Source organism: Jutongia sp., assembly GCF_057878315.1.
In genome coordinates, this window is the sequence record NZ_DBLXSO010000023.1 from 1 (window position 1) to 46,739 (window position 46,739).

Genomic DNA, 46,739 nt, shown 5'->3' on the forward strand with positions numbered 1-46,739 from the left:
TGGTAGTGTAGTCTACTCTCATGTAAAGCGAAACGACGAACAGCGTCTCGATAACCTCTACTACGATGGTGAATGGAACCAGGCAACCTTCTGGATTGATGGCATGGTTCTTCAGATGGAACCGGTATTGTCCGCACAGGTGCTTCAGGCTCCGGCACAGTCTCTGATCGATCAATATCTGCCGGATGGTGCTAAATTCATCGGATGGGATATTGATGGAGACGGAAAGGCAGATAAGCTGCCGGCAACCTTAACCGCTGATCTGAATGCTTATGCGGTTTATGACACACCAATACAGAGTGTATCATTGCCGGAGAGTGCAGAGGTCGAGGAAGGCTATACAAAGAAGCTGACTGTGACATATGCACCGGAGGAGTACAGTCACGATGATACGTTACTCTGGAGCAGCTCCGATGAGACAGTCGCTACGGTGACAGAGGATGGCACGGTGAAGGGTATCGCACAGGGAGAGGCTGTGATCACGGCAGCCCTGAAGGAAGATCCATCGATCAAGGCAGAGTGTACCGTGACGGTAACGCAGGTTAAATATGGAATTAAGCTGAGTGAGTATCAGAAGGAATTGAATGTGGGAGAAACCTATCAGATCCCGGCAGAGATTGTTGTGCCAAAGGATGATACCGATACCACAGAGTGGATCAGCAGCGATGAGAGTGTGGCAACAGTTTCCGAAAACGGAGAAGTTACCGCGGCAGCACCGGGAGAGACAGATATTCGGATACGTCATGGCAGTATTGATGAGGCACATTACACGGTACGGGTATACGCGCCACTGCAGTCGATCGCCTTTAAGGAAACCATCGAGCAGATGAATGTCGGCGATGAGAAGAAGCTGCAGATAACATATGATCCGGTAAATACCTCTGATGATAAGAGTGTGACATGGATCAGCACAGACCGCAGTGTATTGTCGGTAAATGCCGATGGCACTGTGACGGCAAAGGGACCGGGACATGCGAAGATCATTGCGCTGGTCAACGGCAGAGGATGTGAGATGGAGGTGGAAGTTTTCGCACCACTGCAGTGGATCAAGCTGAACACCGCAACCGGAACCCTGCGTCTGGAGAGAAAGAAGGAATTAAGCGTAATCTATGAGCCGGAGAATACGACAGATGATACAACGGTTCAGTGGGAATCCTCTGATCCATCCATTGCGACAGTTGATGAAAACGGTGTTGTAACAGCAGTTCAGACCGGAAAGGCAACGATCACGGCAACGGTAGGAGATAAGACAGCCTCTTACGAGGTGACCGTAGTCGGTTTGAAGGATGATAAGACAGGAATCATTGTCAGCAATTCAGATGACAGTGAGATGGATAAGGACATGACACTTGGTGTGGATGAGATCACCAAGGAAGTATTGCAGAAGAAGTATCCGAAGGGATGGGAACTGTTCTGGAAGATCATTCAGGAAATGATCAAAGCGGCAAAGGGACATAAGCCTGTGACGCCGATCTTTGATATCAGTCTGTATGAAAATGAGGCTGCGGTCCAGCCGGGACAGAGCGTGGATGTGGAGATACCGGTTCCGGATGGTGTATTGACGGAGGATGCGGTGATTTACCGTATCGAGGAAGACGGAACGATCACTGACATGCATGCAAAGTACCAGAACGGCAAGTTTACCTTCCAGACCGAGCATTTCAGCGTTTATGCGCTGGGAACAAAGTCCGAGCAGATATACACAACCGACATAACGCTTGATCAGGATGAGCTGGCACTTTGTCCGGGAAAGACGGCAACGCTTAGTGCCATTGCCGCACCGGAAAATATTACCAAGCCGGGAATCAACTGGAAGTCATCGGATGAATCGGTTGCCATCGTTTCAGAGGATGGCGTGATAAGCGCTGTTGCAGCAGGAACCGCAACGATCTCTGCGATTGCGGCAGATAATGAAGAAGTGACCGCACAATGTCTTGTCACAGTGGGACATAGCTACGGGGAGCCGATTGTGATCAAATATGCGAACTGCTCCGAGACAGGAAAGGCAGTGGAAGTGTGCGGCGGATGCGGTGAATCAAGGGAGATTATTCTTCCAATCGATTCGGATGCACATGTCTGGGGAGAGGAATATGTGATTGACAGAGAGGCTTCTGAGGACGAAGAAGGACAGAAATCGATCCACTGTACTCTGTGTGATGCAATCAATCCGGAAAGTATCATTATGATACCGAAGGTAACGCCGGCACCGACCGAGACGCCTGTTCCAACGATAGAACCGACGGAGACACCGACAGTGAAACCGAGTGAGACACCAGTGCCAATGGAAACACCGACAGTGAAACCGAGCGAGAGTCCGAAGCCAACAGAGACGCCGGTACCGACAGAAACGGTAACACCGACAGCAAAACCGAGCGAGAGCACAGTGCCGACGGTAACACCAACGGTGAAACCGGGTGAGAGTCCTCAGCCAACGGAGGCGGTAACGCCGACGGCAAAGCCGAGCGAGACACCGGCACCGACAGGAACGGTAACACCAACAGCAAAGCCAAGTGAGACACCAGTGCCAACAGAGCCGGTAATACCAACAGTGAAGCCGAGCGAGACACCAAAGCCAACAGAGACGGTAACGCCGACGGTAAAGCCGAGCGAAACACCGGCACCAATACCAACTCAGCCGGCAGCACCGGATGGAACATCACAGCCACTTCCTTCACTGGATCAGGGGATGGTATCGCCGGATCCTTCTCATGGGGACACCGTATCCGTTGGAACAGTGTTAGTGAAGGACGGTGTCACCTACCGGATCACGGCGGATGACACTGTGGAGTATCAGAAAGCAGATGCAAAGGCGAAGGGGACGGTAGTTATCCCGGCAACAGTAACACTGCAGGGAACAACATACAAGGTGACCTCCATTGCAGCAAAAGCGTTTTATAATAACAAAAAGCTTAAGAAGATCGTCATTGGTAAAAATGTGGTTCAGATTGGCAAAAAAGCATTTTACGGATGCTCAAATCTGAAAAACATTGTGATCAAGACGAAGGAATTCACTGCCAAAACAGTCGGAAAGAAAGCATTTTATAAAGTACACAAAAAGGCTGTTGTAAAGGTGCCGAAGAAATGCAAAAAACAGTATAAGATTTGGCTGAAGAAGACGGGGATTACCGGTCAGAGAAAAATTCGCTAGATAATATGCTAAAATGTATATGATGTAGTGAAAATAGAAAAGCGGACATCACACAAAAATGTGGTGTCCGTTTTTTGGTACAGAAGGTTTCCGTGCCACATCCTTTTCTCCTTGACGAAAATTTCTGTTTTTGCTTAAATAAACATGACAAACAATCATTGAAGGTGAGAACATGATAAACGAAAAATTTCTATTGGAAGATAAACAGTGCGTGATACATGGCAGCTCGGATGCGGAATATATTTTGATCCAGCCGGTGAATGAACATGAGATGGCTCAGTTGGAGAAGGAAGCTTCTATGATCGGTGACAGGGTGACGGAACCGGTCGTACTGGCGGCATTTCTGGTACGGGACTGGAATCGGGAGCTTTCACCGTGGGAGGCACCGTCTGTGTTCGGGACGGAGGGCTTTGGCACCGGAGCGGCTGGCACGCTTCGGTTTGTGCAGGAAAGCTTCGTGCCGTTTGTGGTGAAACACTACGCAGCAGCTTCTGATGTGCCTGTGGTGCTTGGCGGCTATTCACTTGCAGGACTGTTTTCACTTTGGAGTGCGTATCAGACGGATCTGTTTGCGGCGGTTGCGGCAGTGTCTCCGTCAGTATGGTTTCCAAAGTGGGATGAATATGCGGGGAAGCATGCCGTACAGACAGAACGGATTTATTTAAGTCTTGGCAAGAGAGAAGAGAAAACGAGGAACCGGGTTATGGCAGCGGTGGGAGACCGCATTCGTGAACAATATAAACAATTGCAGGAGCAGGGGATCCAGACAACGCTGGAATGGAACGAAGGGAATCATTTTCAGGAGTCGGATGTCCGATGTGCGAAAGCGTTTATATGGTGTGTTCGTAATTTGGAACATTCGTGATTTGGTCTGTCCATAATATGGGACAGTACTGCGGTGGAAAAGATATGATCTGACAGGAGGATATTTTGATGACAGGAGATAAAGTAATAAGTGCGTTGATCGGACTGGTAGGTGCGGTGTCCAACAATGGCAGGACAGAACAGACAGATGAGGTGATCAGGGAGGCTTTTTTGCATCTGCGTGAGCCGGACAGGGAAGAGGATATGGTGAGGCAGATCCATGCGGCAAAGAATGTGATCGCACCGGACTGTGCGGTCTGCAAAAATCCCTGTGGAAATACCTCGGATTATGACATGACGCAGTTTTATGGCGCGGATGAGAAGGTGGTCGGCGCAAAGCAGAAGCTGATTGAGACGATCTGTGGTGTGATGAAAGAATCGGGAGAGATGACGGATTCTGTTTATCGTGGAATCGCGTATCTCGGATATCCGGTGCAGCCGGAGGAGTGTGAAGAGCTGCAACAGGAAATTCAAGAGGTCTACAAATAATACAAAATATTTTGTGAAAAAGTTCTGACGGAACATGAGATGCTCCTTTTTGGAAAAACAGGTAGAATCATAAAAACTGTTTTCCGAAAGGGGGCATTTTTCTTAGAATAGACAGAATCAAAAGTTTGTGGTATGATGCTCTATAGTTTTTTTCAAAATTTGAGTGAAAGAAAAGTGATTTTAAAGTCGAAAGAAAGGTTAGGTTTTTATGAGAAAGATAAGTAGTATTTTGATGACAGTGCTTCTTGGAGCATTGTGTTTGACAGGATGTGGAAGTACAGACAATAATACGGCTGCAGACAGGAATGTTTCCTCGGCGGCGGTCTCTTCTCCGGCAGCGGATGCAGAAAGCAATGTGGCTTCTGATAACGAAGACAGCGATCTGCTTTCCGGTAAGCATCATATTAAGATCAAGGTGAAGGATTACGGAACTATTTCTGTCGAGCTTGATGCGGACGTGGCACCGATCACTGTGACGAATTTTGTGGATCTTGCCAAAGACGGATTTTATGACGGTCTGACATTTCACCGGATCATTTCCGGATTTATGATCCAGGGTGGTGATCCGCTGGGCAATGGTACCGGAGGGTCAGACAAGACGATCAAGGGGGAGTTTTCTGAGAACGGCGTTGAGAACAGTATTTCCCATGTGCGTGGTACGATTTCCATGGCACGGTCGCAGGATTATGACAGTGCCAGCTCTCAGTTCTTTATTATGCATAAGGATAATCCGGGACTGGATGGTCAGTACGCTGCTTTTGGAACTGTGACGAAGGGCATGGAGGTTGTTGATAAGATCTGCGAGGATACACAGGTTGAGGATGAGAATGGTACGGTTGCCGCAGAGAATCAGCCGGTGATCAAGAGCATCAAGGTGATTGATTAAGTGAGAAGCCAAACGGTTCAGACAAGTCGGAAGAATTTCTGATTTGTCTGACCGTTTTTTGTTTTACATAATTTTTTACGGAAATAAGCCGCAATTTCCGAACATATCTCTGTCCGGGAAATGGACTTTTGTGGCTGGAATCTGTATAATAAATAAAAAACAGGAGTATATTGAAGGGAGTAAGTACAGTGAAACGAAGAATGAAATGGAAATGTTTTATGCTGGCAGTGGTATTACTGCTGGAGACCTGCGCGGGAAATGACCTGCAGGCAGAAAGGAAGATGGCAGCGGATTTTGGAATGAATATCAAAAAGGTATATGCATCACAACAGTTACCGAATGATAAGAAGCAGCAGAGTCTGAAAAAGGCAGAGAATACAGAAGAAAGTGTGCAGCCGGCACAGACTGTGACACCGTCGGCAACGGAACCTGCAACAACGGAGCCGTCGGAAACAGAGCCGGCAGTTACCGGACCTGCAACAACAGAACCATCAGCGACAGAGCCTTCCGTAACAGAACCTGCAACAACGGAACCGGCTGTAACAGAACCGGCGAAAACAGCGACACCACCGGCAACCCGGACACCGGCTCCTTCAGAGGGTGCAGTTACCGCTTCTCCGGTTCCGATACCGACAGAGATGGTCGATCTTGAGCCGGGACGCGTGGCAAAGCTTTATTTTTGCGGAAGAGGACGTCACAAGGTGACGGTTTCCTGGAAGAAAACAGCTAATGCGACATCCTATCTTGTATACCGCAAGGCTTCCGGACAGGAGAAGTATACTTTGCGGGCAGAGGTGACCGCTCATAAATATCTGGATAAGTCTCTTACTTTTAACAAAAAGTACCGGTATCAGGTAGTAGCAGTGAATAAGACGGATGGCATCAGAAAGGCAGCCGGCAGAACAGGAACCTATAATAACCGCACCATTGTGCAGACGGATCATCAGAAGTACAGCTATGCGGAGATGTCGGCAGATATTCAGAAATTACAGGATAAATATCATGGGATCGTACATACCAGTGTGATCGGAAAGAGTGAAGATGGTAGAAATCTTTATGATGTAGTGATCGGTAATACGAAGGCATCAAAGACCCTGCTTGTGGTTGCCAACCTTCATGCAAGAGAGTATATGACCTCTGAGCTTTGCATGGATCAGATTGAATATTATCTGGAGAATTATTATACGGCAAGAGAGGGTGGAAGCTGGAAGAAGACCTTTGATAAGATTGCTGTTCACTATGTACCGATGGCGAATCCGGATGGCACAACGATCTCGCAGTTTGGAATCAAGGGCATACGAAGCGCAGCTTTGCGAAAGCGTCTCCGGAAGCTGAAAAGCGGCAGCACAACGATCTGGAAAGCCAATGCAAGAGGCGTTGATCTGAACCGTAATTATCCGGTGCGTTTCCGCAAGCAGGGAAAGCGCGGACCGATGGGCTACAGCGGACCGAAAGCATGTAGCGAGAGTGAGACCCGTGCGATTAAGAAGCTGACAGATCAACTTCGTTCAAAAAAGACACTGCGCGGCGTGATCAGCTATCATGCGATGGGTTCGATCATTTTCGGTGGAAGCGGTCTGGGCGGCACGCTCCAGAAGAATACAGACAGGCTGTATTATCAGTCGAGACGGCTGACGGGCTATGCCAGTGCGGTGGGCTATCATTCTTCATCAGGAGGAGACGGCAATTTCCTTACCTATATTCATGAGGTTACAAAGGTGCCGGGAATCACTCTGGAGGTTGGACGCTACACCTGTCCGGGACCGGCAAGAGAATATCCTTCCGTATGGAAATGCAATAAAATGGTTGTAATACAGGCAGCGAAGCTGTTTCGTTAGGAATACAGGACAATAAACAAATGGAGGAAGCTGATATGGAGAGAAACGGAGAGAATTTACAGATTAACTTTCACGGGAACAAACTAACGCTTGCGTTGGATGAGATCAAGTATTTTGAAGGAAGAGCGATGCGTGTGTTTGTAACGATGATGGATGAGCATCAGATCAGCTTCGACGGGAATCTGGATGAACTGTGGGAGTTGTTGGACGGCACGCATTTTGTGCGGTGTCATCCGAATTATCTGGTGTCCTGTAAGGCGATCGTGGCAGTCTATCCGGCGCATATTCTGTTAGATAACCGTCTGATTGCGATCAGTCCGTATTATCATGAGCTGATCTGCAGCAAGGTGGACGAGCTGCAGATGTGGCTGCGTCAGAGAAAGGCGAGAGAGGAGTGGGGGATTCTTCAGGGGATTTCCGGTACCTATGAAGGAACATTGATCCCGATACGAAGGGACGAGGATGTCGTGATCGGAAGAGATCCGGAGGAGGCAGACGTGATATTTGAGACGCCGGAGATCAGTCGTAAGCACTGCTCGATCAGTTATCTCGGACCGAAGGAGGGTTTCCTGATCGCTGATTTTTCCACCAACGGAACCTATGTGCTGGGTGGGGACGAGCTGCCGGAAGGACAGCCGGTGCAGGTGCCTGTCGGAAGCCGTATCTCGCTCTCCAACGGTAAAGCCGTGTTTGTTCTGGTATAAGAAATGCTCATAATATAGTGTTAATTGAGGGCAAAACGCTGGTTTTGCCCTTTTGTTCTGGTATAGGAAAATGCTCGTAATGTGGTGGAAGGCCAACGAGAATTGCGAAGCAATTCTTGGAGGGCAAAACGCTGGTTTTGCCCTTGTTCTTGTTTAATGATGTCATGTTGAGTCTCAATAAACTACTGTTATTGATAAAAAACGGCAGTATCACTAGCATGAAAAAAGTGTAAATTTTTTGTTAAGTTCGCTGTTTTCCGACAAAAATGAACCTCCCATTCTTTACATTTGATTTTTTAAGTGATAAAATGTTATCAGAAACTATATTAAGGAGGATTCTATACAAATGGCAAGAGCTAAACAATCTATGGATGGAAATACCGCCGCAGCTCATGTAGCGTATGCCTACACAGAAGTAGCAGGTATCTATCCTATCACACCTTCCAGCCCAATGGCTGATTCCGTTGACCAGTGGTCAGCAGCAGGACAGAAGAACATCTTCGGTAATACCGTTAAGGTTGTAGAGATGGAGTCTGAGGCAGGTGCAGCAGGTACCGTACACGGTTCCCTTGCAGCAGGTGCACTCACTACTACATTTACAGCATCTCAGGGTCTTCTGCTGATGATCCCTAATATGTATAAGATTGCCGGTGAGCAGTTACCATGTGTATTTGATGTATCTGCACGTACAGTATCTACACATGCACTGAATATCTTCGGTGATCACAGTGACGTTTACGCTTGTCGTCAGACCGGTTTTGCTATGCTGGCTGAGACAAACCCACAGGAGGTTATGGACTTAAGCCCGGTTGCACATCTTGCATCACTCGAGGGCAAGGTTCCTTTCATCAACTTCTTCGATGGTTTCCGTACTTCTCATGAGATTCAGAAGATCGAGAAGTGGGACTATGAGGATCTGAAGGAAATGTGTCCAATGGACGCTGTTGAGGAGTTCCGTGCACATGCACTGAATCCTGAGCATCCGGCAGCTCGTGGTTCTCATGAGAACGGTGATGTATTTTTCCAGCATCGTGAGGCTTGTAACAAGGCTTATGATGAGCTTCCTGCAGTAGTAGAGAAGTACATGGGCAAGATCAATGAGAAGCTCGGTACAAACTATGGTCTTTTCAATTACTATGGTGCTCCTGATGCAGATCGTGTTATCATCGCAATGGGTTCCATCTGTGATGTTGCAGAGGAGGTAATTGATTACCTGACAAAGGCTGGCGAGAAGGTTGGTCTTATCAAGGTTCGTCTGTATCGTCCATGGTCTTCAGAGGCACTTCTTAAGGTGATCCCTAAGACAGCTAAGAAGATCGCAGTTCTTGATCGTACAAAAGAGCCTGGTTCTCTTGGTGATCCTTTATACCTTGATGTTGCAGCTACTCTTCGTGAGGCAGGTCTTAATGACATCGTTCTGACTGGCGGACGTTATGGTCTTGGTTCTAAGGATACTCCTCCTTCATCAGTATTTGCTGTTTATACAGAGCTGAAGAAAGATGCTCCTAAGCCACGTTTCACAGTTGGTATCGTAGATGATGTTACCAATCTCAGTCTTCCTGAGGTTAAGCCGGCTCCTATCACTTCTGCACCTGGTACAAAGGAGTGCAAGTTCTGGGGTCTCGGTGGAGATGGTACTGTAGGTGCTAACAAGAACTCTACAAAGATCATCGGTGACCACACAGACAAGTATATCCAGGCATACTTCCAGTATGATTCAAAGAAGACCGGTGGTGTTACAATTTCTCACCTTCGTTTTGGTGACAACCCGATTAAGAGCCCATATTACATCAACCAGGCTGACTTCGTAGCATGTCATAACCCTGCATATGTGATCCAGGGCATGAAGATGGTTCAGGATGTTAAGCCGGGCGGAGTATTCATGATCAACTGCCAGTGGTCTGATGAGGAGCTTGATAAGCATCTCAACGCTGAGGCTAAGAAATATATCGCTGACAACAATATTCAGCTTTACACGATCAATGCAATCGATAAGGCAATCGAGATCGGTATGGGTAAGCGTACCAACACAATTCTTCAGTCTGCATTCTTCAAGCTGGCTGACGTAATGCCGATCGATGACGCTGTAGAGTTCATGAAGCAGGCAGCTAAGAAGTCTTACTCTAAGAAGGGTGACGCTGTCGTAGAGATGAACTACAAGGCAATTGATGCCGGACTTGATGCAGTACACAAAGTAGAGATTCCGGATTCTTGGAAGAATCCTGCTCCAGATGCTCCTGCTAAGGAATTAGAGGGACGTCCGGAGGTTGTTAAGCTTGTTAAGAATCTCCTTGAGCCGATCTCTAAGATGGATGGTGACAGCCTTCCTGTATCTGCATTCGTTGAGAATCCGGATGGACAGTTCGAGACAGGTGCTTCTGCATACGAGAAGCGTGGTACAGCCGTAACAGTTCCTGTATGGGATCCTAACACATGTATCCAGTGTAACAACTGTGCGTTCGTATGTTCACATGCAACAATCCGTCCATTCCTCCTTTCTGAGGATGAGGTTAAGGCTGCTCCGGAGCAGATCAAGCTTTCTGATACAAAGCCTAAGGCTGGCGAGTACAAGTTCGTTATGAGCGTATCTCCTCTGGATTGTATGGGATGTGGTGAGTGTATCACAGTATGTCCTAAGGCAGCAGACGGTGCGATCAAGATGGTACCACAGGAGTCACAGGCAGATCAGCAGCCGGTATTTGATTATCTGGTAGCTAATGTTAGCAAGAAGGACAGCGGATTTGCAGATACTACTCCTAAGGGAAGCCAGTTCAACCAGCCACTCCTTGAGTTCTCAGGAAGCTGTGCAGGTTGTGCAGAGACATCTTATGCACGTCTCGTAACACAGCTGTTTGGTGAGCAGATGTACATCTCTAACGCAACAGGATGTTCTTCTATCTGGGGTAACCCGGCTGCAACTTCACCATATACAGTAAACAAGGACAGCAAGAAGGGACCGGCTTGGTCTAACTCACTGTTCGAGGATAACGCAGAGCATGGTCTTGGTATGTATGTAGGTCAGAAGTATCTTCGTGACCAGGCTATCGAGACTCTGAAAGAGATCGCAGCATCTGACGATGCATCCGCTGATGTTAAGGCTGCAATCGATAAATACCTTGAGACAAAGGATGACACTAAGGCAAACGTTGAGCCTACCAAAGCACTGATCGCTGAGCTCGAGAAGTGTGGCTGTGAGAAGTCTAAGGCAGTACTTGCTAAGAAGGATTATCTTTCTAAGAAGTCTGTATGGATCTTCGGTGGTGACGGTTGGGCATACGATATCGGATTTGGTGGTCTCGACCACGTACTTGCATCCGGTGAGAATGTAAACGTTATGGTATTCGATACAGAGATGTATTCTAATACAGGTGGACAGGCATCTAAGGCTTCCAACATCGGTGAGGTTTGTCAGTTCGCTGCTGCCGGTAAGGAGATCGGCAAGAAGTCTCTTGCAGAGATCGCTATGAGCTATGGCTATGTATATGTAGCACAGATTGCTCTTGGTGCAAACCCTGCACAGGCTGTTAAGGCAATCGCTGAGGCTGAGGCATACAACGGACCATCCCTGATCATCGGTTATGCTCCATGTGAGCTTCACGGAATCGCTAAGGGTGGTATGAACCACTGTCAGGATGAGATGAAGAAGGCTGTTAAGGCTGGTTACTGGAACCTCTTCTCATTCAACCCTGCTCTTAAGGCAGAGGGCAAGAATCCATTCAGCTTCACATCTGAGAAGGGTGTAAACTTCGATGATTATCAGGCATTCCTGAACAACGAGGCTCGTTACACTCGTCTGATCAAGCCATTCCCAGAGAGAGCTGAGAGACTGTTCAAGGAGTCAGAGGATGCTGCAAAGGCTCGTTATGAGCATCTGCAGAAGCTGGTAGAGCTTTACAAATAATTCTGCCATGACTTTAAGAACGATCGGAGCTTAATCTGATATATGTAACTACGAGGAGGTTGTTGCAATTATGCAGCAGCCTCCTTTTTGTTATGTCAGAAAATTTGTTGTTTTCTGATACAATAAAAAAGGTTTGAAGAAAAGGCGGCACCTGCTGTATACTTTGTGTGGAAGGAGTGGAGAACATAATATGAAAGATAATAATATATTAATAACAGAAATGATTCGTTATTATGCCGGTGATCCCAAACGGATCCAGCATTTTATAAAGGTATATACGTTCGCCAAGATGATCGGGGAAAAGGAGAAGCTTCCTGCCGGGGAGCAGTTTATACTGGAGACGGCGGCAATCGTACATGATATTGGAATCAAGCCGGCTGAGGAGAAATTCGGTCAGTGCGGCGGTAAGCTGCAGGAGAAGGAGGGACCGGCGGCAGCGCAAAAGCTGCTGACAGCATTGGGCTATCCGGAGAAGGTGATTGCAAGAGTATGCTATCTGGTGGGTCATCATCATACCTATGACGGCATTGACGGTATGGATTATCAGATCCTGGTGGAAGCGGATTTTCTGGTGAATCTGTATGAGGACGGGGTGTCCGGCGAGGCGGTAGAGCGTGCGGGAGAGAAGATATTCCGGACGAAATCAGGCACGGATATTCTTGAAACAATGTTTCAAAAATAAACAAAATCGTTAAAATGGGTTTTCAAATCGGCGATTTTGTGATAAATTGATTGTCGGAGCATTATCAAAAGATAATGGAGGCAGATATGCCGGGATCGGATTGATCCGGGCGGCAGGATTACGAGATTGAGAATAAAGGAGTCAGAAATATGATTAAGGTAGTAAAATTTGGTGGAAGCTCTCTGGCAAGTGCAACGCAGTTTTCAAAGGTTGGCAAGATCATCAAGGCTGATCCGGAGAGAAAATTTGTTGTTCCAAGTGCACCGGGCAAGCGGAACGACAAGGATACCAAGGTTACAGATATGCTGTATGCCTGCTATGCGCTGGCAAAGGAAGACAAGAGCTTTAGCAGTGCATTAAAGAAGATCAAGGATCGTTATGAGTCTATTATCAACGGACTTCATATGAAGCTGTCCCTCGACGAGGAGTTTAAGACTATCGAGAAGAACTTCGCAGAGAAGGCAGGAGAGGATTATGCAGCATCTCGTGGTGAGTACCTTAATGGTATTATCATGGCAAATTATTTGGGATATGAGTTTGTGGATCCGGCAGATGCGATCCGTTTTGACGAGGACGGTAATTTTATGCCGGAGGAGACCGACAAGCTGTTAAAGAAGCGTCTCAAGGGTGTTGAGAGAGCGGTTGTACCGGGATTTTACGGTGCAAAGGCTGATGGCACGATCAAGACATTCTCCAGAGGAGGATCTGATATTACCGGTTCTATCGTATCAAGAGCCGTACATGCAACAAGCTATGAGAACTGGACAGACGTATCCGGATTCCTGATCGCCGATCCGCGTATCATTGACAATCCGGAGCCGATCAAGATCATCACATACCGTGAGCTTCGCGAGCTCTCTTACATGGGTGCGAGCGTGCTTCATGAGGACGCCGTATTCCCTGTTCGTCAGGCTGGTATCCCGATCAATATCCGTAATACCAATGCACCGGAGGATGAGGGTACATGGATCGTAGAAAGCACCTGTCATCATTCTGCATACACGATCACCGGTATCGCAGGTAAGAAGGGATTTGTTGCCGTAAATGTTGAGAAGGATATGATGAACTCCGAGGTTGGTTTCGGACGTAAGGTTCTTACTGCATTTGAGGAGAACGGTATTAACTTTGAGCATATGCCGTCCGGTATTGATACCATGACAGTATTTGTTCATGAGCCGGAGTTTGAGCAGAAGGAGCAGAAGGTGATCTCCGCGATCCATCGTCTGGCACATCCGGATACGATCGATCTGGAGGCCGATCTTGCTCTGATCGCTGTCGTTGGACGCGGCATGAAGTCAAACCGTGGTACTGCCGGCAGAATCTTTTCCGCGCTGGCACATGCCAACATCAATGTTAAGATGATCGATCAGGGATCATCCGAGTTAAACATCATTATTGGTGTCAGCAACGAAGACTTTGATGATGCGATCAAGGCAATTTACGATATTTTTGTCACAACCCAGCTGTAATAAATGTTCTGTATTCTGGGGATAATAGAAAGATATGATAAGGAATGGAGGGATTGTTATGGCAGTAGTACATGTAACAACAGACAACTTTGAACAGGAAGTAATGCAGTCTGATAAGCCGGTACTGATCGACTTCTGGGCATCCTGGTGCGGACCTTGTATGATGCTTGGTCCTGTGGTAGAGGAGCTTGCCGGAGAAGTAGACGATGTCAAGATCTGCAAGGTCAATGTGGATGAGCAGATGGATCTGGCACAGCAGTTTAAAGTCGTCAGCATTCCGATGCTGATCCTCATCAAGAACGGTGAGGTCACAGCGAAGGATATCGGAGTCAAGAGCAAGGATGAGCTTTTGGCATTTATGCACCAGTAATAGTACGAATAAAGATAAAGCAGGCGTTTTTGGCCTGCTTTATTAGTATATTGCATTTTTGAAACAGAAGGAAATACAGAGATCAGGAGGGCTTATGGCAGACAAAATATATGATGTGTTGATCGTGGGAGCAGGAACAGCCGGGTTGTCGGCAGCGATTTATGCACTGCGGTCCGGTAAGAGTGTGCTGGTACTCGAGGAGAAAATGTACGGCGGACAGATCGTTGTGACTCCGGAGATCGAGAATTATCCGGGTATTGCAAAGATATCCGGTTTTGAATTTGCGCAGGGACTTTATGAGCAGGCGAAGAATCTCGGCATGGAGTATGAGACCGGTAAGGTTACGGCACTGAAACGGGAATGCAACGGTGACTCTGCGGAGCTTGAGGTGGCAGAACTTTCGCCGGACGAAGAGGAATGCAGCCGTGATATTTTCAAGGTATCGGTAGAGCAGGGCGGTGAGCAGAAGCTGTGCCGGACGAGAAGTGTGATCCTTGCGACCGGAGCGAGAAATCGTCCGCTTGGTCTTAAGAATGAGCGGGAGATGATCGGACATGGTGTGTCTTACTGTGCGACCTGTGACGGCATGTTTTTCAGGGGACGTAAGGTGGCGGTTGCCGGAGGCGGCAATACGGCATTGGAGGATGCTTTGTTTCTTGCACAGTATTGTGAAAAGGTCTATCTGATCCACCGGCGCGATACGTTCCGTGGAGAGCCGGAGAAGCTTGCACTGTTAGAGACAAAGGAGAATGTGGAGATCTTGCGGTCCTGCACAGTGACAGGAATGGAGACGGATGAGAACGGCAATCTGGAATCGCTGCATGTCTGGAATAAGAAGCAGGAAAAGGAGCTTTTAGTGCCGGCGGCAGGGCTGTTTGTGGCGGTAGGACAGATGCCGGAGAATCAGGAGTTTGCAGAGGTTGCGCCATTGGATGAGCAGGGATACATCAAAGCAGGTGAGGACTGTAAGACAGCGACAGAGGGTGTATTTGTGGCAGGAGACTGCCGGACGAAGACAGTGCGCCAGCTTACGACAGCAGCCGCAGATGGCGCGGTTGCTGCATTGGCGGCATGCGAATATCTCGGATAGCGCGCCTTACCCCTGCGACGGATTGTTGCGGTATTTTAACGGCGGCATCCCCATAAACTGCTTGAACTTGCCAGAGAAGTAATTGCCGTCCGGATAGCCGCTGCGGATCGCGATCTCCGTGACCGGAAGATCTGTGCTTCGCAGCAGGCGTGCGGCAGAGCGGATGCGCAGTGTGTGCAGATATTTCAGGGGACTGGTGCCGTAGATCTCGTGGAAGACACGCCGGAAATGACGGGACGACATGCCGGACATGGAGGCTAACTCTTCGACGGAGATATCCTCGCGGAAATGGAACTCCATGTAGGCGACTGTGTTGGCGAGCGATACGGTATTATCATCGGATTCTCCGCTTTTGTCAAAAAGGCGGGACAGCGAGGTGATCATCTGAAGGAAAAGACCGCTTGTCATCGTCTGGTATCCGGCAGAGTGTGATACATATTCGTGATGGATCCGTGTGATCATCTGATCGAAGGTATCGAAAACATCCGGCGCCAGATGAATGCGGGACTGAAAGCCGTTCTGCTGTGTCAGGGCAGGTTCAATGACGAAGAGTGAATGATAGCCGGGCAGCGATTTGATATCACCAAAGTTCTTTAAGAAATAGTCCGGTTGAAACATAATATTACAGATCCGGAAATGACGCGGATCCTTATAGGCGTGGGATGTATTTTCGTTGATGACAAATACATCCCCTTTTTGGATCGGATACTCCTCATCATTGACAATGTGGGTGGCGTGACCGCCCAGCACAAAAACAAGCTCCGAGAAGTCCGCATGGTTGTGGAGAAACATGTTCTCGTCATGATGACCATACTGGATATAGAACGGAAAATCCTTCTGTGTGGTAAAGTAATGAAGATGCATTTCTGATATCATAAAACTCCTCCCGGATGGTGGCCTTAGCTGCTGTATTGTTATGTCCGAAATACAAAGATTAGTGTCCGTATTCCTCTAGTAGATTCGCATTTGATTTCGTATGATTATACTACAACATAACAAATGTGTCAAAGAAGAAAACAGCGCAAAATGCTGTAATAAAGCGGGGTTTCGAATGAGACGTTTGTTGTGACACAGCGAACAATATACGAAATAAAACGAATGGAGGACAACGAAATGGCAAATCCGTATTTACCAAGTTGGGAGTATATCCCGGATGGAGAACCGAGAGTGTTTGGAGACAGAGTTTATGTGTATGGTTCCCATGACCGTGTAGATTCTGCCGAATTTTGTGATTATAAACTGAAGGTATGGTCAGCGCCTGTGAATGAACCGGGCAAATGGGTGTGCCATGGTGATGCGTTCCACACAAAGGCAGACAGAGACCATTCTTCCGATGTAGACTGGTCCGAGAAATGTCTTTATGCACCGGATGTGGTGGAGAAGGACGGCAAGTATTATCTGTATGCATACATTCTTGATTCCAAGGGCTGTGTGGCAGTGAGCGACAGACCGGAGGGACCGTTTGAATTATTGTCCCGTTATGAGTATAATATCCCTAACCATTACGATAACGGTACTTTTATTGATCCGGGCGTGCTTGTGGATGATGACGGCAGAGTTTATGTGTACTGCGGATATCTCGGCTCCTACATGTGCGAGATCGACGGAAGCAACATGTATCAGGTGATCGATGGAACCTATCAGGAGAATATCATTCCGACCGATGAGCCATGGAATTTCTTCGAGGCGTGTTCACCGAGAAAGGTAGGAGATACCTATTATCTGATCTATTCCCCGAAGCGTGGCTGCCAGCTTGCCTATGCAACCTCAGATTCTCCGACAGGACCGTTTACATATCGCGGATATATCGTGGATAACGGCATTGATTTTCCGGGCGGCAATAACCATGGATCCATTTGCAAGATCGGGGATCAGTGGTATATTTTCTATCACCGTATGACCAACGGAACGATTATGTCCCGCAGAGGCTGTGTGGAGAAGATCGAGATCCTTCCGGACGGAACGATCCCGACAGTAGAGATGACCTCTCTGGGCTTCGAGGATTCCTTGAATCCTTATGAGCAGACACAGGCTGACACCGCCTGCGTGCTGAAGGGCAGCGAGCAGCTGATGATCACACAGATCGATGCATTTACCAGAGTGATCACCAACATCACCGAGGGCTGTGTGATGGGCTGGAAGTATTTTGATTTCGGCGAGGATCACACCAATGGGACCATGACATTATCCCTAAAGATGCAGCCAAGAGGATGCAGTGGGCGAGTGCATGTATATCTGGATGACCCGGTAGACGGTGAGAAGATCGGTACCGTTGAGTTTGGCACGGGAGATCATGTGGCAGAGGGCATCATGCGTATGGTGACCGGCAGACATGCAGTATATTTTGTGGCAGAGGATGCGCACAGCGGATGGGCAAAGAACAGCTTTGTGAACAGACAGCTTCTGGATCTGGAAGCATTTGTTTTCCGTAAATAAAAGATGTTAATGATAACAGAAAGGAAAGATTATTATGAAGATCAGTAATCCGGTTCTTCGGGGCTTTTATCCGGACCCGAGTGTATGTAAGGCGAATGGAAAGTATTATATGGTATGCAGCTCGTTTGAGTATTTTCCGGGCGTACCGATTTTCGAGAGTGAGGATCTGGTTCACTGGACACAGATCGGTCATTGTCTGACGAGAAGCACACAGGTAGATTTAGAGCGTATCAACAGCTCCGGCGGTGTCTTTGCACCAACGATCCGTTACCATGAGGGACGCTTTTACATGGTGACTACCAATGATACATATCACAAGAACTTTTATGTGTATACCGATGATATTTACGGTGAGTGGTCAGAGCCTGTTTTCGTGGATCAGGGAGGCATCGATCCGTCCCTGTTCTTTGAGGATGGCAAGGCATATTTCATGAGTAACGGAAGCGATGAGGACGGCAAGGGCTGTATTTTCCAGTGCGAGATCAATATTGCGACGGGAGAGCGTCTCACTGAGAGCAAGCCGATCTGGAAGGGGAATGGCGGACGTTATCTTGAGTCACCGCATCTGTTCCATATCGGGGACTGGTATTACATCACTGCTGCAGAGGGTGGTACCGAGTATGGTCACATGATCACATATGCGAGAGGAAAGAGCCCATATGGACCATTCGAGTCTTATCCGCTCAATCCGGTTGTGACAAACCGCGATCTCGGTGGTCATCAGAGCCGCATTCAGGGAATCGGACATGGCGATCTGGTGCAGACGGACGATGGAAGCACATTTATCGTGTGCCTGGGCTTCCGTCAGGAGGGCATGTGGATGCCGTTCCATCATCTGGGACGAGAGGTGTTCTTAGTGCCGGTACAGTGGCAGGAGGACGGCTGGTTTACTGCCGGTGTTAATGGTACGGTGGAAGCAGAGATGGAGATGAACCTCAATGCAGCCGGCGAGGATACCTGCTATGATGTTTCCTTTGAAAAGCTTGGAGCAGACAGCTTAAGATGGTGTCATCTGAGAGCTTATGATAAAGAGAACTATCAGTTTACCGAAAACGGTGTGAACCTTCGAGGCAATCACTATACGCTCGATGATGTGGATGCGCCGACCTTCCTCGGCGTGCGTCAGTCCGAGTTTGACACGACACTCGATATTACCGTGGGTGGCAATTCACCGGAGGCAGGTATTACCTTCTATCTGTGTGAGGATCACCACTACGACCTTTATCTGACACAGAAAGACGGTGTGAAGAAGGCTGAGCTTCGTTTGACAACCGGTGATGCACAGTGTGTAAAGGCATCAAAGGCACTGGGAGAGGGACAGCAGGAGGTAAGCTTCCATGTAGAGTCTGAAGGAGAATTTTATACATTCTTCGCAGAGCTTGCCGGAGAGAGCGTGGAGCTTGGGAAGGCGAGAACAAAGTATCTTTCCTCTGAGGTAGCAGGCGGCTTTACCGGTACGGTAATGGCAATGTATGCGATAAATCCACAGGAAGACAAGGATGCGTGGGGAACCTTCCGTGACCTTGAGTGGACCATGAGAAAATGGGTTGATTAGACGAAATCTCTGTGATATGCTTGATAAGCATCCGGATTTTGGAGTTAATTTGACAGCATAACAGGAGAGAGTATCATGAACAGGGATGAAGAATTTCTGATCAAAAGAATAAAAGATCTGGCGGAGCAGTCCTACCGCACCGGCTTATATACCTATACCGGCTTTCTGAATCAGCAGGAGCAGGCGGTATATGCCAGAGTAAGGAAGGATACGGCGCCTGTGACAGCAATGTTTTCCGGCGGTGTTGATGGCTGTGAGCGGCAGATACTCCGGTTTGGCGATGAGGAAAGTCTGGGATACGATGCGGGCTTTCCTATTTGCTGTATTGAGATCAAGCCGCTGATTGAGAAGTTTGCGGATGCACTGACGCACCGGGACTATCTTGGAGCGTTGATGCATCTGGGGATTGAGCGCAGTACGCTCGGGGATATTATGATCCGTGATAAGACCGCATATTTGTTCTGTCTGGAGAAGATCGCACCGTTTATTCCGGAGAATCTGGATCAGGTAAAGCATACACATGTGCAGTGCCGGATATTAGACCGGATGCCGGAGGCGGTACGTCCGAAGCTGCAGGCGGTCAAGCTGATCGTGCCGAGCATGCGGCTGGATGTGATCGTGGCAAAGCTCTGTCATCTTTCGAGAAGCCAGAGCATTGCACTGTTCCGTGAGAAGAAGGTGTTTGTCAACGGTTATCAGATGGAGAACAACAGCGGCACTCTAAAGGAGCAGGATGTGGTGTCGGTGCGGGGCTACGGCAAGTTTATCTGTGACGGTATTTCCGGAGAAACAAAAAAAGGAAACCTGAATATCCAGGTTTCCAAATATGTATGACGGACAGGTTTATTTTTCTTCTTTAGGCGGAACTGCAAAAAAGCGGTTCCACTTTTTGTCGCTTTGGTATTCTAACATGCGGTCATACTGCGCATACATTTTCTGGACACCGTTTTCCAGAAGATAATAGTGATTGATATATGGGAACAGAAGGATCAGAAGAGGGATCAGCAGAAGCGTAAGCCAGATGCTTCCGGTTCCGACAAGACCGACAACAACCGAGGTGGTCATCAGTGCAAAAAGCACGGTGACGATCAGATGGATCAGCCGTTCGTGCTGGAAAAACTGAATCTGAGTCAGATGATTGTGGATGGCACGGTCCCAGTCTGTATCTTCCGGCGGATCCTGGATCAGCTCATCGATCTGCTGCAAATAAGTCAAAATTCTTCGTTTCATATGGATCAATCCTTTCCTGAAATCTTTTAGTAGAATTATACCACGAATTCGTGTATATTTATAGATATATATCCGGGCACTGTCGGATGAACAGTAATCATAGTTGCAGTGCAGAAAGAGGGACAAATGGACAAGATTAAGAAAATAACTTTAACACCGGCACGCTGTGGTCTGGATCTGGGAGACGGCAGTGAGAGAGCTGAGTATGTCAATCAGGATTACATTTTAAATACACTGGGAAGACCACATAGAAATATTGGTATTATGTATACTTATTATCCAAAGGATAAGGAATGGCCGGAGCGTATTAGTGTGGCATGTAAGGACATGGAGATCCATTTTCAGTGGGATTATCCGTATGATGATTACTTCCCGTATCGCGGAGGTCCGGACGGCGATACAAAGGGAGAACCGTTTGAGCAGATGCGCGATATCCGTCGTCATGGTCAGGACGTGGCACTGACGCTTACGATCGACTGTTCGCTGGAGGATGAATATCTCCGTCAGATCGCAAAGGATCTTAGACCATTCGGAAGAATGCGTCTTCGTATCAACCATGAGTGTGCCGGAGACTGGTTCACCCACAATCAGCGTTTCTCCTACAAGGAGATTGGAGAGTTCTTTGTGCGCTTCGCAAAGATCGTGAAGGAAGAGGCACCACAGATCTCACTTGTATTCTGCGGCGGTGCTGTCGGAGATCTCGAGGCAGAGGATGCGCCGGTACAGTATGAGGAGGAGTTCAAGGAGGCATTTGATATTGCCGATATCTGGTCCAATGACTGCTATCTGGCACTTCATTACGGATGGCCGTTTGACGTATGTGAAAAGGGTGGCGACAGCTACGCGATGACACCGGTTGATCCGTTTTTTGAGAGACTCAATAAAACCTCTAAGAGAATGACAAAGGTCAATCACGGAGAGTGCAAGCCGTTCGTGATCTCTGAGTTTAACACCGATGGAGACGTGACGGGACCGATGCGTCAGGGCGAATCGATCAAGCGTTTTGTTGAGAAATTAAAGTCCGAAAATGCGGACTGGTTCGACGGATTTTCTATGTACCAGTTCAGGGACAGAGGAAGACTTGGTCTTGAGATTGAGGATCCGAACAATTCTGCAGTCGGTATTCCACAACCGGTCTTAAAGGACTATAAGGATATTCTGAAGGATCCGTTCTTCCTGCCGGGACTCAATGAGCAGGAGGAGACGACACTGCCGGCAACTCTTCGCTGGGGAGGTGCAGAGGATGCAGAGGGAATTGCAATCCCGATCCGTTTTGAGAAGACACCTGAATTTTGTGAGATCACCTTTGAAGAAGAACTCAATCTGATGATGGAGTTAAACGGACGATGGTTCTATAAAGCACCTGGAACAAAGACCGTCGATATGATGTCCGCTTTCTTTGAGACACCGATCGAGCCGGGCACAGAGATGACACTGAAGATCTTTGCACCGCCGGCAACCGGAGAGAATGATCCGTCACAGGGGGATGACTGGGATATCAATTATTATACTACGATCACAAAGATGCCTGAGCTTCGTATCCGTTATGAGGAGATTCAGGAGGTACTGTAATGGAACATGCAATTGTAACGCTGAAAAAGGGAGAAGGACGCACGATCAAGGCGGGCGGTGCCTGGATCTACGACAACGAGATCGCAAATGTAGTCGGCAGCTTTGATGATGGCGATGTCGTGCTGGTGCATGACTTTGACGGCTATCCGATGGGGAAGGGCTATATCAACCGTCACTCCAAGATCCGTGTCCGGATGTTGACACGTCATCAGGAGCAGGAGATTGACGATGTTTTCTGGAAAATGCGTTTGCAGGCGGCATGGGATTACCGGAAGGCAACTGTGGATACCTCGAGCTGCCGTATCGTTTTCGGGGAAGCGGATTTCCTGCCGGGACTCGTCATTGATAAGTTCAGCGATGTTCTTGTCGTGGAGTCTCTGGCACTCGGTATTGACCGGTATAAGGAGCATCTTGTCGATCTGTTAAAGGAGATCCTTGCGGCAGACGGCATTACGATCCGCGGTGTGTATGAGCGCAGCGATGCAAAGGAACGTCTGAAGGAAGGCATGGAGCGCGTAAAGGGCTTTATGGGAGCGGAATTTGATACGAATGTTGAGATCATCGAGAACGGCGTGCATTATATGGTCGATGTCAAGGAAGGACAAAAGACCGGATTTTTCCTGGATCAGAAATACAACCGTCAGTCCATTCGCTCAATCTGCCGTGGCGCAAAGGTGCTCGACTGCTTTACGCATACAGGCTCCTTTGCACTGAATGCCGGACAGGCAGGTGCGGCAAGCGTACTTGGTCTGGATGCCTCCGAGCTTGGCGTAGAGCAGGCGAAAAAGAACGCAGCATTAAATGGTCTGTCCGATATTGTGGACTTTGAATGTGCCGATGTTTTTGAGAAGCTGCCACAGATGGAGGCAGCCGGAGAGAAGTTTGACGTGATCATTCTGGATCCGCCGGCATTTACAAAGTCCCGCAACTCTGTGAAGAACGCAGTCAAGGGATACCGTGAGATCAATCTGCGTGCGATGAAGCTGATCAGGGACGGCGGTTATCTGGCAACCTGTTCCTGCTCACATTTCATGACCTACGAGCTGTTTACCAAGACGATCGGACAGGCGGCAGCCAATGTGCATAAGAGACTGCGGCAGGTTTCCTTTGCAACGCAGGCACCGGATCATCCGATCCTATGGGCAGCAGATACCTCTTATTATTTGAAGTTCTATATTTTTCAGGTTTGTGATGAGAAATAGGCTTGACAAATCAGAGTGAAAATGTTATAAATAATTTAGATAGTATGTTACTTGATTCGAACGAACCCAAGGCATTAACTAGACATAAATTTTACAGGATGTTTATGTGAGTTAGTGCCTTTTTTTGTTCCCTTTTTGTGAGAATAACAGCATAAATCCCGGGTACGCTGTATAGAATCGGGCAAAAAGCGGACACTAAAAAGGATATGCAGACGAAGCAGATGATCACATGAATATCACCAGGAAAGGAAGGATGAATCATGAAAGATAAGATTTTTGAAGTCCTGCAGAGAATCGGACGAAGCTTTATGCTGCCGATCGCAATCCTGCCTGTTGCCGGGTTGCTTCTGGGACTTGGTAGTTCGTTTACAAACGAGACGACAATTGCAACGTACCATTTGGGAAAGATCCTTGGTGACGGGACGATCCTGCATGCACTTTTAGTCATCATGAATAAGGTCGGCAGTGCCGTATTTGATAACCTGCCGCTGTTGTTTGCCGTTGGTGTTGCCATCGGTATGGCAAAGAAGGAGAAGGAGGTATCTGCTCTTTCTGCCGTGATCGCATATTTCGTTATGAATATTTCAATTAGCGGTATGCTGGAGATCAATGGAAAGATCCTCGGGGATGGTAGCATTTCAAAGGATGTGCTTTCCGGAACGATTGCTTCCGTCTGCGGTATCAATACCCTGCAGATGGGTGTGTTTGGAGGTATTATCGTCGGTCTTGGTGTGGCGGCACTTCACAACCGCTTCCATAAGATCCAGCTTCCGAATGCATTGTCATTCTTTGCCGGATCAAGATTTGTACCGATCATTTCCACGATCGTGTATATGTTTGTCGGTATTCTGATGTATTTTGTATGGCCGGTCGTTCAGAATGGTATTTATTCGCTCGGAGGTCTTGTGACCGGCAGTGGTTATTTCGGCACACTGATCTTTGGTATTGTCAAGAGAGCACTGATTCCGTTTGGTCTTCACCATGTATTCTATATGCCGTTCTGGCAGACAGCTGTCGGCGGCACGGCAGAGGTTGCCGGACAGATGGTACAGGGTGGACAGAATATCTTCTTTGCACAGCTTGCCGATGCATCCCATGTAACGCATTTCAGCGCGGACGCGACAAGATATTTCTCCGGTGAGTTTATCTTTATGATCTTCGGTCTTCCGGGGGCAGCACTTGCAATGTACCGCACCGCGAAGCCGGAGAAAAAGAAACAGGTTGGAGGTCTTCTTTTCTCCGCAGCACTGACATCCATGCTGACAGGTATCACAGAGCCGATCGAGTTCTCGTTCCTGTTCGTGGCACCGATCCTGTTTGCAGTACAGGTGATCTTAGCAGGTGCTGCCTATATGATCGCCCACATGTTAAACATTGCAGTCGGACTTACCTTCTCCGGTGGTTTTCTGGATCTGTTCCTGTTTGGTATTCTTCAAGGCAATGACAAGACAAGCTGGCTGAGGATCATTCCGGTCGGAATTATTTATTTCTTCCTGTATTACTTTATCTTCTCATTCCTGATCAAGAAGCTGAACTTAAAGACACCGGGACGTGAGGATGAAGATCAGGAGGTGAAGCTTTATACGAAGGCAGATGTCAATGCAAGAAAGTCCAAGAAAACGGACAGTACCGAAAATGGGACAGATGATCTGCTCAGCGCAGATATCACAAGAGGTCTTGGAGGTAAGAAGAATATCGACGGTGTTGACTGTTGTGCAACAAGACTTCGCTGTACGGTATTTAATGCCGATCTGGTTGACGATACACTGTTAAAATTAACCGGATCCAGCGGTGTGATCCACAAGGGTAACGGCGTTCAGATTGTATACGGTCCTCATGTCACGGTGATCAAGTCAAATTTGGAAGATTACCTTGAAACAGCGCCGGATATCGAATATACTAAAGATAGTGAAGAAACTGTGGAGGAGGATGTGCCTGCACAGGAGGAACAGACGGAAACAAAGGTTACAAAGACCATCGTGGTATCAAGCCCGATCACCGGTGTGGCAGCAGATCTGTCCACGGCACCGGATGAGGCATTTGCCGGAAGAATGATGGGAGACGGAGCCGTTGTGACACCGACGGATGCCATTGTAAAGGCACCGGAGGATGGAGAGGTTGTCTTTGTCTTTGAGACAAAGCATGCCATTGGATTTATGACAGATTCCGGACTCAGCATGCTGTTACACATTGGCATTGACACCGTACAGCTTGGCGGCAAGGGCTTCGAGGTATTTGTCGAGAACGGACAGAAGGTGAAGAAGGGAGATCCGATGATGAAGCTGGATCTTGACTATCTTGCCGGGCATGCTCCATCCCTGACATCACCGGTGCTTTGTACGGAGCTTGAGGATAACCAGAAGATCCGACTGTTGAAGGACGGAGAGATCAAAGCAGGAGAGGAATTATTTGCGGTCGATTTCTACGAATAAATGAAATGTGAGGATCGGACATGTACAGAATCGTAAAAGTGTTAAACCATAATGCGGTGCTTGCGGTAAATGCAGAGGACGGGAAGGAATGTCTTCTGATGGGCAAGGGGATTGGATTTGGTAAAAAGGTGAGCGAACATGTGGAACCGGGAGAGGATGCCCGTATCTATACACTGCAGGCATCCGGTGAACGGGGGCAGGCGGGAGAGATCGTAAAATCGATCGATCCGGAGTTTTTGGAGATCGCGAACCTGGTGCTTGATGAGGCGCAGAAGGTGTTTGGAAATATTGACCGTAACATTTTATTTCCGCTTGCGGATCATATCTGTTATGCGGTGGAGCGCATGAAAAGGCACGAGTCGATCAGTAATCCACTGACCGAGGATATCCGTCTTTTGTTTCATATGGAGTATAAGGTTGCAAGCTGTGTTGTGCCGGTTCTCAAGAAGAAATTTGGAATTACCATCGGAGACGATGAGATCGGATATATTACATTGCATGTGCATTCTGCCATCGATGATGACAAGGTATCCGATGCCATGAAGACAGCCCGCGCGGTGCGTGAATGTATTGAGATCGTAGAGAATGCCATGGGAAAACGGATCGATGTCATGACATTATCCTATAACCGACTGATGAACCATGTGCGTTACATGATCGTGCGGGCGCTGAATGGCGAGAAATTGAAAATGAGTTTAAATGACTATATGAGTGTGAAATATCCGGAGGAATTTGCAATGGCAGAACAGATCTGTGAGCAGATCGGAACGACCATCGGCTGCACCTTAAAGGATGCGGAAACCGGATATCTGGCAATGCATATCTGTCGTGTGACAAGCGGCGAACTGGACGCCGAAGAATAAAAGCAATCGAAGCACCAAAGAACAGATAAAAGTTTTAAGGATGCCGGAAAGCATCCGTATACAATATAAAATCAAACGAACAAATTTAAGAAATGGAGGAAATTATTATGAAATCATTCAATTATGTAATCACTGATGAGGTAGGTATTCACGCAAGACCGGCAGGTCTTCTGGTAAAGGAAGCAAAGAAATATGAGTCTGCGGTTACGATCGTAAAGGGCGACCGCAAGGCAGATGCAAGAAAGCTTATGATGTTAATGTCTCTCGGCGTAAAATGCGGCGAGGAGATCACAGTAGAGGTTGAGGGTGCTGATGAGGATGCTGCGGCAGCCGGCATGGAGAAGTTCTTTGAGGAGACACTTTAATCGATTGCATATCCTGTCACAGGGCAAAATGAGAGAATGCATGCGCGAGTCATGCGGAAATGGAGGCTGTGGTGGAAATATACGAGGGAAAGTCGATCTTTAAAGGGATCGCAATTGGAAAGATCTTTTACTATCAGAAGGGTGCGCAGCAGGTAAAACGCGAGAAGGTCGAGGATACGGCTGCAGAGAAAGCAAGATATGAGGCTGCCAGTGCAAAGGCATCCGAGCAGCTTCAGGCACTGTACGAAAAAGCGGTCAAGGAGGTTGGCGAAGCCAATGCGGCTGTCTTTGAGGTGCACATGATGATGCTGGAGGATGACGATTATGTTTCCTCTATCGTCAATATGATCGAGACACAGAATGTAAACGCAGAGTTTGCCGTGGCAACAACCGGCGATAACTTTGCGGAGATGTTCTCGCAGATGGACGATGAATATTTCAAGGCGAGAGCGGCTGATGTCAAGGATATCACAGAGCGTTTGATCTCTGTGCTCGGAGAGCAGGAGACCACAGGTGATATCGGGGACGAACCGGTGATCATTGTGGCGGATGATCTGGCGCCGAGCGAGACTGTTCAGATGGACAAGGAGAAGCTCCTTGCCTTTGTGACACGCCATGGATCCGCCAATTCCCATACAGCGATTCTCGCAAGAACCATGAACATACCGGCACTGATCGGTGTGGATATCCAAGAGGAGTGGAATGGCCACATGGCAGTGGTAGACGGTAGGAGTGGAAAGCTTTATATAGATCCGGAGGAGGAGATCCTTACAAAGCTGAAGGATGATCGGAAAAAGGAGCAGGAGGCAAGAGAACTGTTATCACTGCTTAAGGGCAAGGAGGATGTGACCGCAGACGGTAAGCATATCAAGCTGTATGCCAATATTGCCGGTGTCGGTGACGTTGCTAATGTTCTTGCCAATGATGCAGCGGGCATCGGACTTTTCAGAAGTGAATTTCTGTATCTGGAGGCAGAGGATTATCCGGATGAGGAGACGCAGTTTCTGGCTTACAAGCGCGTGGCTGAGACGATGGCAGGCAAGAAGGTGGTTGTTCGTACTCTTGATATCGGAGCCGATAAGCAGGTGGACTATTTCCATCTGGATAAGGAAGAGAACCCTGCCATGGGTTACCGTGCGATCCGTATCTGTCTGGACCGCCCGGAAATCTTCCGTACGCAGCTTCGTGCGTTGATCCGTGCCAGTGCTTATGGCGAGATCGCGATCATGTATCCGATGATCATTTCCGTGGAGGAGGTTCGCGAGATCAAGAAGATCGTTTTGTCCGTTAAGAAGGAGCTTGACGAGCGGGGCATCCCTTATGGAAGCTTTGAACAGGGTATTATGATCGAGACACCGGCGGCTGTCATGATGAGTGAGGAGCTTGCTGCTGAGGTTGACTTTTTCAGTATCGGAACAAACGATCTGACACAGTATACCCTGGCAATGGATCGTCAGAATATGAAGTTAGACACGATGTATGATCCGCATCATCCGGCAATCCTTAAGATGATCAAGATGACGATCGATAACGGTCATAAGGGCGGTTGCTGGGTCGGCATCTGCGGGGAGCTTGGTGCTGATACAACGCTGACAGAGACCTTTGTGAAAATGGGTATCGATGAGCTTTCGGTATCCCCGTCCTTTGTACTTCCGGTACGAAAGATCATCCGTGAGACAACGGTAAAATAGGTGTCCGATAAATAGGACAGATAATCCCTCTGTGTTTGTTGACTGAGAAGTCAGGGAAGCACAGAGGGAGATTGTATAAGCAATCGTACAGTGACGCGCAAAACGGGCAAGTCCAATTTGTTCTGGTATAGGAAAATGCTCGTAATGTGGTGGGAAGCAAGGGCAAGCTTACTCCTTTCTTCCGTAAATCTCACGAAATTGCCGCAAAGTGTATCCGGTGTATTTTTTGAATTGAGTTCCCAGATGGCTCTGCGAAGAAAAGCCTAAGTAAGTGGCAATTTCTATATAGGAATAATCCGAATAAATCAAAAGATTTTTGGCACGATTGATCTTTTCCTGAAGGATGTAATGGGAAATACTGACTCCTTCACATTGCTTGAAAAGCTGGGATAGATAATTGGGATTACAGTCTGCTTCAAGAGCAAGATCTTCTACAGTGATTCTATCGTGCAAATGAGAAAAAATATAATCCTTGCATTTGTTGATGCGGGGATTTTTTTGCTTTTGAGAGATTCCTTTTTGGTTTTCTTTGATATCATGTACCATTTCTGCATAATGAAATTCAGCCTTTTGAGCAAGTGGTTTGATCCGTGCGATATCATTGCAGTCCTCGATCTGCTGGATATAAGTGTCGCTTAACGAGAAGGAAATCTCCGGAGATAATCCGCCGCGGATGGCATAGCGGCTGGCAAGAGTGATAAGAACGATGCCGAGGTTCTTAAGATTGCGTACAGGATCCCTGGCAAGTGTACCGATTGATCCATCGTAATCCTCCTGCATGCTTTTTTCCAATTGGATCAAATCTCCGTTCTCGATGCTGCTAAATTCACGCACCTCCTGATCGTAAGGATTGTGGTGTACTGAGTTTTCCTGATTATCAAAAAGCAGATTATTAAAATTCTGCTGTACCTTTTCTTCTGAATCCTGATCTACACAGTTATCCTGTATTATCATCTCCGGAGAAGATTCTGTACCGGTTAGCATATGGTGAAGAAAAATCATATCATTCAAGTAAGTGGTCAGATCGACTTGAGGAATATACTTTTCAACGTTTTCCTCCAGAGAAAGCGAATCGTAGTTATGTGTCAGATAAACGGAAGCCGGAAAACAAACTGGTCCTGCAACGTAAATGAATTCGTCGGTATGGACAACACAGTAAATATTTTTTTGGTGAATTGCCTTCAGGCAGGGCATTGATTTCTGCGGCTTGTTCAGCAGATAATTACGAAATGACAGATTGCGCATATATGAATCCTGAAAGGAAAGCACTCCGCAATAAGAGAAAAGTATTTCCTGATTCAGGGAAAATTTATACACATAGGTGTGAAGCTTTTTGGAAAGATATTGAAGTAAAATAATGTCCTGCATTTTAAGCAACCTCCATGTATTAGTTCTTTAAGACATATTATATCAGGTTATATAAGAAAAATGTTAAAAATATAATAATTTTGATATAAAATGCAGTTTTTTTATCTTAAAATCTAGTTACAAATTAAGAAAAGACGGAAAACGAAAAACAGAAAACAGTTGTTTATTTTAAACAAAGAAAGGTACGGTTATTATGAAAGTAAAAGGTGTTAATTTAGGAAACTGGCTGGTTTTGGAAAAATGGATGAATCCGGCGTTGTTTGAAGGAACGACAGCGGAGGATGAGTACTGGCTGCCAAGGCAGTTGTCGAAGGAGGTGTATGAGGCAAGAATCAAGATCCATCGTAGTGAGTATATTACGGAACGTGATTTTGTAACAATCAAGTCCTGGGGGCTGGATGCAGTACGTATTCCGGTACCATATTTCATTTTTGGCGACAGAGAGCCGTTCATTGGATGTGTAGAAGAACTGGATAAGGCATTTAACTGGGCTGAAAAGTATGGCCTGAAGATTCTGATTGATCTGCATACAGCACCGGAAGGACAGAATGGATCTGACAATGGAGGAATATGTGGAGTTTGTAAATGGGCTCAGAATCCCGAGGAGGTTGAGTTTGTCCATACAGTATTGGAGAGACTGGCTCAAAGATATGGACACAGAGAAGGTCTTTGGGGAATCGAACTGATCAACGAGCCGGCATTACAGGGAGCATGGGAGTTACTGAATATTCAAAAAAGATATCCACCGGTAGATAAAGAGATGGCGAAGGGCAGTGCTCCGATTACTGTTGAGTTTATCCGGAAATTCTATCTGGATGCCTATGACCGTATTGAGAAGTATCTGGATGAGGATAAATATATCGTTATTCATGATGGGTTTGAGCTTACAATCTGGAAAGATTTTATGCGTGAAGAAAAGTACAAAAATGTAGTTCTTGATACCCACCAGTATCTGATGATGGCAGAAATGATGGGATGTGAGCAGACTGTAGAGGGCTATGAAAAATATGTGAAAGAGCATTTCATGAAAGAAATTGAAGAAATGCAGCAGTATTTCCCTGTGATCTGTGGTGAGTGGTGTCTGTTTAATTCTCTTGCCTGCGGCTGGGATACGAAGGGCGGTCAGACTGTTTTAAACGGACTGGAGGGAGCTTCGGTAGAAAGCTATTCGCCGGAGCAGAAAAAGGAAATATATCAGGCAGTTGCACGAATGCAGAAAGCAGCCTGGGAAAAGGGATCCGGTTATTTTTACTGGAGCTATAAATTATTGACAGACACAGTCAATACAGAAGGCTGGATTGGCTGGGATAGTTGGGATCTGGGACGTTGTGTTGATTTTGGATGGTTTCCGTTAGATAAATAAGCAATAGAAAGAGAGGTAACGAATATGAATGAGAATAAGATGAATCCAAATGCTAAACTTACATTTTTGGAGCGTTTTGCATATGGTATAGGAGATTATGCGGGAAACCTGGTTTATTCTGCAATCAGTGCATTTTTGCTGGTATATTATACGAATGTTGTTGGAGCAAGTGCAGCGGCTGCAGCGTCTATTATTGCAATTTCAAAGATTTTTGACGGTATTTCGGATCTGGTAATGGGATATATTATCGATCATACTCATAGTAAATGGGGAAAGGCACGCCCGTGGATCGCCAGATTGTGTGTGCCGTTAGCAGTATGTACGGTTCTTATGTTTACGGTTCCAACTGCATTTGTTGGGAAAACGCAGCTGGCATATATGTTTTTAACATATAATCTGGTTTCTACGATTTTTTATACAGGAATCAATGTTCCGTATGCAACCTTAAATGGTCTGATGACAACCAATCAGTATGAGAGAGGTTTGCTTGGAAATTTCCGTAACCTTTTGGCAACAGCAGGAACCATGACGATCAATACGGTTGTACTGAAAATGACAGCTGCTTTTGGTGGTGGAGATGTTTATTCCCAGAAGGGATGGACATTGACATTTGTTGTTTTGATGATTGTATTTGTTGTTTTAAACATGTTTACATTCTTTATGTGCAAAGAGCGTGTCGTAGAAGGTGGTTCTACTCAGAAAGAGGCAAAGGAAAATCAGGTTTCCTTTATCAAAGGCATTAAAGGATTGTTCGTCAATAAGTATTGGGTATTACTGGTAATTGCTATCTTTGCAATGTATTTTATGATGTCCTGCTTCTTCGGATCTGCCGTTTTTTTTGCACAGTATAATGTAGGAAATGCCGGTAAATATGCCATTATTTCTAACTGTCTTTCTATTGCACAGATTACATTCCTCTTTGTGACACCATTCATTATGAAAAAGGTTTCCAAGAAAAATCTGTTTATGTGTGGAATGGCAGTTTCCGGAATTGGATTTCTTCTTTCCGGTTTTACAACAGATGTAACAATGACCTGTGTATTATCTGTTGTAAAGGGTATGGGATTTGCATGTGGAGGAGCTTCTATGTTTGGTCTTCTTCAGGATGCAATCACATACGGAGAGTGGTACAACGGATATGGAACAGCCGGAATGGGAAATGCAGCATCTTCATTTTGTATGAAGGTTGGCTCCGGTATTGGTACAGCAGCACTTGGATGGGTGTTGGGCTTCGGCGGATTTGATGCAAAGAAGGCAGTGCAGTCTGCTAAGTCGCTGGCAGCAATTAATTGGTCCTTTGCATGGATTCCGTTTATTATGGTAGTGATCGTAGTGGTCTGCATGGTATTCTTTGATCTGGACAAGAAGTATGATCAGGTTCTTGCTGATCTGGAGCAGGGAAAACACCGTAAGGACAATTAATCGGCAGAGCAGTCATTGTGTATAGAGGAGGATTACCATGAGGGAATTGCAGGAAAAAGATATTCTATTTGGAGCAGCATATTATCCGGAGTATATGCCGTATGACCGGCTGCAGGAAGACATTGCTATGATGCAGAAAGCAGGAATGAATACGATTCGTATTGCAGAGTCAACCTGGAGCACATTAGAACCGGCAGAAGGTGTATACGATTTTTCCTATATTGATAAAACACTTGCGGCAGCAGAGGAAGCCGGAATGTATGTGATCATTGGGACACCAACGTATGCCATTCCCTCCTGGTTAGAAAAAAAATGTCCGGAAGTGATGGTGTTTGACGGGTATTCCAGAAAGAAATACGGAAAACGCCAGATCATGGATATCGTTCACCCGGTGTTTCGTAAATGCGCTGAAAATGTGATCTGTAAATTGCTTGAGCATACGGCAAATGTTTCCTGTGTGATAGGTTTTCAGATTGATAATGAGACGAAGCATTATGGAACAGCATCGCCACAGGTGCAGCGGATGTTCGTTGAATATTTAAAGACAAAATTTCATACGACCGAGCAGTTAAACGAAGTATTTGGCTTGCGCTACTGGAGTAATTCCATTTCTGATTGGTCGGATTTTCCGGATATGGCAGGCTGTATTCATGGTGGACTTGCCTGCGAATTTGCTAAATTCCAGAGAAGTCTGGCGGCAGAGTATTTAGTGTGGCAGTCAGAGCTTGTAAAAAAATATAAGAGGCAAGATCAGTTTATTACACATAATTTTGATTTTGAATGGAAAAAATTCGGAGCAGATATTGCGCAGGATGGGTATTCTTATGGTGTGCAGCCTGATATCAATCATTATGAAGCGTCTAAAGCCGTGACGATCGCAGGAACAGATATTTATCATCCGACGCAGGATGGTCTGACAGGAGCAGAGATTGGATTTGGTGGGGATTCTATTCGAACCCTTAAGGATGATGCATATATTGTGCTGGAATGTCAGGCGCAGGCATTTAAATATTGGACACCATATCCGGGACAGCTCCGTCTTCATGGATACAGCCATCTGGCAAGTGGGGCGGCAGGCGTTTTATACTGGAACTGGCATTCCATTCATGATGGATATGAAACATATTGGAAGGGTGTTTTGAGTCATGACTTTTCTACGAATCCGGTATATGAAGAGGCGGGAGAATTTGGGCGTGAGATTGCCCGGTTCGGCAGGGAGACATTGTGTATTTCCCGGAAAAATCAGGTGGCTGTGGTAATTGATAATCAGTCTCTGAGCAGCTTCAACTGGTTCCCGATTGACAAGGATTTAAGCTATAATGATGTGGTTCGCTGGATGTACGATTGTTTGTACGAAATGAACATCTCCTGTGATATCATAGACATTCACCAATTGGAAGAAAAATTTGATCAGGAACAAAAGCCGTATCAGATGATCGTTACACCTGCGTTATATAGTGTATCGGATGCATTTGTTCAGAAGATGAAGGGATTTGTGCAGGCTGGTGGAGTGGTTGTAAGCTCTTTTAAGTCTTTTGTGGCAGATCGTCAGTTAAGTGTGTATTCAGATGTGCAGCCTCATGGCATGACGGATTGCTTTGGTATGAGCTATAATCAGTTTACGGAGCCGGGACGGGCAACGGTTGCAGGAGAAAATATTTTATATTTTGCTGAATTGTTGAAACCGGATACGGCTCAGGTGATAGAGTCATATGAGCATAAATACTGGGGAAAATATGCCGCGATCACTAAAAATGCTTTTGGACAGGGATATGGTTATTATATTGGCTGCTATGTAACGAAAGAAAGACTGAAGAAAATATTTAAGGATGCTGTTGTTTGTGCTCAGGTTCAAAACTATTTCGATGACGAAATAAAATGGCCTGTGATCATTCGCAGCGGCATTAATGAGAAAAAAGAAACAATTCATTATGCTCTTCATTACAGTGAGGAAGCGGAGAGTTTTATTTGCCCATTCGAAAAGGTGGAGGATCTTCTGTCAGGTAATATCTTTATGAAGGGGCAGAGTATTCCGATGAAGGATTGGGGTGTCCGGATTTTGAAAGAGTATGAAGGAGAGTAATCATGAAATTTACATTTGTGGAAAGTGTTGGAAAACAAAAACTCTTAAGAAATGAGAAAACAGTAGATTTTATTGATGATACAGGAGTAGAGGATCAGGTAATTAATATTTATCCTCAGATAAAATACCAGACCTTTGAAGGGTTTGGTGGAGCAATTACTGATGCTGCAGGTTATGTATTTCAACAAATGAATGACGTGCAGCAGAAGGAGCTGCTCACAAAATATTTTGATCCGGATCACATGAACTATGTTAGAGTGCGGATTCATATGGACAGCTGTGACTTTTCGACTCATTTGTATTCGGCGATAAAAGACCCGCAGGACAGAGATTTGGAATCATTTGATTTTACGGATACAGAGAAATATATTCTGCCATTGTTGGAGGCTGCACAGAAAACAGCGCAAAGACCATTAAAAATAATGCTGTCACCGTGGTCTCCGCCTGCATTTATGAAGACAAATGGTGCCCGTAAAAATGGTGGAAGTCTGAAAAGAGAGTTTTATCCCTTATGGGCAAAATGTATTTGCCGATACATTGCAGAGTTTGAGAAACGCGGATATGAGGTGGAGCAGATTTCTGTGCAAAATGAACCAAAAGCTGTTCAGACATGGGATTCCTGTGTGTATTCTTCAGCTCAGGAAAAGGAGTTTCTTTCGGAATATCTGTATCCGGCTATGGAGCGGGCAGGACTGGAACATGTGAAGGTGTTTGTGTGGGATCATAATAAGGAACGTGCTTTTGAAAGGGCATGTGAGTTGATCGATGAAAAGACGGATCACATGATTGACGGAGTTGCATTTCACTGGTACAGTGGAGATCATTTTGAGGCACTGGATCTTATTCGGAAACAATTTCCGGATAAGAAACTGATTCTGTCAGAAAGCTGTCTGGAATACAATAAATTTAATCCGTCCGCAGAAGAAATTAATGCGGGACGTCTGGCACATGATATGATTGGGAATTTAAATCATGGATTGAATTCATTTTTTGATTGGAATATCCTTTTGGATAAAGAGGGAGGTCCCAATCATGTTGGAAATTATTGTGATGCCCCTTTTCTGTATGATGTGGAACACAAAGAGCTGATACAGCGAATGAGTGCGGATTACTATTGGCATTTTTCGCATTTTATCCGGGAGGGTGCGGTAAGGCTTGGTTTCAGCAGATATACAGATGCAATTGATGTGACCGCCTGGGAAAATCCCGACGGAACCATTGTTTTGATCCTGTTAAACCGCGGTGTAGAAGCTGTGCCGGTGCACATAAGGCTTCAAGGAAAGGAAGCGGATATTACGGTATCGGCGCGAAGTATTGTCAGCGGTGTTGTTAGCGGTCGGTAGATGGAAATACGGACGTTTTTAAAATTGAGAGGAGAGAAAGATGATTAGAAATCCAATTTTACCGGGTTTTAATCCGGATCCCTGCATCTGCAGAAAGGGAGATGATTACTATATCGCAGTATCGACATTTGAATGGTTTCCGGGAATCCCGATCTATCATTCCAGAGATATGAAAAACTGGGAGCTTTATACACATGTGCTGACAGACGACAGTAATCCTGATCTGAAGAAGCTGCCGTCCGCTAAGGGAATATGGGCACCATGCCTGACCTACTGCGAGCAGGAGGATCTGTTCTATGTGATCTACGGTGTGATGAATTCGATGAATGCACGTTACTTTGATGTGGATAATTTCCTGATCACGGCAAAGGATATTAAGGGACCGTGGAGTGAGCCGGTTTATTTGCATTCCTCCGGCTTTGATGCATCGATCCTTCACGATGATGACGGCAGAAAATATATTGTTTCTCTGGACTGGGAGACAAGAGAGGGCTATGAGAAGCCGGGCGTGATCGCACTTTCCGAGTATGATCCGGAGAAAAAGGAGATCATCGGCTATCCGAAGCGCATCTGGCGTGGAGGCACAGACCGTGGCTGCATCGAGGCACCGCATCTTACCAAACGGAACGGCTATTATTATATTATGTGTGCCGAGGGTGGTACAGGCTATAACCATTGTGTGACGATGGGGCGTTCCCAAAACGTATGGGGACCGTATGAGGGAGATCCGAAGAATCCGATCGTAACCTCCAATCCGGTGGTATCCAATGAAAGACACGATCCGGATCATCTGAAACCGAAATATTTCAACCCGGATGTCGTGCTGCAAAAGGCGGGACACGGAAGCTATGTCGAGACACAGCTTGGTGAGATATATCTGGTGCATCTGTGCTCAAGACCATTCCGACCGGAGCTTCGCTGCACACTGGGACGTGAGACGGCGATCCAGAAAATGGAGTGGACGCCGGACGGCTGGCTGCGTATGGCGGACGGCACCAATATCGCAAAGGAATACTGCGAGGAGAGTGCACTGCCGGAATACAAGGTACCGCAGATCCCTGATTTTGATGACTTTGACGACGAGGAGCTTGGCAATTTCTATTATGCACCGCGTATCATGCCACAGAGCTTTGCCGATATTCATGCACGAAAAGGGTATGTCCGATTAAGGGGACAGGAGTCAAGAACCTCCCTGAATAAGGTGAGCATTCTTGCAAGAAAGCTGACAAGCGTTTATGCGACGATCACGACCAAAATGGAATTTGTGCCGGAGGTGCATCAGCATTCCGCAGGACTGATCCTGTACTATGATAATATGAATTATATCAACCTGCGCAAATATTACAGCGAGACGCTCGGACAGAGTGCCATCTCCATTATAGCATTGGAAAACGGGGTGAAGACAGAGTTTGTTAATACCCGTACCGGCGTAGAGGATGTACCGATCTATTTCCGCCTTGAAATTAACGGAAAACATTCACAGTTTTACTGGGGATATGATGGCTCCCATTACGAAAAGATCGGCATTCCGTTTGACACGACAAAGTTCTCCGATGAGTATTGCAAATACGGAGAATTCACGGGAACAATGGTCGGCATTACCTGTGCGGACCGCGTAAAACACAAGCATTATGCGGACTTTGATTTCTTTGAATATTGTGCCAAAGAAGACAAAGCGGTGGAATAGAAAATGAAAGGGAGCTCTTCTTGATTTTTTTTGATATTTATAAGATAATTATGCTACGGGTGAGAACGGAAATGGGAGGACAAGGGAATGAACACATCCGAATTGGTGTCCAAAAGTATGGACATTATCGTGCATTATTATCAAAATGATATTCAGCCCTTTGTGGACGTTATGCATGAGGAAATTGACTGGTACGGACCGTGCGAGGGGCAGGTTATTCATTCTAAAAAGCTGCTCACGCAGACATTTGCGCAGGAGGATAATCCGCTGACCTTTGAGACGATTGATATGAAATCATCGCTTCTGTGGAAGGAGCGGGACACCTGTGAGATCCTTGTGACCTTCCTGGTGGATACCTTTTATCCGGACAATAAAGTGATCCGCTGTGACCAGAGGATCCTGTTAAACTGGAAGGAGGTCCGGCAGACGGCTGAAGACGGGCATTACAGCGTTGAGCCGAAGATCCGAACCTGCTTTATTGCGAATGCGATCCCGATGGATGGCAGAGACGTGATCTATCCCGTACATTTTACGGATATGCCGGTCGCAAAGATGTTTAGCATAACGACTGCTGTAAAGCATCTGATGATCCGGGGCAGGGACAACAGTCTTTTATATCTGGCGGACAATGAGGTGCTTCATGTGAAGAGTATGGGACATTACACCGAGATTTACTGTGTGAATAATATCTATGAAAGCTCGGAGGGAATCTCTGCGATACAGGAGAAATACCCGGATGTCTTCCTGCGCATCCACAAGAGTCATCTGATCAATCCGGCGTTTGTGCAGTCGGTCAAAAGGTATGAGGCAGTGATGACGGATGGCAGCAGTGTGCCGATCTCCACGAGAAAGTATGCGGCGATCCGCAGGCAGATTACCGACCAAAAATAAAAATATTATAAAGTTTACAAAAGTCGATCTCAAAGAACTTGACTTAAAGTGAACTTTAAGTGTTATACTTGCGTTGTTGGGTGAAACAACGCAAGTTTTTTTACAACCGGTTTCCGGTAGAAATAAATGAGAAAACAAGGAGGAAAGAACATGTATTTAGAGCAGATCAATGGACCTGAGGACGTGAAGAAGTTATCCGGAGAGCAGCTGACACAGCTCGCAGATGAGATGAGACAGGCTCTTTTAAAACGAGCAAGTATCCATGGCGGTCATTTCGGGCCGAATTTCGGAATGGTGGAAGCAACGATTGCACTTCATTACGTGTTTGAATCACCAAAGGATAAGATTGTATTTGATGTGTCCCATCAGACATATCCACATAAAATGCTGACCGGCAGAAAGGATGCGTATCTGTATGAAGAGCATTACGATGATGTGACCGGCTACAGCAGTCCGCAGGAAAGTGAGCATGACCACTTTACGGTAGGTCATACGTCTACCTCTGTCAGTCTGGCATGCGGCATGGCAAAGGGACGTGACCTTAACGGCGGAACAGGCAATGTGATCGCTGTGATCGGAGACGGTTCTCTCAGTGGAGGTGAGGCATTAGAGGGACTGGATTTTGCTGCAGAGCTTGAGAGCAATCTGATCATTGTTGTCAATGATAATGATATGTCCATTGCTGAAAATCATGGAGGCTTATACAGCAATCTGAAGCTTTTGCGCGACACAAAGGGACAGGCAGAATGCAATCTGTTCCGCGCAATGGGACTGGATTATGTGTACGTTGATGAGGGCAACAATGTGCAGGCGCTGATCGAGGCATTTCAGAGTGTAAAGGACAGCGACAAGCCGGTTGTCGTTCATATCAAAACTCTCAAAGGAAAGGGCTATGCGCCGGCAGAGCAGAACAAAGAGGCATGGCATTACAATGCACCATTTAATATTGAGACCGGAGAGGCGCTCGATCAGCCGCAGGGCGAGGATTATTCCGATATTACGGCTGAATTTCTGCTTGATAAGATGAAGAAGGATCCGGCTGTTGTTGCGATCACCTCTGCAACACCGACCGTTTTAGGCTTTACCAAGGACAAGCGTGATCTGGCAGGCAAGCAGTTTGTCGATGTGGGAATCGCTGAGGAGACAGCCGTTGCACTTGCATCCGGAATTGCCGCAAACGGTGGAAAGCCGGTCTGGGGTGTATACAGCACCTTCGTACAGAGAACCTATGATCAGATCGCACAGGATCTTTGCATTAACAATAATGCCGCAACGATCGTAACCTTCTGGGGAACCGTTTACGGAATGAACGATGTGACACATCTCGGTCTGTATGATATTCCGATGATGGCAAATATTCCAAACCTTGTTTATCTGGCACCAACCACCAAGGAAGAGTATCTGGCGATGCTTGACTGGAGTCTGGAGCAGAATGAGCATCCGGTAGCGATCCGTCTTCCGGGCGGTCCTGTTGTGTCTGACGGACAGAAGGTAACAAAGGATTTCTCTGACCTGAATAAATATGAGATCACCCAGAAGGGACAGAAGGTGGCAGTCATCGGTCTTGGTACCTTTTATTCTCTGGGACAAAGCGTTGCAAAGGAACTTGAGGAAAAGACAGGCACAAGGGCAACCGTGATCAATCCATATTATATTACCGGTATTGATCAGGACATGTTAGAGAATCTTAAGAAGGATCATGATGTTGTGATCACGCTGGAGGACGGCATCCTGGATGGAGGCTTCGGTGAGAAGATTGCACGTTTCTACGGAGACTCCGATATGAAGGTATTAAACTACGGATTGAAGAAGGAATTTTTAGACCGTTATGACGCTGCTGAAGTTGTGAAGGAGAACCGGCTGACTAGGGAGCAGATTACAGAGGACGTTATGAATCTTGTGTAACTCACGGGAACATACAAAAGGAAATGAATTGCTACAAATCCTTTGTGATCTCAAAGAAAGCCACTGCACTGGCAGCAGCCACATTGAGGGAATCGACACCGTGGGACATTGGGATCATCACAGTGTGGTCACAGGCATCAATTGTCTCCTGCGAAAGACCTTCCCCCTCGGTTCCGAGGACGATGGCAAGCTTCGAAGCATTTGCAAGCGTGGGATCCGTAATGGACAGAGACTGATCCTTGAGTGCCATGGCAATCGTGATAAAACCAAGCTCCTGAAGCTGTTTTATATATGATCCGGCGGATGCGTTGTCTTGCTCTGTGGCAGAGGATGGACCGGATGGCAGATAGGTCCACGGAATCTGAAAAACAGTTCCCATACTCACGCGGGCGGCACGGCGGTAAAACGGATCACTGCAGGCAGGTGTCAGAAGGACTGCATCCATGTGGAGTGCTGCAGCCGATCGGATAATAGCGCCGACATTCGTGGGATTTACAACGTCCTCCAGAATGGCGATTCGTCTGGCATTCCGGCAGAGCCCTTCGACGGATCTTAAAGCAGGACGGCGCATTGCACAGAGCGCACCTCTTGTGAGAGCAAAGCCGGTCAGCTTTGTTAATATCTCATAGGGCGCTGTGTAAACCGGAATATCCGGACATCGGGATATGATACCGGCAAGCTTGGTGTCCGGATGCTTTGTTTCAGCGAGAAGAGAGATCGGTTCACATCCCATATTCAGCGCACGCTCGATCACTTTGGGACTTTCGGCGATAAAAATACCGCCATTTGGTTCATAATAATGTAAAAGCTGTGATTCGGAGCAGCGTGCGTATATATCAAGCTCCGGAGCCTGAAAATCAGTAATTGGGATAATCTCTGCCATGGGAACCTCCTGTTAGTGGAATTATAAATGCACAATACAATGTAACATACAAGTTCTATTCTGTCTATGATACGCTTGTTTTCTGTTTATATATTATAAAAAGCAAAATTTATTCTAAATATAATGTTTCGTCCATATCTGGTTGTAAGCGACCAGATGTTTTTGATTTGTAATGATAGGATATTGACAAAAAAACATCATAAGAGTATAGTGGTGATAGAAAAATGATAAAATACCATCATAGAGATTAGGGGATACAATTTGGACATTACAATTACAGATATTGAAAAGTACCTTGAAGAAGTAAAAGCAGCGATCAATGCGGGCTGTTATCGAATAGAGATGAATGATAACAGGAAAGACAATCAGGATTTGTTTTTAGATTATATTATTAGCGAGGAAAAGAGAAAACAAATACTTTTGAGTCTTGAAGCTACAGATTTCTCAGAGATTAGACATAATACTCATAGAGGGTATGAGCATGAACTGTTATATGTATTTGGCAAAAATGTTAATTTGTTGCGTAGATTTTTGCCCGGAGAAGAACAGGTATCACTGTATATAAAGTTTAATAAATTAGAATCAAGGTATGTAATTGTAATTTCATTTCACAAGCAGAAGTATCCAATAAAGTATATGTTTAAATAGACAATTGAAAAATAGAAGGAGGACAATAAAATGGTAAAGGAGAAAAAGTTTGATTTTTGTACTTCATGCAGAAAAGAAACATCATACAAAATAATTAAGAAAACTGTACAAAAAGTAATTAAGGACAAATCTTATGAATTTAAAATTGCTGTTGCAGTATGTGATGAATGTGGAAAGGAGATGGATATTCCAGGTCTTTTCGATTTGAATATAAAATCTATTGACGAACAATATAGACAGGCTGAAGGATTGATCAGTATTGATGATATTCAGAAAATTATGGATATTTATAATATAGGGAAAGCACCTTTATCGATTGCACTGGGGTTTGGTGAAATAACAATTACCAGATATTTGTCAGGACAGATGCCTTCCAAAAAGTATTCTGATATTATTAAGAAAGCGTTGTCGTCACCTAATTATATGATAAAACTTTTGAATGATAATGCTGAGAAGATGGGAGAAACTGCGTATCAGAAAGCTATAAAGGCGGCTGAAGAAATAGCAGGGTTATTTTGTGTTTCAGATAAAATGTTATTAACAATATCATATATATTTGAACAAATGAGGGAAGTTACTCCATTGGCGCTTCAAAAGATTCTTTATTTTATACAGGGGATTTATATGGTTTTATTTGGCAAACCTTTGTATAAAGAGGACTGCATGGCTTGGATTCACGGTCCGGTTTATGAGGAAGTATATGATTTGTTTAGAAACTTCAAATATAATCCGATCGAAGATGAAAGATTTGCAATCTTTAAAGATAGATTTGAAGAATTGGATGAACACGAAAAAATGGTCATTGATTTGGTGATTAACACATTTGGAAAATATAGTGGTAAAGTATTAGAAGATATCACACATGAAGAAAATCCTTGGAAGAATGCCCGGATGGGATATGAAGCCTCAGAACCTTCTAGAGAAATAATCAGCAAAGATGAAATTAAAAATTATTTTGAAAGTGTTGCTGATAAATATGGTGTCGATACAGAAGAAAAATTAAATTGCTATATTCAAAGCTATATGAAATGATGTTATGGAGATAAAATCTTGAGAGTAGGTCATCTTCAAAGAATATAGCCTATAAAATGCTCCGTCAGTGTTGCTGATGGGGCGTTTTCTGTTTTTATTGACAACATAGCCAACTTTATATAAAATTGAGACAGGGTGTATCACATGGAGGATTGTTTTATGAGCCGGTTACAGAAGAAGGAAAGTCTTAAAGAAGCGAGGAGAAGGTTGATCATAGACACGGCTTTTCGAATTTTTGTGGAACAGAAGATCGAGCCGGTCAGCATGGGAGAGATTGCAAGTGCCGCAGGAATAGGGCGGGCTACATTATTTCGTTATTATGCGAATAAGCTCGAGCTGGTGGTTGCTGTCTGTGCTGCCAAGTGGAAGGAGTATCTGGATGAGCTGGATGCAAAGCGTCCATTGTCATCGATCGGAGATATTCCGGCGATCGACCGTTTTACCTTTACACTGGACAGCTATATTGACATGTACCGGTATCACAAAGACCTGTTGCAGTATAATGACAATTTCAATCATTATGTCACGCATGAAGGCGTAAGAGAGGAGCAGCTGGAGGAATTTCATGCATCGCTCTATTCGGTCGATACGAGACTGGAATGGATGTATGAGAAAGCTAAGGAGGATCATACGTTCCGCACGGATATTCCGAGAGAGGAATTTTTTCGTGTGACCGTGCATACGATGATGACGGCATGTGCCTATTATGCGGGCGGTTTTATCTGGGGATCAGAGGACAACAAGGATTATACTTCGGAGTTACTCAGGATCAAGGAAATGATCTTAAATTATGCAAAAACCTCTGAGTGACAGAGAGGAAGTCAATGTTTGTTGTGTGTGCCGACGAGGGAAATAAGTGATGCATGACACAATGTACCCTCGGAATCTTCTAAACGAAGATACCGGGAGTACATCGCAAGGAAAAGGAGGAAGATATGAAACAAAGAAAACGAGGAATAAGGCGGATGTTTGCCGGAGCCATGGCGGCTCTTATGGTGCTGTCAGCGGTGAATGTGAGCGGCTGGGACGTGATGAATGCGAAGGCGGAGGAGACTACAACGGAAAAAGCTCCACAAACCTTATGCATAATGGATGATAACTCGAAATTTAGATATATTATTTTGAACGGGGAACTTCAAGATGATGAAGTTTCCGATAATGCGAATACGTTATACGCGGGAACAAATTGGTATTATGATAGTGCGAAGAATCAGCTTGTACTCCAAAATGCGTCTGTTCAAGATATTACTGTTGAAGGTGGTGATCTTACCGTTTTGTTATCCGGGGGAAATACCTTGAGTGGAGAGATTAAGTTTAATGTAGATGGTGGAAGTAATACACTGGAAATAAACGGTGGCAATGATAATGGAAGTCTGATCGGAAATGGTGAGATTACTGTTGGAGTTAACTCTGAACAGACAAACAATCTGAAGATTACGGGAGCAACAACAGAAACTGTCGATATCGAATGTAATGGTGATTTGACAATAGAGAAAAGTCATATTGTTGCCTGCGTTGATAAATTTCAATCAGTACTTTCGGGTAATACAGTAAGTATAACGGATAGTTATGTTAAAGCTAAGAGTACCGAGGATATGGCGAGTTCAATTTCATCAAAGAATGGAATTACTATATTAGGCAGTCAGATTCTGGCGGAAACTGGTAAAGTATTTGGAGAAAATGATGTAATACAAAATGTTAATAGTAGCAACTCTGTTATCACAAAGAAATGGAAAGACTATGAGACGGGTGTTGATGTAACGAAAACATCTGTATATGGTAAAGCCACTTTAAAAGAAGATTTAACGATTGCAAGTGGGGAAAGCATTGAATTTGAGAGTGGTGCGAGCATTACCAATCCGGAGAAACTCACTTTGGAAGATGGTGCGAGTCTCTTGGTGGATGGAGCAGAGCATGCACATAACACAGACGGTGATGTTACATACACTTGGAAAGATGACAAGGAACATATAAAAAATGTGGCATGCAAGGACTGTCCGATCGGATATGTGACGAAGAAAACAGAAACTCACAGCATCGGCGAGAATGGTTTCTGTGCATGTAATAATGTATATCAGCCGGCAAATCTCACCACAGACAAGTATGATATAGATGAGGACGGTAGCAAGGATGCGGTTTACGAGATCAGTAATGCAGGTCAGCTTTATTGGTTTGCCGGGCTTGTAAATGGTACACTTTCGGGCGTGACGCAGAATACATCAGCCAATGCAGTTCTGACAAAAGATATTGTTGTGAATAAAAATGTTCTGAAGCCAGATGGAACTTTGAATGACGGAACATTTAAGGAATGGGCACCGATTGCTACTAGCGCAAGTCCATACACTGGTATATTTGAAGGGCAAAACCACACAATCAGTGGAGTGTATTTCAATCAAGAGGATAGTTATGATGTAGGATTGTTCGGTCGTAACAATGGTAAGATTGCCAATGCAGGTATTTTGGATTCTTATTTCTATGGTACCAGCAAGGTAGGAGGCGTGTGTGGAAATAATTATACCGGAACTATCACAAACTGTTATAATACCGGCAGCGTCAGTGGTTTCGGAACTCTAGGAGGCGTGAGCGGATATAATTATACCGGAAGAATCACAAACTGTTATAATACCGGAAACGTCAGTGGTAGTAGCGGTTTTGTAGGAGGCGTGAGCGGAGATAATAGTAAAGGAACTATCATCAACAGTTATAATGCCGGCAGCGTCAGTGGCTTAGAATATGTAGGAGGCGTGAGCGGAGATAATGATACCGGAAGCATCACAGACTGCTATAATATCGGTAGCGTCAGTGGTAGTGAAGGTAATGTGGGAGGTGTGAACGGAAATAATAATGGAGGAACCATCACAAATAGTTATAATGCCGGTAGCGTCAGTGGTATAGAACGTTATGTAGGAGGCGTGAACGGATGGAATAATGGAACTATCACAAACTGCTATAATGTCGGTAGTGTTAGTGGTAGTGGATATGTAGGAGGCGTGAACGGATGGAATAACGGAACCATCACAAACTGTTATTATGACAGCACCATTTATACTGGAAATGCGATAGGCAATGATAAGGGAACAACCAAAAAAGTCGAAGGCAAAACGATAGATGAGTTTAAGACCGGTGAAATTGCTTATCTCCTGTCACAGGGCTGCACAATCGATGAAGTGACTTATGATGGCACAATCTGGGGACAGACCATCGGAAAAGACACTTATCCGACTTTAGGTGGATCTAAAGTTTACAAGAATGCTACCTATAAAGGATGCGAGGGCAAAACTGGGGATGCAGTGTCCTATGAATATTCCAATACAGAGAAGAATACCT

Annotated in this window: 35 protein-coding genes; 31 read left to right on the forward strand and 4 right to left on the reverse strand. The window is 45.8% G+C overall.

Annotated elements, in window-relative coordinates:
* From ACZLMD_RS07115 to ACZLMD_RS07165, 11 genes are all read left to right on the forward strand, one after another.
* The coding region (locus ACZLMD_RS07115; protein WP_489495420.1) for an Ig-like domain-containing protein at window positions 1–3,148 on the forward strand (3,148 nt) is incomplete at its 5' end.
* A gap of 172 nt (window positions 3,149–3,320) precedes the next feature.
* Complete coding sequence (locus ACZLMD_RS07120; RefSeq protein WP_489495422.1) at window positions 3,321–4,013, forward strand: alpha/beta hydrolase; 693 nt, start codon at window positions 3,321–3,323, stop codon at window positions 4,011–4,013.
* Window positions 4,014–4,081: 68 nt separating this feature from the next.
* Window positions 4,082–4,501: a hypothetical protein gene (locus tag ACZLMD_RS07125; RefSeq protein ID WP_489495424.1), complete on the forward strand. Its 420-nt coding sequence runs from the start codon at window positions 4,082–4,084 to the stop codon at window positions 4,499–4,501.
* A gap of 208 nt (window positions 4,502–4,709) precedes the next feature.
* Complete coding sequence (locus ACZLMD_RS07130; RefSeq protein ID WP_482522173.1) at window positions 4,710–5,387, forward strand: peptidylprolyl isomerase; 678 nt, start codon at window positions 4,710–4,712, stop codon at window positions 5,385–5,387.
* 188 nt (window positions 5,388–5,575) lie between these two features.
* Window positions 5,576–7,225 carry a M14 family zinc carboxypeptidase gene (locus ACZLMD_RS07135; protein WP_489495426.1) on the forward strand — a complete coding sequence of 550 codons (1,650 nt, stop codon included), beginning with the start codon at window positions 5,576–5,578 and terminating at the stop codon, window positions 7,223–7,225.
* Between the two features lie 35 nt (window positions 7,226–7,260).
* Window positions 7,261–7,929, forward strand: coding sequence for an FHA domain-containing protein (locus tag ACZLMD_RS07140; protein ID WP_158577178.1), 669 nt, complete (start codon window positions 7,261–7,263; stop codon window positions 7,927–7,929).
* Between the two features lie 346 nt (window positions 7,930–8,275).
* On the forward strand, window positions 8,276–11,830 hold the full coding sequence (nifJ, locus tag ACZLMD_RS07145) for a pyruvate:ferredoxin (flavodoxin) oxidoreductase (RefSeq protein ID WP_489495428.1): 3,555 nt from the start codon (window positions 8,276–8,278) through the stop codon (window positions 11,828–11,830).
* 190 nt (window positions 11,831–12,020) lie between these two features.
* A complete protein-coding gene (locus ACZLMD_RS07150) occupies window positions 12,021–12,512 on the forward strand; it encodes an HD domain-containing protein (RefSeq protein WP_118560191.1) in 492 nt (163 codons plus the stop codon).
* Between the two features lie 149 nt (window positions 12,513–12,661).
* On the forward strand, window positions 12,662–13,981 hold the full coding sequence (locus tag ACZLMD_RS07155) for an aspartate kinase (RefSeq protein ID WP_482521739.1): 1,320 nt from the start codon (window positions 12,662–12,664) through the stop codon (window positions 13,979–13,981).
* A gap of 58 nt (window positions 13,982–14,039) precedes the next feature.
* Complete coding sequence (gene trxA / locus ACZLMD_RS07160; protein WP_022306769.1) at window positions 14,040–14,351, forward strand: thioredoxin; 312 nt, start codon at window positions 14,040–14,042, stop codon at window positions 14,349–14,351.
* Window positions 14,352–14,457: 106 nt separating this feature from the next.
* The gene (locus ACZLMD_RS07165; RefSeq protein ID WP_482521742.1) at window positions 14,458–15,441 is read left to right on the forward strand and encodes an NAD(P)/FAD-dependent oxidoreductase; all 984 of its coding nucleotides are present in this window, start codon (window positions 14,458–14,460) and stop codon (window positions 15,439–15,441) included.
* Between the two features lie 6 nt (window positions 15,442–15,447).
* On the opposite strand, the gene ACZLMD_RS07170 is transcribed toward ACZLMD_RS07165, so the two are convergent.
* On the reverse strand, window positions 15,448–16,317 hold the full coding sequence (locus ACZLMD_RS07170) for a helix-turn-helix domain-containing protein (protein ID WP_482523638.1): 870 nt from the start codon (window positions 16,315–16,317) through the stop codon (window positions 15,448–15,450).
* Window positions 16,318–16,554: 237 nt separating this feature from the next.
* On the opposite strand from ACZLMD_RS07170, the gene ACZLMD_RS07175 reads away from it, so the two are divergent.
* From ACZLMD_RS07175 to ACZLMD_RS07185, 3 genes are all read left to right on the forward strand, one after another.
* A complete protein-coding gene (locus tag ACZLMD_RS07175; RefSeq protein ID WP_482521737.1) occupies window positions 16,555–17,877 on the forward strand; it encodes a family 43 glycosylhydrolase in 1,323 nt (440 codons plus the stop codon).
* Between the two features lie 34 nt (window positions 17,878–17,911).
* On the forward strand, window positions 17,912–19,432 hold the full coding sequence (locus ACZLMD_RS07180; protein WP_022306765.1) for a glycoside hydrolase family 43 protein: 1,521 nt from the start codon (window positions 17,912–17,914) through the stop codon (window positions 19,430–19,432).
* 75 nt (window positions 19,433–19,507) lie between these two features.
* Window positions 19,508–20,266 carry a YlmH/Sll1252 family protein gene (locus ACZLMD_RS07185; protein ID WP_118560185.1) on the forward strand — a complete coding sequence of 253 codons (759 nt, stop codon included), beginning with the start codon at window positions 19,508–19,510 and terminating at the stop codon, window positions 20,264–20,266.
* Window positions 20,267–20,275: 9 nt separating this feature from the next.
* Here the strand turns inward: ACZLMD_RS07185 and ACZLMD_RS07190 are convergent, their stop codons facing one another.
* The gene (locus ACZLMD_RS07190; protein WP_022306763.1) at window positions 20,276–20,662 is read right to left on the reverse strand and encodes a hypothetical protein; all 387 of its coding nucleotides are present in this window, start codon (window positions 20,660–20,662) and stop codon (window positions 20,276–20,278) included.
* 126 nt (window positions 20,663–20,788) lie between these two features.
* On the opposite strand from ACZLMD_RS07190, the gene ACZLMD_RS07195 reads away from it, so the two are divergent.
* The 6 genes from ACZLMD_RS07195 to ptsP all read left to right on the forward strand — a co-directional run bounded on the left by ACZLMD_RS07195 (window position 20,789) and on the right by ptsP (window position 28,787).
* The gene (locus ACZLMD_RS07195; RefSeq protein WP_489495433.1) at window positions 20,789–22,234 is read left to right on the forward strand and encodes a hypothetical protein; all 1,446 of its coding nucleotides are present in this window, start codon (window positions 20,789–20,791) and stop codon (window positions 22,232–22,234) included.
* A complete protein-coding gene (locus ACZLMD_RS07200; protein ID WP_482523414.1) occupies window positions 22,234–23,436 on the forward strand; it encodes a class I SAM-dependent rRNA methyltransferase in 1,203 nt (400 codons plus the stop codon). Before ACZLMD_RS07195 ends, ACZLMD_RS07200 begins: the two co-directional genes overlap by 1 nt.
* Window positions 23,437–23,696: 260 nt before the next feature.
* Window positions 23,697–25,868 carry a PTS sugar transporter subunit IIABC gene (locus ACZLMD_RS07205; protein ID WP_489495435.1) on the forward strand — a complete coding sequence of 724 codons (2,172 nt, stop codon included), beginning with the start codon at window positions 23,697–23,699 and terminating at the stop codon, window positions 25,866–25,868.
* Window positions 25,869–25,888: 20 nt separating this feature from the next.
* Window positions 25,889–26,731 carry a PRD domain-containing protein gene (locus tag ACZLMD_RS07210; protein WP_022306759.1) on the forward strand — a complete coding sequence of 281 codons (843 nt, stop codon included), beginning with the start codon at window positions 25,889–25,891 and terminating at the stop codon, window positions 26,729–26,731.
* A 107-nt stretch (window positions 26,732–26,838) separates the two neighbouring features.
* Window positions 26,839–27,096: an HPr family phosphocarrier protein gene (locus tag ACZLMD_RS07215; RefSeq protein WP_022306758.1), complete on the forward strand. Its 258-nt coding sequence runs from the start codon at window positions 26,839–26,841 to the stop codon at window positions 27,094–27,096.
* A 59-nt stretch (window positions 27,097–27,155) separates the two neighbouring features.
* A complete protein-coding gene (gene ptsP, locus ACZLMD_RS07220) occupies window positions 27,156–28,787 on the forward strand; it encodes a phosphoenolpyruvate--protein phosphotransferase (RefSeq protein ID WP_484108934.1) in 1,632 nt (543 codons plus the stop codon).
* Between the two features lie 168 nt (window positions 28,788–28,955).
* Here the strand turns inward: ptsP and ACZLMD_RS07225 are convergent, their stop codons facing one another.
* On the reverse strand, window positions 28,956–30,155 hold the full coding sequence (locus ACZLMD_RS07225; RefSeq protein WP_489495438.1) for a helix-turn-helix domain-containing protein: 1,200 nt from the start codon (window positions 30,153–30,155) through the stop codon (window positions 28,956–28,958).
* A gap of 193 nt (window positions 30,156–30,348) precedes the next feature.
* Between ACZLMD_RS07225 and ACZLMD_RS07230 the strand changes: the two genes are divergently transcribed.
* From ACZLMD_RS07230 to ACZLMD_RS07260, 7 genes are all read left to right on the forward strand, one after another.
* Window positions 30,349–31,518 (forward strand): glycoside hydrolase family 5 protein, encoded by a 1,170-nt coding sequence (locus ACZLMD_RS07230; protein WP_118560177.1) that lies wholly within the window; start codon window positions 30,349–30,351, stop codon window positions 31,516–31,518.
* A gap of 24 nt (window positions 31,519–31,542) precedes the next feature.
* A complete protein-coding gene (locus ACZLMD_RS07235; protein ID WP_489495441.1) occupies window positions 31,543–32,940 on the forward strand; it encodes an MFS transporter in 1,398 nt (465 codons plus the stop codon).
* A 37-nt stretch (window positions 32,941–32,977) separates the two neighbouring features.
* Window positions 32,978–35,023 carry a beta-galactosidase gene (locus ACZLMD_RS07240; RefSeq protein WP_489495443.1) on the forward strand — a complete coding sequence of 682 codons (2,046 nt, stop codon included), beginning with the start codon at window positions 32,978–32,980 and terminating at the stop codon, window positions 35,021–35,023.
* Between the two features lie 2 nt (window positions 35,024–35,025).
* The gene (locus ACZLMD_RS07245; RefSeq protein ID WP_489495445.1) at window positions 35,026–36,366 is read left to right on the forward strand and encodes a glycoside hydrolase family 30 protein; all 1,341 of its coding nucleotides are present in this window, start codon (window positions 35,026–35,028) and stop codon (window positions 36,364–36,366) included.
* Window positions 36,367–36,406: 40 nt separating this feature from the next.
* Window positions 36,407–38,053, forward strand: coding sequence for a glycoside hydrolase family 43 protein (locus ACZLMD_RS07250; protein ID WP_489495446.1), 1,647 nt, complete (start codon window positions 36,407–36,409; stop codon window positions 38,051–38,053).
* A gap of 87 nt (window positions 38,054–38,140) precedes the next feature.
* Complete coding sequence (locus tag ACZLMD_RS07255) at window positions 38,141–38,944, forward strand: LytTR family DNA-binding domain-containing protein (RefSeq protein ID WP_489495447.1); 804 nt, start codon at window positions 38,141–38,143, stop codon at window positions 38,942–38,944.
* A 150-nt stretch (window positions 38,945–39,094) separates the two neighbouring features.
* Window positions 39,095–40,849 (forward strand): 1-deoxy-D-xylulose-5-phosphate synthase, encoded by a 1,755-nt coding sequence (locus tag ACZLMD_RS07260; protein ID WP_489495448.1) that lies wholly within the window; start codon window positions 39,095–39,097, stop codon window positions 40,847–40,849.
* 31 nt (window positions 40,850–40,880) lie between these two features.
* Here ACZLMD_RS07260 and ACZLMD_RS07265 read toward each other — a convergent pair whose 3' ends face one another.
* Window positions 40,881–41,732, reverse strand: a complete 852-nt coding sequence (locus tag ACZLMD_RS07265; protein ID WP_484106849.1) for a TrmH family RNA methyltransferase — start codon at window positions 41,730–41,732, stop codon at window positions 40,881–40,883.
* Window positions 41,733–41,993: 261 nt separating this feature from the next.
* Here ACZLMD_RS07265 and ACZLMD_RS07270 point away from each other — a divergent pair, with 261 nt between their 5' ends.
* From ACZLMD_RS07270 to ACZLMD_RS07285, 4 genes are all read left to right on the forward strand, one after another.
* Window positions 41,994–42,380, forward strand: a complete 387-nt coding sequence (locus ACZLMD_RS07270) for a hypothetical protein (protein ID WP_118560157.1) — start codon at window positions 41,994–41,996, stop codon at window positions 42,378–42,380.
* A gap of 30 nt (window positions 42,381–42,410) precedes the next feature.
* Window positions 42,411–43,412 (forward strand): type II toxin-antitoxin system antitoxin SocA domain-containing protein, encoded by a 1,002-nt coding sequence (locus ACZLMD_RS07275; protein WP_484106850.1) that lies wholly within the window; start codon window positions 42,411–42,413, stop codon window positions 43,410–43,412.
* 159 nt (window positions 43,413–43,571) lie between these two features.
* Complete coding sequence (locus tag ACZLMD_RS07280) at window positions 43,572–44,222, forward strand: TetR/AcrR family transcriptional regulator (RefSeq protein ID WP_489495449.1); 651 nt, start codon at window positions 43,572–43,574, stop codon at window positions 44,220–44,222.
* Window positions 44,223–44,347: 125 nt separating this feature from the next.
* A partial coding sequence (locus ACZLMD_RS07285) for a GLUG motif-containing protein (RefSeq protein ID WP_489495450.1) occupies window positions 44,348–46,739 on the forward strand: 2,392 nt, incomplete at its 3' end.

Bases quoted from the DNA above. Each gene is read 5' to 3' on its own strand.
- ACZLMD_RS07120 (WP_489495422.1), top strand. From the start codon at position 3,321: ATGATAAACGAAAAATTTCTATTGGAAGATAAACAGTGCGTGATACAT.
- ACZLMD_RS07125 (WP_489495424.1), top strand. From the start codon at position 4,082: ATGACAGGAGATAAAGTAATAAGTGCGTTGATCGGACTGGTAGGTGCG.
- ACZLMD_RS07130 (WP_482522173.1), top strand. From the start codon at position 4,710: ATGAGAAAGATAAGTAGTATTTTGATGACAGTGCTTCTTGGAGCATTG.
- ACZLMD_RS07140 (WP_158577178.1), top strand. From the start codon at position 7,261: ATGGAGAGAAACGGAGAGAATTTACAGATTAACTTTCACGGGAACAAA.
- nifJ (WP_489495428.1), top strand. From the start codon at position 8,276: ATGGCAAGAGCTAAACAATCTATGGATGGAAATACCGCCGCAGCTCAT.
- ACZLMD_RS07150 (WP_118560191.1), top strand. From the start codon at position 12,021: ATGAAAGATAATAATATATTAATAACAGAAATGATTCGTTATTATGCC.
- ACZLMD_RS07155 (WP_482521739.1), top strand. From the start codon at position 12,662: ATGATTAAGGTAGTAAAATTTGGTGGAAGCTCTCTGGCAAGTGCAACG.
- trxA (WP_022306769.1), top strand. From the start codon at position 14,040: ATGGCAGTAGTACATGTAACAACAGACAACTTTGAACAGGAAGTAATG.
- ACZLMD_RS07170 (WP_482523638.1), bottom strand. From the start codon at position 16,317: ATGATATCAGAAATGCATCTTCATTACTTTACCACACAGAAGGATTTT.
- ACZLMD_RS07175 (WP_482521737.1), top strand. From the start codon at position 16,555: ATGGCAAATCCGTATTTACCAAGTTGGGAGTATATCCCGGATGGAGAA.
- ACZLMD_RS07180 (WP_022306765.1), top strand. From the start codon at position 17,912: ATGAAGATCAGTAATCCGGTTCTTCGGGGCTTTTATCCGGACCCGAGT.
- ACZLMD_RS07185 (WP_118560185.1), top strand. From the start codon at position 19,508: ATGAACAGGGATGAAGAATTTCTGATCAAAAGAATAAAAGATCTGGCG.
- ACZLMD_RS07190 (WP_022306763.1), bottom strand. From the start codon at position 20,662: ATGAAACGAAGAATTTTGACTTATTTGCAGCAGATCGATGAGCTGATC.
- ACZLMD_RS07195 (WP_489495433.1), top strand. From the start codon at position 20,789: ATGGACAAGATTAAGAAAATAACTTTAACACCGGCACGCTGTGGTCTG.
- ACZLMD_RS07200 (WP_482523414.1), top strand. From the start codon at position 22,234: ATGGAACATGCAATTGTAACGCTGAAAAAGGGAGAAGGACGCACGATC.
- ACZLMD_RS07205 (WP_489495435.1), top strand. From the start codon at position 23,697: ATGAAAGATAAGATTTTTGAAGTCCTGCAGAGAATCGGACGAAGCTTT.
- ACZLMD_RS07210 (WP_022306759.1), top strand. From the start codon at position 25,889: ATGTACAGAATCGTAAAAGTGTTAAACCATAATGCGGTGCTTGCGGTA.
- ACZLMD_RS07215 (WP_022306758.1), top strand. From the start codon at position 26,839: ATGAAATCATTCAATTATGTAATCACTGATGAGGTAGGTATTCACGCA.
- ptsP (WP_484108934.1), top strand. From the start codon at position 27,156: ATGGAGGCTGTGGTGGAAATATACGAGGGAAAGTCGATCTTTAAAGGG.
- ACZLMD_RS07225 (WP_489495438.1), bottom strand. From the start codon at position 30,155: ATGCAGGACATTATTTTACTTCAATATCTTTCCAAAAAGCTTCACACC.
- ACZLMD_RS07230 (WP_118560177.1), top strand. From the start codon at position 30,349: ATGAAAGTAAAAGGTGTTAATTTAGGAAACTGGCTGGTTTTGGAAAAA.
- ACZLMD_RS07235 (WP_489495441.1), top strand. From the start codon at position 31,543: ATGAATGAGAATAAGATGAATCCAAATGCTAAACTTACATTTTTGGAG.
- ACZLMD_RS07240 (WP_489495443.1), top strand. From the start codon at position 32,978: ATGAGGGAATTGCAGGAAAAAGATATTCTATTTGGAGCAGCATATTAT.
- ACZLMD_RS07245 (WP_489495445.1), top strand. From the start codon at position 35,026: ATGAAATTTACATTTGTGGAAAGTGTTGGAAAACAAAAACTCTTAAGA.
- ACZLMD_RS07250 (WP_489495446.1), top strand. From the start codon at position 36,407: ATGATTAGAAATCCAATTTTACCGGGTTTTAATCCGGATCCCTGCATC.
- ACZLMD_RS07255 (WP_489495447.1), top strand. From the start codon at position 38,141: ATGAACACATCCGAATTGGTGTCCAAAAGTATGGACATTATCGTGCAT.
- ACZLMD_RS07260 (WP_489495448.1), top strand. From the start codon at position 39,095: ATGTATTTAGAGCAGATCAATGGACCTGAGGACGTGAAGAAGTTATCC.
- ACZLMD_RS07265 (WP_484106849.1), bottom strand. From the start codon at position 41,732: ATGGCAGAGATTATCCCAATTACTGATTTTCAGGCTCCGGAGCTTGAT.
- ACZLMD_RS07275 (WP_484106850.1), top strand. From the start codon at position 42,411: ATGGTAAAGGAGAAAAAGTTTGATTTTTGTACTTCATGCAGAAAAGAA.
- ACZLMD_RS07280 (WP_489495449.1), top strand. From the start codon at position 43,572: ATGAGCCGGTTACAGAAGAAGGAAAGTCTTAAAGAAGCGAGGAGAAGG.